Annotated in this window: 45 protein-coding genes (2 of these 45 cut by a window edge); 21 read left to right on the top strand and 24 right to left on the bottom strand. The window is 34.2% G+C overall.

Annotated features, from left to right (window positions below; translation table 11 throughout):
* Together KO527_RS22740 and KO527_RS22735 are read right to left on the bottom strand one after the other, a co-directional pair.
* Positions 1–887, bottom strand: partial view of an EamA family transporter gene (locus KO527_RS22740; protein ID WP_216042533.1) — the 5' portion only. It extends 13 nt beyond the left edge of the window; the window shows 887 of its 900 coding nt (coding positions 1–887); its start codon is at positions 885–887; its stop codon lies off the left edge, out of view.
* A 101-nt stretch (positions 888–988) separates the two neighbouring features.
* Positions 989–1,591 carry an AraC family transcriptional regulator gene (locus tag KO527_RS22735; protein ID WP_354668651.1) on the bottom strand — a complete coding sequence of 201 codons (603 nt, stop codon included), beginning with the start codon at positions 1,589–1,591 and terminating at the stop codon, positions 989–991.
* A gap of 485 nt (positions 1,592–2,076) precedes the next feature.
* On the opposite strand from KO527_RS22735, the gene KO527_RS26485 reads away from it, so the two are divergent.
* Positions 2,077–2,493: a DUF2938 family protein gene (locus KO527_RS26485; RefSeq protein ID WP_216042601.1), complete on the top strand. Its 417-nt coding sequence runs from the start codon at positions 2,077–2,079 to the stop codon at positions 2,491–2,493.
* 419 nt (positions 2,494–2,912) lie between these two features.
* Here the strand turns inward: KO527_RS26485 and KO527_RS22725 are convergent, their stop codons facing one another.
* Complete coding sequence (locus KO527_RS22725; RefSeq protein ID WP_216042531.1) at positions 2,913–4,196, bottom strand: DEAD/DEAH box helicase; 1,284 nt, start codon at positions 4,194–4,196, stop codon at positions 2,913–2,915.
* A 224-nt stretch (positions 4,197–4,420) separates the two neighbouring features.
* On the opposite strand from KO527_RS22725, the gene KO527_RS22720 reads away from it, so the two are divergent.
* The 3 genes from KO527_RS22720 to KO527_RS22710 all read left to right on the top strand — a co-directional run bounded on the left by KO527_RS22720 (position 4,421) and on the right by KO527_RS22710 (position 10,765).
* Positions 4,421–5,995 carry an MFS transporter gene (locus KO527_RS22720; protein ID WP_216042530.1) on the top strand — a complete coding sequence of 525 codons (1,575 nt, stop codon included), beginning with the start codon at positions 4,421–4,423 and terminating at the stop codon, positions 5,993–5,995.
* A gap of 111 nt (positions 5,996–6,106) precedes the next feature.
* Positions 6,107–7,891: a M1 family metallopeptidase gene (locus KO527_RS22715; protein WP_216042529.1), complete on the top strand. Its 1,785-nt coding sequence runs from the start codon at positions 6,107–6,109 to the stop codon at positions 7,889–7,891.
* A 300-nt stretch (positions 7,892–8,191) separates the two neighbouring features.
* A complete protein-coding gene (locus KO527_RS22710) occupies positions 8,192–10,765 on the top strand; it encodes a hypothetical protein (RefSeq protein ID WP_216042528.1) in 2,574 nt (857 codons plus the stop codon).
* Positions 10,766–10,924: 159 nt separating this feature from the next.
* Here KO527_RS22710 and KO527_RS22705 read toward each other — a convergent pair whose 3' ends face one another.
* Entirely contained in the window at positions 10,925–11,500 is a 576-nt protein-coding gene (locus tag KO527_RS22705; RefSeq protein WP_216042527.1) for a PepSY-associated TM helix domain-containing protein, read from the bottom strand.
* A complete protein-coding gene (locus KO527_RS22700) occupies positions 11,490–11,963 on the bottom strand; it encodes a DUF4920 domain-containing protein (protein ID WP_216042526.1) in 474 nt (157 codons plus the stop codon). The genes KO527_RS22705 and KO527_RS22700 overlap by 11 nt, the downstream gene beginning before the upstream one ends.
* Positions 11,964–12,129: 166 nt before the next feature.
* Between KO527_RS22700 and KO527_RS22695 the strand changes: the two genes are divergently transcribed.
* The 6 genes from KO527_RS22695 (at position 12,130) to KO527_RS22670 (ending at position 20,321) form a co-directional block, all read left to right on the top strand.
* Complete coding sequence (locus tag KO527_RS22695) at positions 12,130–14,376, top strand: TonB-dependent receptor (protein WP_252733991.1); 2,247 nt, start codon at positions 12,130–12,132, stop codon at positions 14,374–14,376.
* A 948-nt stretch (positions 14,377–15,324) separates the two neighbouring features.
* On the top strand, positions 15,325–15,732 hold the full coding sequence (locus KO527_RS22690; RefSeq protein WP_216042525.1) for an MbcA/ParS/Xre antitoxin family protein: 408 nt from the start codon (positions 15,325–15,327) through the stop codon (positions 15,730–15,732).
* 16 nt (positions 15,733–15,748) lie between these two features.
* Positions 15,749–16,405, top strand: a complete 657-nt coding sequence (locus KO527_RS22685; protein ID WP_354668650.1) for an RES family NAD+ phosphorylase — start codon at positions 15,749–15,751, stop codon at positions 16,403–16,405.
* A 713-nt stretch (positions 16,406–17,118) separates the two neighbouring features.
* The gene (locus KO527_RS22680) at positions 17,119–18,057 is read left to right on the top strand and encodes a hypothetical protein (protein ID WP_216042524.1); all 939 of its coding nucleotides are present in this window, start codon (positions 17,119–17,121) and stop codon (positions 18,055–18,057) included.
* A 184-nt stretch (positions 18,058–18,241) separates the two neighbouring features.
* The gene (locus tag KO527_RS22675; RefSeq protein WP_216042523.1) at positions 18,242–18,670 is read left to right on the top strand and encodes a hypothetical protein; all 429 of its coding nucleotides are present in this window, start codon (positions 18,242–18,244) and stop codon (positions 18,668–18,670) included.
* Positions 18,671–19,877: 1,207 nt separating this feature from the next.
* Positions 19,878–20,321, top strand: a complete 444-nt coding sequence (locus KO527_RS22670; protein WP_216042522.1) for a GNAT family N-acetyltransferase — start codon at positions 19,878–19,880, stop codon at positions 20,319–20,321.
* A 122-nt stretch (positions 20,322–20,443) separates the two neighbouring features.
* Here the strand turns inward: KO527_RS22670 and KO527_RS22665 are convergent, their stop codons facing one another.
* The 5 genes from KO527_RS22665 to KO527_RS22645 form a co-directional block, all read right to left on the bottom strand.
* The gene (locus KO527_RS22665; RefSeq protein WP_216042521.1) at positions 20,444–21,910 is read right to left on the bottom strand and encodes a serine hydrolase; all 1,467 of its coding nucleotides are present in this window, start codon (positions 21,908–21,910) and stop codon (positions 20,444–20,446) included.
* Positions 21,911–22,186: 276 nt separating this feature from the next.
* Positions 22,187–23,098, bottom strand: coding sequence for a GTP-binding protein (locus KO527_RS22660; RefSeq protein WP_216042520.1), 912 nt, complete (start codon positions 23,096–23,098; stop codon positions 22,187–22,189).
* A gap of 54 nt (positions 23,099–23,152) precedes the next feature.
* Positions 23,153–23,611: a DUF6702 family protein gene (locus tag KO527_RS22655; RefSeq protein ID WP_216042598.1), complete on the bottom strand. Its 459-nt coding sequence runs from the start codon at positions 23,609–23,611 to the stop codon at positions 23,153–23,155.
* A 38-nt stretch (positions 23,612–23,649) separates the two neighbouring features.
* Positions 23,650–26,121, bottom strand: a complete 2,472-nt coding sequence (locus tag KO527_RS22650) for a M1 family metallopeptidase (RefSeq protein ID WP_216042519.1) — start codon at positions 26,119–26,121, stop codon at positions 23,650–23,652.
* A gap of 114 nt (positions 26,122–26,235) precedes the next feature.
* Complete coding sequence (locus KO527_RS22645) at positions 26,236–26,910, bottom strand: DUF1826 domain-containing protein (RefSeq protein ID WP_216042518.1); 675 nt, start codon at positions 26,908–26,910, stop codon at positions 26,236–26,238.
* A 231-nt stretch (positions 26,911–27,141) separates the two neighbouring features.
* Between KO527_RS22645 and zigA the strand changes: the two genes are divergently transcribed.
* From zigA to KO527_RS22630, 3 genes are all read left to right on the top strand, one after another.
* Positions 27,142–28,344, top strand: coding sequence for a zinc metallochaperone GTPase ZigA (gene zigA, locus KO527_RS22640; protein WP_216042517.1), 1,203 nt, complete (start codon positions 27,142–27,144; stop codon positions 28,342–28,344).
* 186 nt (positions 28,345–28,530) lie between these two features.
* A complete protein-coding gene (locus KO527_RS22635) occupies positions 28,531–29,856 on the top strand; it encodes a dihydroorotase (RefSeq protein ID WP_216042516.1) in 1,326 nt (441 codons plus the stop codon).
* A 49-nt stretch (positions 29,857–29,905) separates the two neighbouring features.
* Positions 29,906–30,271 (top strand): SgcJ/EcaC family oxidoreductase, encoded by a 366-nt coding sequence (locus KO527_RS22630; RefSeq protein WP_216042515.1) that lies wholly within the window; start codon positions 29,906–29,908, stop codon positions 30,269–30,271.
* A gap of 119 nt (positions 30,272–30,390) precedes the next feature.
* On the opposite strand, the gene KO527_RS22625 is transcribed toward KO527_RS22630, so the two are convergent.
* The 4 genes from KO527_RS22625 to KO527_RS22610 form a co-directional block, all read right to left on the bottom strand.
* Positions 30,391–31,047 carry a class I SAM-dependent methyltransferase gene (locus KO527_RS22625; RefSeq protein WP_216042514.1) on the bottom strand — a complete coding sequence of 219 codons (657 nt, stop codon included), beginning with the start codon at positions 31,045–31,047 and terminating at the stop codon, positions 30,391–30,393.
* 300 nt (positions 31,048–31,347) lie between these two features.
* A complete protein-coding gene (locus tag KO527_RS22620; protein WP_216042513.1) occupies positions 31,348–32,799 on the bottom strand; it encodes a hypothetical protein in 1,452 nt (483 codons plus the stop codon).
* 23 nt (positions 32,800–32,822) lie between these two features.
* Positions 32,823–34,025 carry an alpha/beta hydrolase-fold protein gene (locus tag KO527_RS22615; RefSeq protein ID WP_216042512.1) on the bottom strand — a complete coding sequence of 401 codons (1,203 nt, stop codon included), beginning with the start codon at positions 34,023–34,025 and terminating at the stop codon, positions 32,823–32,825.
* 47 nt (positions 34,026–34,072) lie between these two features.
* Positions 34,073–34,990, bottom strand: a complete 918-nt coding sequence (locus tag KO527_RS22610; RefSeq protein ID WP_216042511.1) for an alpha/beta hydrolase — start codon at positions 34,988–34,990, stop codon at positions 34,073–34,075.
* 223 nt (positions 34,991–35,213) lie between these two features.
* On the opposite strand from KO527_RS22610, the gene KO527_RS22605 reads away from it, so the two are divergent.
* Complete coding sequence (locus KO527_RS22605) at positions 35,214–35,783, top strand: XRE family transcriptional regulator (protein WP_216042510.1); 570 nt, start codon at positions 35,214–35,216, stop codon at positions 35,781–35,783.
* Positions 35,780–36,322, top strand: a complete 543-nt coding sequence (locus tag KO527_RS22600; RefSeq protein WP_216042509.1) for a GNAT family N-acetyltransferase — start codon at positions 35,780–35,782, stop codon at positions 36,320–36,322. Before KO527_RS22605 ends, KO527_RS22600 begins: the two co-directional genes overlap by 4 nt.
* Before the next feature lie 11 nt (positions 36,323–36,333).
* On the opposite strand, the gene KO527_RS22595 is transcribed toward KO527_RS22600, so the two are convergent.
* Positions 36,334–37,074, bottom strand: coding sequence for a transporter substrate-binding domain-containing protein (locus KO527_RS22595; RefSeq protein ID WP_216042508.1), 741 nt, complete (start codon positions 37,072–37,074; stop codon positions 36,334–36,336).
* Between the two features lie 272 nt (positions 37,075–37,346).
* Between KO527_RS22595 and KO527_RS22590 the strand changes: the two genes are divergently transcribed.
* A complete protein-coding gene (locus KO527_RS22590; protein WP_216042507.1) occupies positions 37,347–39,728 on the top strand; it encodes a TonB-dependent receptor in 2,382 nt (793 codons plus the stop codon).
* 69 nt (positions 39,729–39,797) lie between these two features.
* Positions 39,798–41,363, top strand: a complete 1,566-nt coding sequence (locus KO527_RS22585; protein ID WP_216042506.1) for a tetratricopeptide repeat-containing sulfotransferase family protein — start codon at positions 39,798–39,800, stop codon at positions 41,361–41,363.
* 45 nt (positions 41,364–41,408) lie between these two features.
* On the opposite strand, the gene KO527_RS22580 is transcribed toward KO527_RS22585, so the two are convergent.
* The 8 genes from KO527_RS22580 to KO527_RS22550 form a co-directional block, all read right to left on the bottom strand.
* The gene (locus tag KO527_RS22580; protein ID WP_216042505.1) at positions 41,409–43,250 is read right to left on the bottom strand and encodes an EAL domain-containing protein; all 1,842 of its coding nucleotides are present in this window, start codon (positions 43,248–43,250) and stop codon (positions 41,409–41,411) included.
* A gap of 1 nt (position 43,251) precedes the next feature.
* Complete coding sequence (locus KO527_RS22575; protein ID WP_216042504.1) at positions 43,252–46,311, bottom strand: ligand-binding sensor domain-containing diguanylate cyclase; 3,060 nt, start codon at positions 46,309–46,311, stop codon at positions 43,252–43,254.
* A 213-nt stretch (positions 46,312–46,524) separates the two neighbouring features.
* Complete coding sequence (locus tag KO527_RS26345) at positions 46,525–46,647, bottom strand: hypothetical protein (protein WP_289847737.1); 123 nt, start codon at positions 46,645–46,647, stop codon at positions 46,525–46,527.
* Positions 46,648–46,954: 307 nt separating this feature from the next.
* Positions 46,955–47,506 (bottom strand): hypothetical protein, encoded by a 552-nt coding sequence (locus KO527_RS22570; RefSeq protein WP_216042503.1) that lies wholly within the window; start codon positions 47,504–47,506, stop codon positions 46,955–46,957.
* Positions 47,507–47,521: 15 nt separating this feature from the next.
* Positions 47,522–48,388 (bottom strand): PDZ domain-containing protein, encoded by an 867-nt coding sequence (locus KO527_RS22565; protein ID WP_216042502.1) that lies wholly within the window; start codon positions 48,386–48,388, stop codon positions 47,522–47,524.
* Positions 48,389–48,410: 22 nt separating this feature from the next.
* The gene (locus KO527_RS22560) at positions 48,411–48,986 is read right to left on the bottom strand and encodes a hypothetical protein (RefSeq protein ID WP_216042501.1); all 576 of its coding nucleotides are present in this window, start codon (positions 48,984–48,986) and stop codon (positions 48,411–48,413) included.
* On the bottom strand, positions 48,973–49,542 hold the full coding sequence (locus tag KO527_RS22555; protein WP_216042500.1) for an RNA polymerase sigma factor: 570 nt from the start codon (positions 49,540–49,542) through the stop codon (positions 48,973–48,975). Before KO527_RS22555 ends, KO527_RS22560 begins: the two co-directional genes overlap by 14 nt.
* A gap of 198 nt (positions 49,543–49,740) precedes the next feature.
* Entirely contained in the window at positions 49,741–50,508 is a 768-nt protein-coding gene (locus KO527_RS22550; protein WP_216042499.1) for a type 1 glutamine amidotransferase domain-containing protein, read from the bottom strand.
* 255 nt (positions 50,509–50,763) lie between these two features.
* Between KO527_RS22550 and KO527_RS22545 the strand changes: the two genes are divergently transcribed.
* Both KO527_RS22545 and KO527_RS22540 read left to right on the top strand, forming a co-directional pair.
* A complete protein-coding gene (locus KO527_RS22545) occupies positions 50,764–52,887 on the top strand; it encodes a winged helix-turn-helix domain-containing protein (protein WP_252733990.1) in 2,124 nt (707 codons plus the stop codon).
* A 12-nt stretch (positions 52,888–52,899) separates the two neighbouring features.
* Complete coding sequence (locus tag KO527_RS22540) at positions 52,900–53,352, top strand: GNAT family N-acetyltransferase (protein ID WP_216042498.1); 453 nt, start codon at positions 52,900–52,902, stop codon at positions 53,350–53,352.
* Between the two features lie 53 nt (positions 53,353–53,405).
* On the opposite strand, the gene KO527_RS22535 is transcribed toward KO527_RS22540, so the two are convergent.
* Positions 53,406–54,200, bottom strand: coding sequence for a hypothetical protein (locus tag KO527_RS22535; protein WP_216042497.1), 795 nt, complete (start codon positions 54,198–54,200; stop codon positions 53,406–53,408).
* Positions 54,201–54,913: 713 nt separating this feature from the next.
* Between KO527_RS22535 and KO527_RS22530 the strand changes: the two genes are divergently transcribed.
* Together KO527_RS22530 and KO527_RS22525 are read left to right on the top strand one after the other, a co-directional pair.
* Positions 54,914–57,115, top strand: a complete 2,202-nt coding sequence (locus tag KO527_RS22530; protein ID WP_216042496.1) for a TonB-dependent receptor — start codon at positions 54,914–54,916, stop codon at positions 57,113–57,115.
* Positions 57,116–57,190: 75 nt separating this feature from the next.
* Positions 57,191–57,671, top strand: partial view of a Fe2+-dependent dioxygenase gene (locus KO527_RS22525; protein ID WP_216042495.1) — the 5' portion only. The gene runs 191 nt beyond the window's last position; only the first 481 of its 672 coding nucleotides appear in the window; its start codon is at positions 57,191–57,193; its stop codon lies off the right edge, out of view.

The raw sequence follows: 57,671 nt of genomic DNA, 5'->3' as shown, positions 1-57,671 counted from the left end.
TTGATGCTTTGCATCAATAGACATAGAGAGATTAAAATTACACCTATCCAGCCAATGACTTTAAACTTCTCGCCAATAATGAAGACAGCTAATATTGTAGCAACTAATGGTTCTATTAGGGTAATTAGTGTTGCTTTACTTGCATCGATATAATTTAAACCAAAACCAAATAGTAGATATCCTAAAAACATTGGAATGATTGCCATATACAAAGAGACCAACGCATTAGTTGAGCTTGAAAATAAGTTATCACCCGTAAACCATAATGAAGGGAGCAACAATAGTGCAGCACAACCGAACAGCCCTGACATAGACGATTTTGAATGAACGCCACTTTCAATTAAACGCCTTGCTGCCCATGAATATCCAGCATAAGTTAACCCTGCAATACAACCCAAAAGAATACCTAAACTCTGTTGATTAATACGATAAGCAGTATTATTGCTCTGATCTTTGCCTAAAGTTAACAAAGCAATACCTATAGCCCCAACGACAAAGCTCAATATCCATTGCAGTGATATGCTTTTTTTACTAATTATACGTTCAAGAATTGCTGCAAAAAAAGGAGCTGTAGCTATAGAGATTACAGTACCAATGGCAATACCAGATAATTGCATTGATGTATAAAATGCTAATGGATAAATAGCGACACAAACCCCACCTAATATTAATACCTTAGGCTGTTCGAGCATGACCTTATAATCTAAAAGCAGTTTTTTACGAGCTGTTATTACAAGTAAGACTCCGCCTATTCCCATAGAAAATGCACCAATTGCAAAAGAACTTACATCAGATGAATAACTTGCCGCAGTGCCAGTTGTCCCCCACAAAAAACTAGCAATAATAATAGCAATAACACCCTTAAGATGTTCGTGATAGTTTTCCATAATGAATCCTGCAATTGATAACTTCAATACAGAAATAGTATGCTAATTATGAAAGTCATTTTTACCAATTAAGACGCTATTTTTAACAATTAAGACTATGTTTACTTTTTAAACTTGGTAGGTGATAGTCCAAAGTATTGTGAAAATTTTCGACTAAAGGCTGATGGTTCTTTATAACCTACTTTTTCACCAATAATTGGTAACGGGTAATCTGTATGTACGAGTAAAGCTTGGGCTTTTTCCATTCGAAGTTTTGTTACATACTTCATTACAGTTAAGCCTGTTTGTTGTTTAAATAGTTTCTTAAACTGTGTTTCACTCAAGAAAGCTGATTCTGCCAAACGTTTGATTTGGAGTCGTTCTGCAATATTTTTTTCTATATAGGATATTGCTGTACCAATACGATTATCTACTTTCGGCAGTAAAGGTTGCTCTTCAAGCAGTAAACTAAACATTTCAAACATCGCCAACTCTAATTGAGCATTAACTTTGTTTTCTAGTTGATTCTCGATAAAAGTTAAGTAACTTATAAGAGATGCGTTAATAGCAAAAACAATACAGTTTGAAGACGAAATGTTTAAGGGCAGTTTTTCTATATCCACGACTACAAACCTAGCTTCAGTATCAGCAGTAAACAAGTGCTCTTCGCTGGCTTTAACTACAACACATTCACTCGGTGCAACTTTGCCCTTAAAATTACCCACACATATATTTATAACACCACGTAAGGGTAAAACCAGTTGATTAAAGTGATGTGAATGACGAGTTGGCTTTCTACTATAAGAACGAATGGATAATAGATTTTTCATAATAATAGAGAATATGTGGCCTGACTTCATCCTGATTATACATATTAGATCAATGAATAATAAAGTGAAGTGTTAGTTTTTACTGTTACTTACTTTTACAGTATCTATGACAGTTTTGTTGTCTATCAAGGTTAAGTGAGAATAACTTTCTTGAATCCTAAAGTCAGCTAAGCTCGCTTTATCATTGTTTCGGTGAAAGGTATTAACAATTAGCTATTAACGTTTTAATATGTCACCTGTCATAACTGAAACTTAGAGATAAGCCTATTCCTTGTAGTTTATATTCATGCCATTTACAGTTATAAAAGGACTATAAAAAATGGAAGTTGAAATATTATTTAAAATAATATTTTTGGGGTTAGTTGCAACTATAGCGATAGATATTTGGACTACGTTTTCAAATAAAGTACTCAAATTCCCACTTACGAACTGGGCAATGGTTAGGTCATATTCCAAATGAGAAGCTAACACATAATGCGATAATTACTTCCCCTAAAATAAAATATGAAAACGCTTTAAGTTGGTTATTTCATTACCTTATTGGCATTTTATATGCCGGTTTTTATATTGCATTAATTACTATTTATCAAGCAAATGACCCCTCTGTGTTATCTGCTTGGCTTTTTGGCCTTGCAACAATTATATCGCCTTGGTTTATAATGCAACCAAGTTTAGGTATGGGAATATGTGCCTCTAAAGCAGAAAAACCAAATATAGTACGATTACAAAACTTTGTTATTCACTCGATTTTTGGTTTCGCTCTTTATTATTCTTGGCTTTTCTTGCTGCAAATATAGATATAATTAGAGGCATAACTAAATCTGTATAGCCTCTAACCTCAGTGAATAATTACTTTTCTAATGTAACAGTTATTAGTCCTGCCCCTATAAGTGTAGAGCCTGAAATTTTATTTAATATTTCAATAGTTTTAGGTAAGTTTATTAATTTTTTTACTTGCTCTGAAAGTACAAATTAGCTACTCAGCACAATAAAAACGAAGGAATAAATAACATTATTGTATTAATCCCCCCGTTTAATAAATATTTTTGCATTGCCCCAAATGAATATAAACAACGTTTTTATAAAGCGACTAAATAGTCTAAATTGGGGAACAGTTCATTCCCTAAAATAAACACGCCCAGTAAATAAAACTTACTGGGCGTTATAAAAAATACACTCTTAAGCGTTAATACTTCACTTAAGCTTTAAATTTCAATTAAAGGTTTTTTAACCAAATATCGGTTTGCTGCGACACACTCTTTTTACGGTGTTTTTTACCGCTACCTTCTGGTTTTGCCATAGGTTTACCAGCATCTAAGTACGCATCAGGAATAACTTCTGCTACTTCAAAACCTTCAACTTCTTCACGTTCAAGCCTGATTTTGTTTTTCTTTTCAATTATTTTAAAGTGATGGTAATCTTCATGGTCAATTAAAGATAGTGCTAAACCAACCTCTCCTGCTCGACCACTACGACCAATTCGGTGCATATAATCCGATGGACTTCTTGGTAAATCAAAGTTAATTACAACAGGTAGTTTTTCGATATCTAAACCACGTGCTGCAATATCAGTTGCGATTAAGACTTCAATTTCACCTGCTTTAAAGGCATCTAATACACGATTACGTGCGCCTTGGCCTTTATCACCATGAAATACTTCAGCAGTAATGCCACGTTTTGATAATTTATCAGCTAAGTGATTGCAGCTCTTTTTAGCATTTACAAAAATAAGTGCTTGGCGCCATTGATGCTGCTTTATCATTTGTGCCAATAACGCAGTTTTCTGTCCTTTATTAACAGTAAAAACGCGTTGTACTAAGGTACTTGTATCTGCACTTTGTACTTGAATTTCAACAGGGTCGTTAAGTAGTTCTTGCGTTAATGCTTGTACTTGCTCAGGAAATGTCGCTGAGAATAACAAAGTCTGTTTTTTCTGAGGCATTAAAGCTAACAGTTCAGCTAACTCTTCAGTGAAACCAAGACTTAGCATACGATCGGCTTCATCAAGTATTAAAGTCTCTACGCGGTCTAACTTAATTGCATTGCTTGAAATTAAATCAAGTAATCGACCTGGAGTTGCCACTAAAATATCAGTGCCACCACGCAGTGCAAGCATTTGAGTATTTATTGATACACCACCAAAAACAGCAACGGTTTTAACTGCACCATTTAAATGCGTCGCATAAGATTTTATGCTATCAGCAACTTGCTTAGCAAGTTCACGAGTTGGCACCAAAATCAAACCTGAAACAAAGTTACCTTTGTCGCTTGATTTCTTTTCTTGCTCAAAAATTTGCTGTAATAAAGGCAGTGCAAAAGTCGCTGTTTTACCAGAACCAGTATTGGCACCTGCAATTAAATCACGTCCAGCTAATACACTTGGGATCGCTTGTGCTTGAATGGGCGTTGGCTGTTGATATTCCATCTGCGTTAAACGTTCTAACAAAGGTGAAATTAGGCCTAACTCTGTAAAGTTTGCGGGCGTTGTAATGGTACTCATTAATATAAATGGCTCAAAGCTGAAATAACAATCTGCATTTTAGCGTACTTATGCCTGATTGAGTTAGTAAAATCGATAAAAGCCGACTTTAAAAACGAAACAAAGATACATTTAAAGAACAAATTATTCTATTTAACTAATAAATATCAATCTGAATAATTCCTCTTACAATAAATTCAAGGTATATTGTATGCAAAATAAAAATAATAAATAGGAGTTAGCAAATGAGTCAACCAAACAAATATGCAAACAATAACTTAAACGATGTAAAACAACTCGGATTATGGGCCTCAATAATGAGTTTAGGTTACATATTTTGGTTAGTTGGTGGTATGGAAATTATCGAACGAATAGCCTATTACGGCGTTAAAGCCAGTGCGAGTTTATATGCAACTGATGCTGTTTCTAAAGGTGGTTTAGGTCTGACCATGAGTGATTATGGCACCATAATGTTTATTTTTGCTTTAACTCAAACCTTCGTTCCCATTTTTTTAGGGGGTACTGCCGACAGATTAGGCTATAAAGAAACCATAGCCGCTGCCACTATCATAAAAATATGCGCCTATATCACAATGGCTAGCTTTCCAAGCTTTTTAGGCTTTACCATAGGTGCAATGTTACTCGCTTTAGGAACTGGCATATTTAAACCAGGTATCCAAGGTACTATGGTTAAATCGGTAAAACGCGAAACAAGCACTATGGCTTGGGGCATTTTTTATCAATTAGTCAATATTGGAGGCTGGTTAGGCCCTTTAATAGCAGTACAGTTACGTCAGCTTAGTTGGAATGCATTGTTTTATACCTGCGCAGTTATCATTTCATTAAACTTTATTTTGTTATTTTTATATAAAGAACCTGGAAAAGAAGAACGCGAAACAAGAAAAGAAAAAATAAAATCAGGTGAAATCACTCAAAAATCTCTATGGCGTGAATCTATCAATGAAGTAAAAAAACCTTTAGTTCTTGGTTATATGTTTGCCTTTTCAGGATTTTGGTTCATGTTTAACGCTATGTTTGATGTATTGCCGAAACATATTGATGATTGGGTTAATACCAGCACTATCGTAACTGATTTATTTGGCGCAAGTGGCACACAAAATCCATTAATGATTGGTTTGTTAGGATTAAATCATGCTGGCACTAAAGTAATGCCTGAATATCTGATGAGTATTAATTTTTTCATGATTGCAACAACCTGCTTTTTAGTTGCAGGACTTACAGCAAAATTCAGAATATTAAGCAGTATGTTAGTGGGTTGTATTTTATGTTGCTTGGCAATGGCTTTAGTGGGTTTTACGCCTATGGCATGGGCTATCGTGGTGGGTATCATTGTTTTTAGCTTAGGCGAGATGCTACTAAGCCCTAAAAAAGGTGAGTTTATGGGTAACATCGCTCCCTCAGATAAAAAAGCCATGTATCTCGGATTTGTAATGCTACCGCAAGGTATTGGCTGGACACTTGAAGGTAAACTAGGTCCTTGGTTATATGATGTATATGCATCAAAAGACTTATTAGCACGTGAATATTTAATAGATTTAGGCATGTTAAAGGAGCAGGTGGCCATCATAAAAAATGGTGAGGCATTTGATGTATTACTCTCTTATACCGGTAAGTCAGCACAAACGATGACAGATGCCTTATATCAAGCAAATAATATCGGCATGGCCTGGTATATCATTGCTACCGTGGGTGCAATTTCGGGCGTAGGTATCTTTTTATACGCTAAATGGGTTTATCGTTTACAAAAGCACATATCAGCCAGCGAACAATATAATTTAGAAAAAACTCAAACAGCATAAAAAATAAATAGCGTGATTTGATATCACGCTATTTACACTAAAAAAGAAAAACACACTCTTTAAACCCTGTTTATCTCAATTCAAATTTATTTATATCGGATTTTTAATACCATGAATGATTTAGATTTTACTCGTGACTACCACTCTTACGCAAATACAGAACACGTTAAAGTAATACATTTTGATTTAGACTTAGCAATCAACTTTAAACAAAAACAGCTTAATGGCTCAGTTACATTAACCTTAGAGCATCAAACATCAATCGCAGCTCAAACTTTAGTTTTAGATACAAGGGACTTAGCAATAGAGCGTATCGAAGGTAACAAATCACAAACGCTAAATTTCACAGTGTTTCAAAACGATGAAATTTTGGGTCAGCGTTTAGAAATTGAATTACCACAAAGTGATAACACAGTAACAATATTTTATAAAACGAGCCCAGAGGCAGAAGGCTTACAATGGTTAACAGCGGCACAAACCTCTGGGAAATCACTTCCCTACTTATTCAGCCAATCTCAGCCAATTAACGCGCGAAGTTGGATCCCATTGCAAGACACTCCAAAAGCGCGTGTTACTTTTAAAGCTAACATCACAGCACCAAAAGGTATGCGAGTTGTAATGAGTGCCGATAATGATGCTGATGCCGCATTAGATGGTGTATTTACTTTTGATATGCAAGAACCTATTCCAACACATTTAATGGCGATTGCATGTGGTGATCTTGCATTCAAATCGATAGGTAAACGCACTGGCGTTTATACCGAACCAGATATGCTAAACGCATGTATTAGTGAGTTTGAAGATACTGAAAAAATGGTAAAAATAGCAGAAAGCCTGCTAGGGCCATACCGTTGGGGCCGGTACGATATGATAGTACTGCCACCGAGTTTTCCATTTGGTGGTATGGAAAACCCGCGATTAGCATTTATGACACCCACCCTAATTGCTGGAGATAAAAGCTTAGTGTCTACCGTTGCCCATGAATTAGCTCACTCATGGACCGGAAACTTAGTCAGCAATGCAACATGGCGAGATTTATGGCTTAATGAGGGTTTCACTACTTATTTTACAAATCGTATAGTGGAAGCTGTTTACGGTAAAGAAATGGCTGAGCTTGAGGCTGTTTTAGAATACGGCCGCTTAATGGAAGAGTTTGAAACTATGCCGTTAGAAAAGCAAAATATAACAGCTAATGTGCAATTTGAAGATCCTAATAATGCATTTGATCGCTTTACTTATGATAAGTCATCTATGTTTGTGCATGATTTAGAGCACCGATTAGGCCGAGAAAATTTTGACAAATTTTTACTCACATATGTCAATCATTTTGCTTTCAAAGCAATCACAACAGAAAATTTTGTAGAATATGCCAAAACAACTTTATTAATTGACCACAGTGATAAGATTTCTGAGGCTGAATTACTTGAATGGATTTACGGTACAGGCATGCCAGACTGGTTTGTTGCACCAACCTCATCTAGCTTAGATAAAGTAAAATCGGCAACACAAGCGTGGCTCACAGGTACTAAAGCAGATCAATTAAACACTGCGAGTTGGAGTGTGCATCATTGGCAATATTTTTTAACCAGTTTACCACTCAGTCTATCTTTAAAGCAGCTTAAAGAGCTAGATTCCAATTTTAAATTTACTTCATCGAAAAATGCTGAAATCGCTTTTGCTTGGTTTACTGTCGCGATAAGAAATAAATATCAAGCTGCATTACCTGCTGTAGATAAATACCTGAACCGCATTGGTCGAGGTAAATTTGTTCGTCCTTTATATAAAAGTTTAAAATCTGCAGGCTATAACGATATCGCACAATCAATATATCAATCTGCACGCTCAGGTTACCACCCATCAATCGTTGGCGTATTAGATAGTATTGTTAATGATTAAATACAGTAACGTGCCTATACATTTGGCTCTTTATCGTCATTCCCGCAGTTTTTTGAGCGGGAATGACGATAAAATGCATAGGCATAAAAATGATGGTCCCAATAAAGTTACATTTACAGAGTCAGCGATTATAAAAATGATAGTATTTTGTCTAAATTTTCAAAATCCACTCTAAACAACACACAATTTAACTAAAGAAATGCATTTAACGAGAAATAAATGTATACAATATACCTATTTTTATATGAGAATATCCCCAAACAAACAATAAATTAACTTGTGCTTAGTAGGGATTATCCAATGAACAAAAAACTCAGTTTACTATTTACCGCCATGTTTCTTGGCGCATGTGCACAAGATCGTGCACCTTTAGTTGAAAAAACAAACCCAGTTGTTAGCAACCAAACTTTATCAGTTGTGCAAGCCATACCTAAACCATCCCAAATGGTTGCAGATGTGAGTACCAATGCACGTGTATCTACCATAAAACATATTGATGTGGCTTATGTTGGCAAACAGATACCATTTACTTTTAGTCATGGAAAGGTCGAAAACACGGTAGGTTTTGAATGGTATGTAAGTAAACACTTTGCTTTAAAAACTGATTATCCAGCAAAAAAAGCGAAGTTCTTTCTTGAGTTATTAGAGTTATCTTACCCTTATTATGTTGAGTTTTTTGGCATGGAGCCACCTAATATAGACCAACAACGGATTGCATCTACCTATGCAACCAGCAACGACAAATTACGTGATGCCATGTTTGATGATGGTTTCAATCGTGGTATACATCATACCGCAGGTGGCGAAGCCATGTATTATAACTGGGTTGGTTATAGCTTCCCAACTGAGCGTCCACAGCATCAAAGATATATTTCTATTCATGAAACAATGCATTCATACCAAATGGCTTTAGGTAACTACCCTTGGACACCCTCTTGGCATGGTGAAGGTTTAGGTGATTCAACTGCAAACCATGTTTTTGACAGTGAGAAAAAGCAATTAACTGTTTTTGGTCATGATGTGCCAATTTTCGATATGATGAGCTGGGGTTTAAGTACTTATCAAAAAGAAAAACCTAGCATAGTAGATATACATAACCGCCCTAAGTTTGACCGCGGTCTAAATGTATTATTTGTACAATTTATGTTTAACAATCCAGAGTACTCTCAATACTTAAAAATTTATCATCAAGAAGTCATGAGACAACAAACGGATAGCCGTTCAGAATCTCTTAAAATCTTACAGAGCATAGTGCCTGACTGGGAAAAACTTGAAACACAGTTTACAACTTGGGTTGCAAATATTGATGAAACGCATGAAGTTGCCAGCGGCGGTCAATGGGAAATGGATGGCAATATGTATTATAAAAGGAAGTCCAGTTATGACTACGCGCCACAGCGTTTAGGTTTTAATATGACACCTGCGCAAACACCTGTTTATAAGCCATTTAAAACAGACTTCCCAATGCCAGATAAGAGCGATCTTTTATTAGACATACAACGTGGCGTTGATGAACCCACTTTAGGTTACGAACTGCAATACCAAAAAGACACATTACAGCAAGGTATTATCGGTATGTCTTTTGGTACTCAACCAACCCCAGAAAACATCGAATCTAAAAAACATTATCGTAGCTGGAAAGACGGCAATACCGATTTAGATCAACAATTACGTATCGAAGTACAGGAAGCCAAAACTTTAATTATTGATGGTAGTAATTTTGGCGTTAGCGCAAAAGAAATCGCTTTACCTGCAAACATGATTAGCAGTTTGAAAAACCAAATTGAGCCTAAACTCGGTGTATCTGTTCAATTTAAGAAAACATCTCTTGTTGTTTCCTTAAAAACAGCTAACGCTGATACATTTGAAATTGTTGAGCCAATCACAGAACAACAACATAGTGATTTAATAAACCGCTCTTTTGGTTTGGTTTCAAATGATAATCAACATGGCATTACGCCGCATATGGATGATGGTCGTGATTTAAATCCAAATATGCCAAATTACAACCAAACCACAGCAGCTAATGCCTGGGGATTTAAAGGCGATAAATTAGCTAATCGTTTTGCACGCGCTAGCTTTAAAGCTGGTAAAAACACACCTAATTCGTGGCGTAAAGCTTTTGATATTTTAAACCAAGCAGCTTTAACTCCAACGACCGCTGATAAAAAAATAGCACAAGTAGAAGCATTATTAGGGCAACTAATGTTAGATGCCTCAAGTACCGATAAAATTAATTTAAATGAAGCGAAAGCTGAGCTTTCAGGCATTCAATTACAAGTTGATTGGTTAGGTTCAAGTGCAAGTGAATTAAAAGAATATGCTATTATCACCAATCATAGTAAGTCTCTGATCAAAGGTAATATTAGTTTTAACGTTAATAGCCAACAATCAAAATCAATACATATTGATGTAAAACCTGGCGAAAAGTTAAATGTACAGATCCCTTCTGATTTACTATCAAAAGGTAAAACTGTGACTGCAGATTTGGACTACAACTGGCAAGGCACGCAATTAACGCAACAAGTAAGCCAAAAAACCAAGCAATATCGTGGGTTTGAATTACCACAAATTAATGCAGAATTCGAAAATGATGCATTAGAAATAACCGCTTTATTAAATGGACCATTTGCAGGTGAAACCAACGGCATAATTACCTTTGATTTATACCATGGCCTTAAAAAGCAAACATTCCAACAAAAGGTAGATATCAAACCTTATGAAGAGCAAAAACTCACACATGACTTCAAAATATCTGAAAAAGACTTAGATCACGATGCCTGGTTTGAAGTAACTGTTGTTGCCGATTCAGACGGAGAGCCACTGACGTTACGTAAACGATTGCCTTATATTCCTAATAAGTTTAATCGTTAAATTAACAAGTTCAAAATAATAGCGTCAATCCTAAGTCTTATAAGCATTGACGCTAGTTCATAAAGCCCAATTTATTTAGAATAATAAACTTAATTAATGTGAAATTAATACTATAAATATTTACTTACTCTGCTTTACACACATAATCATTAAGCCAATTTAGGAGGCATAAAATATCACAAACCCTGCCGGAGTGGCTAAACCAATAAGTACAAGACAGCCCCTATGTTTAAAAGCACTATATTTACCTTTAACCATGAAAAGTGCTGAAATTGATAAAAAGATTAACATGAGCGCGTAAAAATCAGAAAAGTATACCCAAGCTTTTTTTGCTTCATTTAAATGTAAAAAATTTAAGCTTCTTAGTAGCACTCTAGGTTTTATTTGTTCAACAATAACCGTTTCTAGATTTTTATTGATTGTAATTGAGCCATTTTCATAAAATAACTTATATATATTAGAATCTTGCCAGAACCTAGCTTTGATACCTATTGAGATTTTTAGCTCATTTAAGAGCCAAGATTCAAATTTTTTAGATTCAATATCTTTACTAACGAGTGAAATATTATAGCTTTTTTGAGTGACTGAATAATTAGAATTCCAATCATTGATATGATTTAAGGCGATCCCAGAAATTGCAAAAACTAAAGTCATTCCAATACAAAAATAACCAATATCTCGATGTAACGCTCTATTTAACTTAAACCAATTAATACCAGTTTTTTTAATCAACAATCGTTACACCTATTGGAGAGAATCGATAAACTGTCATCGCTTGAGTTATTGTAGAAGGATCAAATTCAGTTTGGTTTTCTTTTGCTTTGTGGGCTAAATAATCACGAGTTTTCGCTAAATTTAATTTCATACTATTAAGTGTTCCGGTAGCAAAAGCTGTCTTTCCCATTGCACTCATAGGGAAAACCATTTTTCCATCAGGAACTTTTATAGTTAAAGTTTGATATTTTTTATCTGACGCGAGCTCCATCCAACATCCGCGTTTTTTGCAAACTTTAACTATTGAACCTGTTATCGTGGCCGCCTCATTTTTATATTTTTCTGGTGAGTTCAACATTTCTGAAATCTTTACTTTCTTTGACATATCAGCACCATCACCAAATATAGTTGATTTGGCAAAGCTATCGCAGCTAAAGATTAAAATTATCAGGAACATGATTTTTTTTGAAAATAACAAATTCAATTTATTTTTCCTCGTTTAAAATAATTAATTATCATTAATAACAATAAATTAAGATCTTAGATCAAAATGAAATAACTTATTGCAAAATTATTTTAGTTCATTTACTCTACCGCCGCAACACTAAAGTGATAATGATTATCATTTATATTAAGATAAGGTTAATCAAATGGAAATGAAACAATCCGCTCTTTTTATAGCTATGTTTTCGGCTATTTATGGCACCCCTCTTGCTGCTGAGGAGGAGGCTAAAACTGATAGGAAAGAATTGGAGAATATTGAAGTTTTTGGTCATAAGATTAGTTTATTAAATCAAGATGTCGCTTCTTCAATCTCTGTCATCAATGAAAAAGAAATCGCTCGAAAACAGCAATCCGAACTCATTAATATCTTAAAAGACTTGCCTGGTGTCGATATTAACGGAAGCGTAACCCCATTATCAGGGCAACCTGTGATAAGAGGATTGTACGGAGAAAGAATTCATATTTCGGTTGATAATGTAAAGCGAAAAACAGAGTCTGATGGTACAAGCAATATTGCCAGCATTAATAGTTTAGGTGTAGATCCTGCTCAGTTAAAACAAGTTCAAGTATTACGAGGTGCAGATTCACTTACTGTGGGCTCTGGTGCAATTGGTGGTAGCATTCGCTTAGTGACAAAAGATGCTAGTGATTACTTATTTGGTGAAAATGGTTTTGGCGCGCTTGCATCTAGTATGTATCAATCGGCATCTGACTCGACTAAGTTTTCAGGTTCACTATTTAGCTTAACAGATCAATTAGATACCGTATTTCATGCAAGCAAAATCACATTTTCAGATATTGATGTCGTTGCTAAAAATAAAAGTGACTTTGTAACACCAGACGATATAGAACCTGTTGCATTATTAGATAAAATTAAAAATAGCTCTGAGAGAATAAACTTAACATTTAAAAACACTTGGCATTTTTCACCTATGCATAGTTTGCAAAGTAAATTAGATTGGAGTGATACGAAATCTATTGACCAACCCTACGGACAACGCCAATCTCACGCAATTAATTACCCAACCTTAGCTGAAGATTATCAAAATGACTATATTGAAGCTATGACAAATTATACTTACCAACCAGATAGTCCTTTGATAGACCTTGATGTTCAACTTGTTTACTCAAAGAAAAACTATCAAGAAGAAACCAGAGGTTACATAGAGCGTCGTGGTAATCAAATCAGTTTTGACAAAATAAGTGAGGGTGCGACTAAAAGAACTGGAATAAGAATTGCAAATTTAACTGAACTTGAAAGCTTTATAAACCACCGTTTAGCCACTGAATTTAATTATGAAAGCGAAAGCTTTACACAGTCAGAGTATACCGATGACAATATCAACACCTATTATGGTGATAGTGATGCCAAAAGCTTATCTTTTTCAATAATTGATCAAGCTGAATTTTTTGATGGTCATTTATTATCTACTGCAGGAATTCGTTATGATACTTATAAGCGTAGTAGTAATAAGTTTGTAGATTATAGTAATAATGATGATGGTTCACTTTCTAAAGAACTCGGGTTAACAATTAAAACCACTGACTTTTTAAATGTTTATTTAAAATATGCTGAAGCATTTAGAGCACCTTCTGTACAAGAGCTTTATAAAAAAGATGAATGGCGTTGTCATATAGGCGGTAAAATTTGCTATTCAGAACCTCAGCCTAATTTAAAACCTGAGACATCTAAAAACTATGAAGTTGGATTTGGATTATCTTGGCAAGATACGCTCTTTTCAGATTACTTAAGCTTCAAAGCGATTTATTTCGACAATGAAATCGATAATTACATCAATAACGTACCTTTTATGTATTACATTAATGATGATGGCGATAAGATACAAGGTTCTCCAGGCCCTCTACCTGAAAATGGAATACCTGTAGCAACACATAGAGATTACAGTGCTAAAAATATCGGATTATTAATTAATAAAGGAATTGAATTAGAGCTTAATTACCAACTAGGTAAATTTGATGCTTATCTTGGATACTCATCAATGAATATGGATGTTAAAGGTATGCCTAACTTTTTCTTAGGTAGTATAGATTATCAAAAGCAGCCTTATGCTGATGCCCCTGCAGACAAATTATCAATCAACTTAAATTATCAGCTGTTTGAGAGTCTTAATATTGGTGGTCAGATATTAGCTTATGCAAAGCAAGATAGATTACCGGAACAATATTTAAATGCGGGCTATGGTACTGACTCTTACGAATTATTTAATTTAAATGTTAGTTATTCTCCAAATGGCAAGTTATCTGGTTTAGGTTTCGTTATTGGAATAGATAATATAACTAATGAAAGGTACCTTAGAGCACCAGCCAGTGAAGCCAATGATCCTGGTGAGTTAGGCCGTAACTATAAAGCAACTTTAAGCTATCAGTTTTAATATATGAATGATCAACCCACTTGTTAATCTATTTATTGTTTTATAAAAACAGATAATAAAATGGGTTTATTAATAATAAGCTAGCAAAATCAAATTATACTTAAAAGCAAATAACCGACTTAATGTCATGCATAATTAGCACTAAGTCTGTTATTTTATAAAATATTTAAGAATCATTGAGGTATCAATCAATGCACTGCTAATACATACCTATTTCACAAATAAATTAGCGCTACACATAGCGGGTTAACATTTGCATGAAATTTAAACACTTTTCAGTGTAAGATCTCTTAATATAAATTTAAAATAAGTTACTAAAATTAAATAGCTTAGAGAAACATAACATCAAATACAGAGGCCTAAAAAGTTTACTCCATGCTTTGTAATTTATATGCGACAGTTATATCGATATATATATATTCGTATGCAATTATTTTTATTTTTTATCAACAAGACAAAAGCTGCGCTACAAAATATCAAGCCGTGCGATGATTCTAATGTAATGAAGTTATTTATGGAAAAATTCAAAAGTTAACAATCAACGTTAACTTATTTACTGTTCAGTATTTATTTCCAATCATACTAAAAAAGTCACTAAGTATAATGACTGCAATAGGCTCAAAGTCACCATTCATGAATAAAAAAAGGTCTGCTTCTTTCAAAGGCGGTCATTAAGTGAAATTACCGCCTGGCCCACACTCCTTAAGTGATCAGGCTTCCACCTTAAAATCTATACGTTATTCATCAACAGTCTCGTATTTAGATCAAATTTCACTCTCTGCTTATAACCTTAGAAATAGTGATTGAAGTTCTGATGCTGCTTAATAATATATTTACAAAAATCATTTCAAAAAGTATCATTTTAGACTATTATTGATTTATAGTTCAATTATGGACTTTATTTAACTTGAACTTTAGGCTCAGTTTAAGTTGAAGAAGGCGGATAAAATGAAAACATCACAAAATAAAAATACTGAAAAGGCTGACATTAAAAAAGCAGCTACAGCGGGTTTGAAAGCTTCATTGAATATTTTAGATAAATGGGGGGCTAGTACTGACCAAGCGATTAATATTCTACAGCTAGGTAGGGCTACCTATTTCAATGTAAAAAAAGACCCTACTAGGGCAAACCTCAATAATGACCAAATAGAGCGTTTATCGTATCTATTAAATATGCATCAAGCGTTAAGGCTTGTGTTTGATAACCCTGAGAATGTTTATGGTTTTATGGGTTTTGAAAATAATAATGAATTTTTTAACGGTAAAAAACCGTTAGATGTAATTGCAACTGGTAGCTTTGGTTCTTTATATGAAACATTCAAGAGAATTGACGCTATGAGAGGTGCACAATGGTAGTGGAGTAATAACGATAGTGTTAATTGGTTATAGGTTAATAAACTCAAAGTATCCAACAATAGACATGTTTGATGATGTAGCAGATTCGGATGAATTTCAAGATCTGTTTTTACTACAGTCATTAACAAACCCAAGGTTGAAAGCTGAAATAGGGGATCTTGGGCTGGTTAATCAAAATGATATTCCATTTGGTATTACTGGATGTTCATACGCTACAGCTCCTTTTACTCATATCAATCCAGATGGCTCTAGGTTTTCTTATGGGGATGTTGGTGTACTATATGTTGCTGATAGCATGGAAACAGCATTGGCTGAAGTCACTCACCATCAACAAAACTATTTTAGTAAAGTTTCTGGGTTACATTATGATCGGATCGTCCTTAGAGGGCTTAAAGTTAAGTTTAATGAGGGAAAACTTCACGACTTAACGAATTTAAATATAACAGATCCCGTATATGATAAACAAAACTATACGGATGCTAGACAGTTAGGTAACAAACTCAGAAATGCAGGCATAGAAACCATCAAATACAACAGTGTTAGAAATGAAGGTGCGATTTGCTGGGCGATGCTTACACCAAAAAATGTACAAGAAATAATTCAAAGCACACACTTCGCACTTATTTGGAATGGTGAGCAGATCACAAGTGCTGAAAGTGTCTCATTAGTTTAAATCGAGATCCAACCTAAAGGACATTTACGACTGTCAGATTTGATTAACAAAATAAAACCTGATCGCCGTATATGTCGCAAGAGCACCCTTTAAAATAAACAACACTAATTTGTAATCCAAAAGACTTTTTTATAAATCAGATTTATCTTGATAGGGTTATAAAGTTACAACATCTATAGCAATTTAAAGCCTCTAGCTAATTTAGTAAAAATAGAACCACCAAATAAATGAAAATAATTATCATTTAAGTATTGACACAGCAATAGATCTAATTGATAATCATTCTCAACGAAACGCAGTACCTAACCTCAGACCACAAGGACGAAATATTGGCAGGAAGCCAGGCTTATTTTAGATAAAAAGAAAGAACCCTGTAAGACGTTAAACAGAACGTTAAACTGTAAGATCATTGATAGCTTAGTAACTATCGCCCCTTGATACTGGCTATCGATGATCAACCCAATTACTTGCTATTATTACTTGCTACATTGCTCATATCGGTGACGGTTGATATGAATTCTCAAAAAAGCCCTTTCGGGCTTTTTTTTTGCCTGAAATAAATATAAACCATTCATTGAAAAGTGCTAATAGTTCTTCAAAATCTTACAATTTATTACTTTCTTAGCAGTGTGAAATTATATACATTTAAACTATAACTGATGTATTAAAGCACGAAAGCGATATTTAACATTTTATTTTATAAGGGATTTAAAATGAAAATAAAATTTACAGCTATTTTGATTTGTTTGTTAATGAGTGTTTCCACTACTGCCCAAATAACCTCAAGATTAAATATTATGCTCGATACTTCCGGATCTATGTCTAGATACAATAGCGCAATTGCCCACAGTATATTAAGTATCAAAGAACATAGCGCTGCCCACCCTACTTTGACTGAAAACATCAACCTTTTCTCTTTTACTAATCAAACCGAGTTTATCTTAGAAGGTAATAGTGATGATGTGTTTTCGAGGATTAAATACGCTAATAGCAAGGGGGGTGTAGAAGATGGCTTAATTGCAATTAAACATATCGTTATGGATCCCTTCATCAAAGACTCTCACATTATCTTATTTACAGATGAGGGGCGTGATGTTGTAGAGAACATTGATTTAGATAATTTAATTACGCTTGCTAATGAAAAAAACATCACAATTCACACTGTTTTAAAAACATTTATTGAAACTCAAAACGATGATTATATAAAACTCGCTTTAGCAACTAACGGTAAAGTCTGGAGTATTAGAGATTTACTTAATAAGCAGAATAAATCTATTCGAAAGCAGGCGCTTCGAAAACCTAACTTAGCAGATAACGACCAAGACAATTTCTCTCTCTTTATTGCCAACGAATTATATAACACCTATGAAAGAAACCTTTACGCAAAAATGTTAATTACAGGTGAGTTAAGCCTAGGAAGTATAATTTCCATAGATGCTAATAATGTTATAGAAAAACAGGGCGTGGACCCAGTTGAATCATGGGAATGGGATTTTGATAACGATGGTTCTATTGATGATTATGGCCCTTTGATCACCTTTAATATTCGAGAGCAAGACAAAAACATAAAACTGATAACATTATGGCTATCTAGCAAAATAAATGGTCAAATTATTAGAGAGAAACAAGAGGTTTCCTTCCTAATACAATAATACGTGACCTAGCAATATAGACAATAATTAGGATAAATGTCTGTGTTATTTACTTTATATATATCATTGACTAATGTTTACTATTGTAAATGAAACCATAATTTACTTAACCTTAATAACGATAATTCAGGGAATGATTTCACTTATTTAGTGTATATACATAAAGTTCAGGGAGTTAGATTAGATGTTATTATATGAAGTTAAAAACATAATAAAAATTTACTATGAAAAAGAAAATGAACTCCTTATCCATGAATGGTTAGAATATAATCCAGAAGATCATGATGATATTATTCTTACAATTCTTCAAAAAATATATGATATATTTTTAATTTACCCTGTTGAAAAAGTAATTGTGAAAGCTGATATGACTATTGGAGTGTTTTCTCCTAGCATTCAAGAATATATCAAGGATGTGCAGTTTCCTCGGCTCATTGCAGATACGAACCTTCGATTTGTCGCAACTATAAAATCAAAAGATCATATGAAAGCGATAGGTGCATTATTGTGGCAAGATCAATTTAATGATCAGGGCGAAGTTATTTTACATGATGTGGGTAGTGAAGAAGAGGCTCGTAATTGGTTGAGCACTATTTCTAAAAAATTAACATGATGAAATTACTACCTAGTTATATTAATTAAGCAGCAACATATAAATGCAAATAATTATCATTTATATATTGACTTAAAATAAATTCTAATTGATAATCATTCTCAACGAAACACAGTACCTAACCTCAGACCCAAGGACGACATATTGGCAGGAAGCCAAGCTTATTTTAGATAAAAAAGAACCCTGTAAGACGTTAAACAGAACGTAAAACAGTAAGATCATTGATAGCTTAGTAACTATCGCCCCTTGATACTAAGCTGTCGATGATCAACCCTTATTACTTGCTACATTGCTCATATCGGTGACGGTTGATATGAATTTTCAAAAAAGCCCTTTCGGGCTTTTTTTATGTCTAAAATAAATACAAAAAACATCTAAAGTTTAATAATCACTAACGTGACAGAATTGTAGTGGTACAGTAATTCTGGCCACCTAGTTAGAAGATATATCATTCATCTCAGTATTTTTTGTAGGTTGGCCTTTAAGCTGACTAAGTTAATAACTGTACTACAACAAAGAAAAACTATGGAATTTTTTTCTGTGTTAACCCTTGAAAGGCTAAAGCCTCTCCTACGAGTTCAATGCTACATTTGAGTTTTATATTCGGTTGTATAGGTTGCCCTTTAGGCTGACTAAGTTGAAAACTGTGCTACAAAAAAATAAAAATGATGAAATTTTGTTTCTGAGCTAACCCTTGAAAGGCTTTAGCCTCTCCTATGAGTTCAATGCTACATTTGAGTTTTATATTCGGTTTTGTAGGTTGGCCTTTAGGCTGACTAAGTTGATAACTGTGCTACAAAAAAATAAAAATTATGGAATTTTGTTTCTGTGTTAATCCTTGAAAGGCTAAAGCCTCCCTTCCGAGTTCAATGCTACATTTGAGTTTTATATTCGATTTTGTAGGTTGGCCTTTAGGCTGACTAAGTTGATAACTGTGCTACAAAAAAATAAAAATTATGGAATTTTGTTTTTGTGTTAACCCTTGAAAGGCTAAAGCCTCTCCTACGAGTACAATGCTACATTTGAGTTTTATATTCGGTTTTGTAGGTTGGCCTTTAGGCTGACTAAGTTGATAATTGTGCTGATGACTGTGTCATATTTAGAAAAGCTATCGATAACTGGTCTAGCAAACTTATAAAGGCTGGTTGTATCAGCATCACTGAAAATAGCCGATACTCATAATCAAACCCAATAATGGATCTGGATTATGACTTCAATTAAACATGCAACCATCAATGAGCTTGATGCTATTACCCAATTATTTGAGCAATATCGACTTTTCTACAAAAAACAGGCGGATTTACAAAAGGCGACTGCTTTTATCAAAGCACGGTTAGATAATAAAGATTCGGTCATTTTATTCGCTGAAATAAATAAAAAAGCTGTTGGGTTTGTACAACTGTACCCTGCATTTTCATCCACTGCGATGCAAAAAATGTGGATTTTAAATGACTTGTTTGTATCACCTGATTTTCGTCAATTAAAAGTGGGGAAATCACTCATGAATGCGGCAACAGCATATGCTATCAATACTCATGCCCATTCATTAAAACTGTGTACAGCAGTTGATAATCATCAAGCCCAAGCACTTTATAAGCAATTGGGTTATGACAAAATTACAACCTTTGAGCATTACACTTTAATGCTTTAAAGACATTAAAAATAGTAAATAGAAACTTTTGAAGTTCATCACATATAAGTGGTGAATATCACCAATAATACATATCGGTGATATATGCCTCGCTATAAATGAGTGTTTTTTAATTTACAATATTATTTATAGGCTTGGTTAATTGCCTTTATTTGCTTATTGGCCCAACGATTACTTGGGTCTAGATCAAGTACTTTTTCATAATTAACCAATGCATTTTTGTATTGTTTCATCGCAAAATAGGTTTCACCTAGGCTGTCAAATGTATTTGTAACATCAGGATTTAAAATTGTATTTAAGGTAAATACAGCTAATGCTCCTTCATAATTTTTTTGGTTTATGAGCTCGTATCCCCAGTGATTTATTTCACCTACATTAAAAAAAACGCCAAACTGTGCTTCTATCTTAGATGTTATTTGCACTATATTTTCAAAAGCGTTATTAGCCGCTTCCGCTTTAAGTACTTCAAAAGGTACTTGCCAGCCATTTTCTTTTTTCATGTCAGGAATATAGATACTTGCTATCTCATCAACAAATTGTATCGGCAATGCCCCTAATAAATTAGTCAGTATAATAATAGATAAATCATCATCAGGATAAACCATAAGTGTATTAGCGTTTGCTCCACTGGCACTGACACCTCTATGTGCTTTTCTATTTTCCACTTGCCAACCAATAGCGTAACCATTTTCAAATGAACTGAAACCCGCAGTACGACCGTTATTCAATACAATTGGATCCCATAAATCATTTAAACTGGATTCATTTAATATCGCACCACTTTGTAATGCTATCGTATATTTAGCAAGTTCATTAGCATTGGCACTCATACCTGCGGCAGCTCTCATTAATGGTGCAAATTCAGCAAACTCATTACGTAATTTCCCATTTTGTCTAAATCTATATTGGTTTGCTTGATTAGTTATGACATCTTCTAAATACGCAAAGCCAGCTTGCTTAGTTAATGGCATACCAATTTTTACAAGTTGATACTCAATAATGAAATCGGTAAAGCTTTGATTTGCTAGTTTATTAATCAGCTTGCCTAAAATAACATAACCGGTTTGATTATATTGAAACTGAGAATTGGATCTAAATTTAAATGGTTTAGTTTGTACTTTTTGCCAAGCAGCATCAGGATCATTACTAGCAATTAAATCAACATGTCTGCCACTTAAAATATTTGGCAAACCAGATGTATGGGCAAATAACTGTTTAATTTTAATATGATGCCATGATGAAGGTAATTCAGGTAAATGCTTTCCAATTTCATCTTCTAGCGTCAATTTATTTAGTTCTACAAGTTGCATAACAGCAACCCCTACAAATAACTTTGTCATTGAATTAATTGGGAATAGTGTTTCTTCTGTTACTTTAACTGAATGCTGTATATTCGATTGACCATAGGCTTGAGACTTAATTATTTTCCCATTTTTCACTATCGCTAATTGAAGCCCGGGAATACTTCGTTCAATCATTATTTTTTTGATTAAATCATCAGTTTCATCAGCGTAACCAGCTGTTGCCATGAGGTTATTTGTAAACATAAAGATGATTGCACTAAATATTTTTAATTTTCTAAATTTCATTATCTCTCTCTTGATTATTGCGCCTGATAAATACCAAAATCAGAAACTAACTTTAATTCATTGTTTTTATTTAATAAAGTTAAAAATAAAATCATATTTACAAATCAATTAAATTAACCCATCTAAATACAAGAAAAAGGAAAAACTTGAGAATATAAAAAATGGAGAGGGTTTAAATTAATATACTATATCTGGTCTTTATTCAAGACCAGCGAAAATAGAGCTTTTGAGCAGGTATCGAGATGAACACTTAATGAGTAATACCTGCTTTTTAAATTAGCGCTTACTTGATTGTTTAAGAGCTTGATTTATCACACGCTCTAAGAGTGCTTTATCACTTCCAGGTCCTATAGTTAATAACTTAGCACCCGTTGTAGGTTCACCTTTATAGGGTCTAACATAAACTTCACCATCAGGACAACGTTCAAAATACGTATAGTGAGGCTCGTTGGCTATTTTAGTACAACCTTTAATACGTAAAATAGAACTAGGTAAAGCTTCACATATATCTTTGACACATATGTAATCAGGCAATGGCGGTAAGTCAGTCGAACTCGATGCCCAATGTGCTTTATGATGCTCTAATTTATCAGCTTGATTATGAGATGGACTCGCTTCTGGTAGCATCTCAATATTTAACATGTCTGATGTTAAAATCGTTGCGTTAGGATTAAGTGTTTTTAGATGCTGCTTTACATCTGTAATGCGTTGTTCAGCAACTTTATCTTCATGAGTAAGCACAATAATCGATGATACTTGGATTTGATTAGCTTCAAGTTCATTATGCTCGCCGCGTTGCTGCCAATTTTTAACATCAACAACAGATAGCTGAATTGGCGATAAAAAACGCTGGTTGATACCCACACCTAAAAAGCCCATTAATGAACAAGCATCAGTAGTACCATTGGCTTCTATAAACGTTATACCATTATCACGTGTTTGAATGCGATTAACTGACTCTCGTAATTCAGTGATCCCACTGCAACAAATACAACTCCCATTGAGGGCTTTTAAAAAATTAGGGTTTATTTTATGACTTAATTGAGCGGCATCAAGACTGGCACTTTCATAATCATTTAAAATTACAAATGGGCTCCAATCACGCTCAAATGCACTTTCGACTAGCTTTTTAAGTAAGGTCGTTTTACCTGCACCTAAAAAGCCCACTATCACTACGATAGCTTCCATTTAGTTTCTCCATGATAAAAGTACTGCTCTTGATGAGCAGCACCCGATTGAAAACTAAAATTTAGCTGTAAGCCAATCTTTATTTTCAGAAAAATACAAAGTACGTATATTGCCTTTGCCTTCTATATTGACCATATTAATTTGAGTTGGCCAAAGAGAGCGTAAAGTACCATTAAATAACTTGATACCTTTAATGTTGTCAGGCAGAGCTGTTTCTTGATACACCCAAAAAAACTTGCCTTCAACTTCAAAACCAATATCACTTAAAGGTAATGCATTGTTAGCTAAATCACGTGCTAAAAATTGCTTAGCAACATAATTAGCAAACGATTTTTGCGTATCTTTTGAATTTAAAATATCCGCATCTTTATTAAATAAATGCTGAACTGCATGTTCAGTATCATGTAAATAAAAGCGATGCATCACTTCAAGCTTATGAGACTTTTTATTAAATAAAACAGTTGTTTCAGCTGCTTTTTGCTGATGTGCGAACGCTAGGTTCGCAATCAGCATAAGAACAACAGCTATTATAGAAGTAAGCTGTTTCAATTTTAGTTACCTTTATCTTGTTTTTCTTTATCGTCTTCGTCTTTTTTAAGTTCTGTTTTGATATCTTGCATGATATCGCGATGAACTTTACCAGAACGTTTTTTAGCTTTATAAGCTTCTACACGAGAAGGAATAATACGACGTGGGTAATGGTTATTTTCTACATCTACATCAGCTGTTTCCCAACCTGGATCAACAGTGACATCTACAAGGGTTTTGCTTTTATCTGTTACTATCAGCTTACGCACATGTTTAGGTGTACGACGCCAGATCTCTGCAGGTATATACTGAGATTCTTTAGTCCCATCAGCATAACTAAGCTCAAGTATAATAGGCATCACTAGACCACCTAGGTTTGAAAACTCAAGTACGTAATAGTTGTTATCTTCAGCAACTGCACGCTCAAGTGTTTTACGCTCCCAAGGTTTAAGATCTTTTAAGAATTTCTGATACTTATTACGCTCTTTATTTGTAACTGTAAATCTATCGTTAGTATCATAAAAGTCTGTAATATCAGGATTTTGATCTATCCATAATTTTTTGCCTTCAGCTTTATTACGCTCAACAAATAACGACGATGGTTTGTCATTTTCAATATCACGTAGACGTGCAAAATCGATGTCTGGATTATGCGTATCTAAACGTAATTTATATACTTTATCGATTGAGATATCTACATGATCTGTTGAGTAGAACCAACCACGCCAGAACCAATCTAAATCAACACCTGATGCTTCTTCCATAGTACGGAAAAAATCTGATGGTGTTGGGCGTTTAAATTTCCAACGCTCTGAATATTCTTGAAATGCGAAATCAAACAGCTCACGACCTAAAATTACTTCACGTAAAATATTTAGGGCAGCAGCAGGTTTAGTATACGCATTAGGACCTAAGCGTAATACACTATCTGATTGAGTCATAATTGGCACTTGCTGCTCAGACTTCATGTAACCTACGATATCACGAGGCTCTACACCCCAAGGAATAGTTGGATCCCATTCACGACCGGCAACACCATCTAAGAAGCTATTTAAACCTTCGTCCATCCAGGTCCATTGGCGCTCATCTGAATTTACAATCATTGGAAAGTAAATATGACCAATTTCATGAATAATTACACCAATTAAGAAACGCTTTTCAGCTTGAGAATAAGTACGCGTGCCATCATCTTGCAGCTCAGTACGCGGGCCATTAAAGGTGATCATTGGATATTCCATGCCGCCTACAGGACCGTTAACTGATTGTGCAGTTGGATAAGGGTAATCAAATGAAAAACGTGAATATACTTCCATTGTATGGATCACAGATTCTGTTGAATATTTTTTCCATAAATCACCACCTTCTTTAGGGTAAAATGACATAGCCATAACATGTGGCATATCGTCACCACCTTGCTTATAACCTTTTGCATCCCACATAAATTTACGCGAAGAACCCCATGCAAAATCACGCACATTTTCAGCTTTAAACTTCCAAGTTTTACGCTTAGTTGTACCTGCTTTTTCGTTTTCTAATGCTTCTTCTTCAGTAATAACAAACACTGGACGTTTTGCAGTTTTTGCTTTCTCTAAACGTTTACGCTGTGTTGAAGTTAATACAGACTTAGGATTTGTCAGCACACCAGTCGCACTTACGATGTGATCAGCAGGTACGTCAATTTCAACTTCGTAGTCGCCAAATTCTAACGTAAACTCACCACGGCCTAAGAATTCTTTATTCGTCCAAGCTTCATAATCGGTGTAAGCATGTAATCTAGGGAACCACTGTGCCAGTAAGAAAATATCGTTACCGCCTTCACGTGGATCTTTTGGAAAGTGCTCATAACCAGAACGTGCAGAAACAGCATCTTCTTCAACAATATTAAAAGCAAAATCGATATTAAATTTTACTTTTTTACCTGATTTTAAAGGTTGTGGTAAATCAATACGCATTTGCGTACCAACGACTGTAAAGTCTAGGTTTTTACCGCGGCTATCAGTTATTTCGCTAATCTCATAACCTAATTCGTTATCAGCCATAAATTGCTGACGACGTAGTTCACCTAAACTCAATTTAGCTGGTGTTTCTTTATCGCCCGCTTTAGTCATAGGACCACGGCGACCGATACCTGCAAAGTTATTGGCACGATTTGCAATAGAGTCTTCTTTAAAGATATTTTGATCAAGCTGCACCCAAAGGTACTTTAATTTATAAGGAGAGTTATTTTGGTAGGTCACTTTTTGGCTAGCTGAAAGACGACGCTTTTCTTCATCAAGAGAGACTTTAATTTTGTAATCAACTTTTTGTTGCCAATAACGTTCTCCGGGCTCACCTGCCGCGTTTCTGTATGCATTAGGTGTGGGTAAAACTTCTTCTAGTTGACGGAATTTATCTTCAAAATCACCTTTAGTTTGCTTAATAGCAGAAGCATGTGCCCCTGAAATTAAAACAAAAGGCAGTAATATCGCTAAGCTAAGCGATTTTCTTATCTTCATAGTACTGATTCTTATAGTTAATTATGGAGTGGATTTAGCAGGTTTTAACCTGCTCTTTTTTGCACAGATAATGACAATTGAATAATTCATATCAAAAGTCTGCTTAAAAGGTTTTTAATCGATAAAATCAAGTGTTATCACTAATCTTTTTTCGTTCTCAGTTTGTTGAGGCGATCTATGAACAAGGCCTGACATTTCATTATTTTGCCAATTACTGCCTTTTAGTAGTGCTACATCACCAGTTCGCATTGTTTGTATATGCAGTACATCAGTATAAATACCTGACATATCATCACTGACATTGAAGCTTGCTTTACCAAGTTTAGAATAAACAACATCTTGATGAGCAATCCATTGTGTTGCAGGGCCAGAAAATGTTGAAACTAAACGACAAGGGATTTTATCAACATGAAATTTTGGGCACATGGCTTGATCTAAAATACTTAAACGAATGCCTGCACGTTTTAATTCGAATAAAGTACAGAACATATCAACCAACTTTTGTATGTGCTGATTTAAATGTTCTGTATTACTTAGACCTTCATGCTTACTAACCAATTGCGTTATCACATCATTTGGTCCTGCTGCAATTTCTAGATTTAATTTACCTTCATCGAAAATTAACTGTTTCGCTTCATCTTGTGTTTGTACAGATAATCCATTTTGCCAAATAGCGATATTTACGTCATCTTGATAAATTTCAGACAGGATATTAGGTGTATCAGAGGTAGCTGAGCGACGTATAAGTTGCGCGCTCTCTTCTGGTTTCTGCATAACTAATGCGCTCATATAAAATACCTTAAATGATTTTAGTGACGGTTACACTATGCATTGTAATGTTATACTATAACAACAATCAAGTATAAACAGTAAATCTATTACCTGTCATTTCGTTAATATTATTCTCGAGAACAGTAAATACATGTTCATTTATTTCAGGATTAAATACGTAGCAATTACTTTATTATACTTTTGTTATAATATAACATATCACAAAAATGCAGAAAGTAAGGCAATTTAATGAACCAAACTACACGATTACCCGTCACCGTGTTATCAGGCTTTTTAGGCGCTGGTAAAACCACCGTCCTCAGTCATATTCTCAATAACCGACAAGGTAAAAAAGTCGCTGTTATTGTAAATGACATGAGCGAAATCAACATAGATGCGAGCCAAGTTAAAAATGATGTTTCATTTAATCGCAGTGAAGAAAAGTTAGTAGAAATGAGCAATGGCTGTATTTGCTGCACATTGCGTGAAGATTTACTCATTGAGGTAAATGACCTCGCTAAAAATGGCCAGTTTGACTATTTAATGATTGAATCAACAGGTATTTCTGAGCCCCTTCCCGTCGCTGAAACATTTACGTTTGCTGATGAAGATGGTGTATCTCTTGGTGATGTTGCCAAGCTTGATACTATGGTAACTGTTGTTGATGCCATTAATTTTCTAAAAGATTATGAAGAAGCTAAAAGTTTAGAAGAAGCCGGTGAATCCTTAGGCGAAGAAGACGAACGCAGTGTCGCTGATTTATTAATCGATCAAGTAGAATTTGCCGATGTCATTTTGATCAGCAAAACAGACTTAGTTGCTGACAGCCATATTGAAAAACTCATCGCGATTTTAAGAACACTGAATACTGAAGCGCGTATCCTGCCTATCTCCCATGGCAATGTTCCCGTCGATGATATTTTAGGGACTAACTTATTCGACTTTGAGCGCGCACAGCAAGCACCTGGCTGGTTAAAAGAAATGCGCTCAGAACATGTGCCAGAAACTGAGGAATATGGCATTTCCAGCTTTAGCTACCTAGCGCGACGTCCTTTCAATCCTCAAAAATTTTATGATGTTGTACATAACACCCGCTCGTTTGGCAAATTATTACGTTCAAAAGGCTACTTTTGGTTAGCAACTCGTCCAGAATTCGCAGGTCAATGGTCACAAGCAGGCGGCATGGCACGTTATGGCTTTTCAGGCATGTTTTGGAAAGCAGTGCCAAAAGAGAGTTGGCCAACTGAGCCTGAATATTTAGAGTCAATTGAATCTCAATGGGTTGAACCGTTTGGTGATATGCGACAAGAATTAGTTTTCATCGGCCAAAATCTGGATCAAAAAGCGTTTTCGCAAGCACTAGATGACTGTTTATTAACTGAAGAAGAAGTCTTACGTGGTCGCCATTATTGGGAAACACTCGCAGATCCGTTCCCTGCTTGGCAAGAGTAGTATTACAACAAATAAATACGCGTTATTTACCAATTAATTCATGCTCACAGCAAAGCTATAAAATGATTAACGGACATTTTATAGCTTCCACTCTGGGTGTATCAATACCATTTTAAGTGATGTATGCAGCCATTTCAGTTAAGTCAAAAGGACAGATTTAGTTTAATAAAATAAGCAGGAGTAATAATGCTAATTAAGAACGCCCATGTAGTTAACGAAGGTAAAACACTTATCGTAGATGTTCAATTAAAAGGAGACCGCATACATAAAGTAGCCTCTAACATTTCACCCAATAATAACGAGCCTTGTATCGATGCTCAAGGCAAGTATTTATTGCCAGGAATGATAGACGATCAAGTACATTTTCGTGAACCAGGTTTAACACATAAAGGCACAATAGCCAGTGAGTCTAAAGCAGCTGTTGCAGGTGGTATAACAAGCTTTATGGAAATGCCTAATGTCACTCCCGCAACCACCAGCATTGAAGCGTTAGAAGCAAAGTTTGATATCGCCGCAAATAACAGCTTAGGTAATTACTCATTTTATCTTGGTGCTACCGAAGATAACCTTGCTCAAATTCAGCGCTTAGACCCCACTAAACATTGTGGAGTGAAAGTATTTATGGGTGCATCTACAGGTGATTTACTCGTAGAAAATGAAACCGCACTAGAAAATATTTTTAAAGAGTCACCTACTTTAATTGTCACCCATTGTGAAAGCGGTCCTGTGATTGCAAAAAATCAAGCGCGTATTGATTTACACAATCGCGACATCGTAATGCAAGATCACCCTATTATTCGTGATGATGAGGCCTGTTATGCATCATCATCTTATGCTGTTAACCTAGCAAAACGTTGCGGCAGTCAATTACACGTACTGCATATCACAACTGCAAAAGAGCTTGAATTATTCACACCTGGCGCAATCAATGGCAAAGCCATTACAGCAGAAGCATGTGTCCATCATTTATGGTTTTCTGACAAAGATTACAGCCGTTTAGGTAACCAAATAAAATGTAATCCTGCCATAAAAAAAGAAAGCGACCGCCAAGCATTGTTAGCAGCATTAAACGATGGTCGTATAGATATTATTGCAACCGATCATGCCCCTCATACTTGGACTGAAAAACAGGTCGCTTACTCACAAGCCCCAGCAGGTTTACCTTTAGTACAACATGCTTTATTAAGTTTATTAGATCAGGTTAAACGCGAAGTAATGAGTTTAGAGCAAGTTGTAGAAAAAACAGCACATAACCCAGCAATACGATATGCAATAAAAGACAGAGGCTATATTCGTGAAGGGTATTATGCCGATTTAGTATTAGTTGATTTTGAACAACCAACTTCGGTATCACTAGACTCGCTGCTCTATCATTGTAAATGGTCACCTTTTTTGAATCATCAGTTTAGTGCGAGCATTGCAGGCACTTGGGTAAATGGTCAGCACGTTTTTGATGGTAAAAATGTTTTAAGATCCCCTCAAGCAGCAAAAAGATTAATATTTGAAAAATAGTAACCCGGTCAACATAAAAATCGACAATACCTGTTATTAAGGAGATAACTTGAACCAACAAGAAGTCCTAACACTCTTTAAGCGATGGAATTTAGCCTTGCAAAGTGGCAATGCCAAAACTGTTAGTAAACTCTATGCAAATAATGCCATTTTTTTACCGACATTGAGTAACAAAGTGCGATGTAACCGAAGCGAATATGAAGCTTATTTCATGGATTTTTTAACTCGATCTCCTCAAGCAGCGCTAGCAGAAAGTAATATAAGAATATTTTCTGATACCGTAATTCATTCAGGTATCTATGATTTTACTTTTAAAGATAGTAGCCAAGTCAAAGCCAGATTCACATTTGTGTACTATAAACAAAATACTGATTGGTTAATAGTTGAACATCACTCTTCTTTCATGCCAGAATGATTTTTAATACTGAAATAAATAAAGTGCTCATAAGAGCACTTTAAACATCTGGTTCCCATACTAAACATGGGGAAAACGAGCTCTAATTTAAAATTACAAAACACCTAAAATAGTATTTATCACGCCTGAGGTTTTATATATTTAAATACAAAGCGGTCAGTTTTTCCTCTTACACTTGGATCAAAAACGACTTTGCTATAATCATCAGTGGAATTCTTCAAAAATCTCGCCTCAGCTTCAAGTATAAAGCCAGCTTGAGCCAATTCATCTCTTACTATTTGGTGATGAATACGATGTAGTTTTGGGTTATGCTCAACCTTTCCAGCTTCCATATCTATGATCCCTAAGGTACCGCCAGGTTTTAATGCTGTTTTGATTTGAGATAGTACTTTTTTGCGCTTCTGAGTATCAAAATTTGAATACATATCATGGTAATTCAGCACAATAGTGACAGCATCTATCTGCTCTTTTAAATCAAAATCACCAAACTCTTTTATATAATGATTTACGTTTTCTAATCTATCTTCTTGCGTTCTTCGCTCAAACTCTTTGGCAAAACGCCCGTCAAAGACATCTAAAATAAAACGGTTATTTTGAGCATAAACAATACCTTGTTTTCCCACCCTATTTGATAATAATTCAGTATAATATCCCCCACTGGATAATACCTCTAAAACTGACATACCTGATTGAATGTCAAAAAAATCCATCACTTTTTCTGGTTTTCGCCCTGCATCACGAGCTTTATCTTTTTCACTTCTTTCAATGTTTTGCATCGATAATGAAAAATCATTGTTATTTGATGTTTGAGTGTTTCCACAGGCACTGATCAGACTTACCAGTGACAGGGCTATCAAGCGTTTTTAATGTTAGCTACATTTATTAAGCGATTATTTTTTATTGGCATCATTATTTTTCACTGTTAGGTTTTGTGAGTAACAGTTAAATTAGAAAGTTTTCGAAGAATAAAAATTTCAAAAAACAGTACCCCATAATGTAACAAAGCATGTCAGTTTAAAATTCAATTACTGACGTATATTTTTTAGCTTAGTTTTAATGGGGTTATGTAATCAAACTCACAAAATGGCATCGTAGGTTTTATTCATCACTGCAACAGAAATATTATTATTAAGATGATTGCCTACAATGCGATTAAACTTCAATTTTTTATTACGCACAAATTCAATGAAAGTTCTCGTATAACTCGGTATTACCTTGGCTATGGTATTATCAAAAGGAATGTGTAAAAAGTGCGATTGAAAAATGAGTTCGCTGTCTTTGAAATAAACAAAACTTTGCTTTTTCGAATGTAAATTGTCTAACACATAAAAGTGAGCACTATCAATGACTTGCTCATTTTCAATAGTACGAAATTTGAATTTACTTATGTCTTTACCAAATATTGGAAAAGCCTTAATTGCTTCGATGCTATATTTATCAGCAAGTATTTCAACCCCCAGCTTAGCAAACACATTCAAACCAGAAATTTCACGTCCGTGAGGATGGGTGACATAAACAGATGTAATTCTCTTATTTGGAAATTGATTATTGATAAGTTTAATGGTTTTCTGAGCTAACTCAGAATAGCCACTTGCCCCAAATACGGTAATTTCACTTCCATTAACTTTGAATAAGCTATTTCGCCAAGCTGATGAATCAGTAACTAGATACAGATTTTTTGCAATTTTTTGTGATGTTAAAATACCATCACCTCTCACAACTTCTGAGTCAAACCCCTTTGGTACATCAAGTTTATTTGGTTCTACTTGATCAATAACTTCAAATTGATCATTATAAATAACGTAACTTGGCTCTATTGCACCATCAACATGTTGAGATACTATTCGGGCATAAGTTAGACCTCTTGTCGTTTGATAATCCTCATAAACAAAACGAGTACGCTTAAACTTGTCATTAAGCGAAACTAGTTGTAAAGACATGTTACTAAATTCATAAATGGCTATATTACCATCAGCGGTTTTATGTATTAGAGTGGTTGTTGTCGATTTTTTATTTTTCTCAAAGCGAATATTCTTTTCAATATCACTTTCCTCAAACAAAGGACGAACAGCAAGAAAGGAGATATTCCTTAAGATATAACCCATACGATAAAATTGGCCTTTACCTTGATTAATCACCTGTTTTCCCAAGTAATTACCATTCAATTCATAAGCCATACTATGTGTATCATTTTCAAAATGCGCCCTATCTAATAACATACCACCTAATGTGTAATATATGTCATTATCAAAAAAGTGCTCTTTTACCATGTCTATCTCAACCGTTCTTTGTGCCATGCTCCTATTAGGGGTTTGATGATCCCAATAATCATGGGATCTATATTGTTTATTTAAATAATGATGACTCAGTGAAAACGCGGTAATAGACGATGTATTTTGATAATGCGTTTTAAGCTGAATAACAAACGCTTGTACATCTGCAGCCGACACTTTTGGTATCAAAAAAGTAAATAAAATGATGCAAGCAAATACAACAACTCGTGAATAATTTATTAAATGTACGGTCATAAATAGCTCTTTATTTTTTAAGGTTAATTTAATATCTGAACGTTTTTATTTGCGGCATCTAATCGCGATTTAAAAAGCCTGTTGCGCCATGCAGGGCTATGTTTTTCACCAACCTTTACAGCTTTTGTATGTGCCTCAATCGATTTAGTATATTGCTTCATTACACTATAAGTTTGCCCTAAACCACTGAACGACCTAGCTGATTTCGGAAAATCTCGAATAAGTGTTGAGTATAATTTCAGTGCATCTTGTGTTTTACCTTCATTTAAAAGCATACTGGCTAAATTAAGTAAGGTATTTTCTGGTATGTTTTTATCCGTACCATATATCTTTGCGCGTTTGTTATAATGCGCTTTCATTCCCTGCATACCGCCAAAATCAGTATATTGTTCATATTTTGAAAAGTGAGGTGCTTGGTAATTCTTAAATACATAAGTCATTCCAGGGAAAAAAGTTGGAAAATATATACTGCCGTGAGTTTGATTATTAAAAAATTCATAATGCCAATTAAGATTTTTAGGAGTCTGTTTAGTTAATAATTTAACAAAATTATTGACTGCATCTGTTACTGATTTTCTTCTCGCTTCATCTTCACTGGCCAAGGTAAAGTAAAACGATTTTTCCTCAATATTTTTTGTATCTAGATTAGTCAGTATATTTTTATATATATCGATTTCTTCATTTTGTATAACTGGGCTCGCAGCAATGTAATTTGTAAATAGTTCAGGCTGAGTTGCCAATAAATGAGTAGAGAAATAACCTGCAAGCGAATGACCAAATAGCGTATTTAATCCAGTTGTGCGATAGTTTTTATTAACATAAGACATGACCTCATTTTTAATATATCGCGTAAACTTTACCTTCTCATAACCGAGATCACGTTGCCTAGTACTATTATCACTTCCCCAAATATCAGAGTTGGTGATAGCGACAATAATTAACTCAGGTACTCTTTGCTGATTTTGTAAGATCTGAGTTGCTACAATTGCATGATTAAAATGACGCTCACCATCTAATAAATAAACAACGGGGTAAGATTTATTTGATGAGTCATAACTTTCAGGCAGATTAATCAAAAAATTTCTATTTTCTCCTAGTACTTTTGAATCCATAGAAATCCGGCTCGCTTCGCCAATTGTTCTTAATTCTTTTACAATATTTCCTGCTGTGACAGGAAAACTAAAACACGCAACTACTAATAAAAAAGGGCTCAGAATTTTCAGCATTTCACTTTCCATTTTATTAAAAATTATACTTAGTCGGATTGAAAAAATTAGTAAGCCTTAACAACTAAAATATCGGAGCATTCTTTTTGAATACGGGTATCTTTATTTGAGTACATTGATGCTAACTCTGGGTTTAGTCTCTTAATAAACGCATCAACATTACTGGTATAGCAAGCATGTTTCCCTAGCTCTGAGTTTATTTCCCCATGAGATAAGTTTATTGAGATCAGCTCTGCATACGTGCCAAGACTTTTGGTTTTTTTAAGATATTTTTTAGCTTCAATACAAGCTGTTTTACTTAGTGTTGAGCATATTGCTAAAAACGGTGGTGTTTTATCTGTAAGTACATAGAAAGGAGATGCATCTTGCCAATAGTCAGGGTCTGTACCAAACCTCTGGGTGTAAAATTCAGATAAGTTTGGTGTTGTTAATCTTCCCACAATATTATATGCCGAAGAATCCATTGAAACAGTCCCTAACACAGGTTTCGTTTCACTGCCTGTAAACCTTTTAAAATTAGATGAAACGAGAGATACTGAATGTGCGCCAGAAGAATGCCCCATTAATATAAACTTTTCTGCAGAGCCGCCCCATTCACTCGCTTTTTTTTGAGAAAAGCCTAAAGCAGCGCCAACATCTTCAGCTTGAATAACCGGCCCAACTTTAGGCAGTGCGCGAAAATTAGTAGAAATCAAAACAAATCCTTGTGTAACCCAGTGTGAGATCTTGTTTTCAACTTCAGCTTTATCAGCCTTATCTCCCCAATTTCGCCACGCACCACCGTGAACCATAAATATAACAGGGGCATTTTTTACGTTAGCAGGGACATAAACATCTAACGTCTGATCTTTATCTTTACCATAGGAAATATCAGATAATACTTTTATGTTTGAAGGTAATGCATAGCCATTTGATACGTTCAATATTAATATCAAAATAGTCAATAATTTTATGTAGTTGAACATTTTAATTTTCCAAATATGTAAACAATATAAGTCTTGTATGTATCGTTCCAAAATAGCTATTTAATTCAAATGATAAAAGGCATGATATGTAAAAAGTCGGGGAAATAGTTTTACAAAAGTTTACATTGGGTTTGACCAAATTAGGCTATTCGATAATCCCTTCCTCTTGCTAACATTCTCAAAATAGACAATAATTCCCAAATATGAGAATTTAAGGTGATTTATGAAAATAGAACGAACAGAAGATCACGTATTAGCGGTGAGATTAAAAAACATACGAATTGAACAAGGTTTATCTTTAGATGATTTAGCAAAAAAATCAGGCGTTAGTCGTGCAAGCTTATCAAGAATTGAAAAAGGCGATGTCAGCCCTACAGCGCAAGTATTAGGTAAGCTTTGTAGTGCATTTGAAATCACTCTGTCTCGTTTAATGTTAATGATTGAATCTCATTCTAATAGTGTCATTAAACATGATAAACAAATGGTATGGCAAGACCCTGAAACTGGTTTTATTCGTCGCTCATTATCACCACCAAGCAAACAATTTTCAGCTGAAGTTTTAGAGTGTGAATTGCCTACTCATTGCCATATTCAATATGATGCATCACCTACTCCCAATTTAGAACATCACTTGGTATTACAACAAGGATGTTTAGAAGTTACGATTGAGGGAGAGATCCATAATCTAAATCCAGGTGATTGCCTGCGATATAGATTAAATGGCAGCAGCGCGTTTAAAGTCATTGGCCCTGTTTGCGTTAAATATTACCTTACAATAGTGTGTCCAGTATGACTCATAAAACAGTAAAAATAATATTATTAAACCAATATAACTTTGAATACTATTTAAATGAATTATCCGATACACTTTATGAATGTGTACATGATGGAGCCAGTATTAGCTTTGTCTTGCCATTTACAAAAACAGACAGCAAAACTTATTGGTTAAATAAAGTATTACCTAATTTAATTGTACGAAATACAATCGTTTTTATTGCTCTCATTGATAATAAATTAGCGGGTACAGTTCAATTAGAGTGTGATACGCCACCGAACCAGCCTTACAGAGCCGAAGTATCAAAATTATTGGTAACCCCAAACTTTCAGCGCAAAGGTATTGCTAAAAAACTGATGTTACACCTAGAAGAGCATGCGATTAAAATTGATAAGTTTTTACTCACCTTAGATACACGAACAAGTGATAAAGCTGAACCCTTATATACAGCTTTAGGCTATCAAACCGCAGGCGTCATTCCGAACTTTGCTAAAGATCCAAGAGAACATAGGTTTGATGCAACAACAATCATGTATAAAAAATTAAAAGAGTTTTAGGCTTGTCATTATCAGTAGTATTGTGGATTTTTAGCAATAAAATCATTGATTGCTTTTACAAACATGCCTTGTTCAGTTGCTTGGTTGATTTTAGTTATTTTTGATTCTGTAATTTGAAGAGCACTTTGTTTACTAAAGCCGAAGTTTAAGCTGCGATTTACTTTTTGAGTAAAAGTGGTTAGTTTTACTTTATCTGTGATATTTAATTCTTTAACTGAACTATTAAAAATTTCTGTAGCAGTGATCACCACATCAACTCTGCTTTTAACCAATAGTTGTAAACCTATTTTAATATCTTTAACCTCCACTTTTTTAATATTTTTGTCTGTGTCAAAACGTTTAAAATATAGCGTATCTTTTGTTACCCCAACATTTAGCCCTTTAAAATCATCATACCTTTTAATATCTGAAGATTGGGTGCGGATCACAAAGATATATTCAGAGTCTTTTTTATAAGGGACTAATAAAGCGATTTTTCTGCGATTTTCGTTATCGACCAAGCCCGCTAATACATCAACTTTACCGAGCTCTAATAGCTTTAGGCATCGAGCAAAATTAGGACCTCTTACAAATTTAATTTTATATTCAAGCAATTTTGCTAGGGTTTTTAATGCCGAAATACTTTCACCATATGGTTTTCTTGCTACAAACTGTAATGGAGGATAATGGTCAATACAGGCTGTCATTATTTTTGCTTGTACAGGAGAACAAGCAATCAAAATAAACACAAATAAAATTAATTTAAAAGGCATTTAGCATCTCAAATAAACCATAAATTGAATTGTTAATTATTGTTCATAGATATGTTTTGAGCAATAAATCACAGTTTTTTAACTTTTTACTATAAATTAATTTTGGAAATATATTCTGATAAAAGTCAGTATAAACAACAATACTATTGCATATTATGCACTAAAGGGTGAATACTCATTCACAATCGTTTTTCCTCAATTGTTTTAGAGTTTTTTTAATGTTTATTTAATGTAATAAATATAAAGAGACAGTAAATAAAAAGGGGAATTTAATGTTTAAACTAAGTGTGATCTCTCTGGCTATTGCCAGTTCAATTGCCATACCAATTACAACTCAAGCAGCAGAAGTTGGTGCTGAAAAATCAATTGAAGTAATTCAAATTTCAGCAACCAGACGTAAAGGTACGGTCCAAGAAGCACCACTGAATATTACCGCTTTAGACGGTGATGTAATGAAAGATCAAAATATCAGCGAACTTGCCGATGTTGCGCGTTGGGTACCAGGTTTAACTGTCACAGATCAAGGCGGTCGTTCCGGTTCACCCATCATCGTACGTGGTTTAAATACCAATTCATCAGGTCCTGGTTCTGACGGCGGCACAGTTGCAACTTACATCAATGAAATTCCAGTATCCATTGATATGCGTTTAACCGATGTAGAACGTGTTGAAGTATTAATTGGCCCACAAGGCACACTTTACGGAGCGGGTACTTTAGGTGGCGCAATTCGCTATATGCTAAAAGCGCCGCAACTAGATATCACCACAGGCGAAGTATACGGAGATATTTTTTCAATCAATGAGAGTGATAGCACAGGTGGCGAAGCAGGCTTTATTTTTAACCTGCCACTGATTGAAGATCAATTGGCTGTGCGTGCCAGTTTAAATGTTTATGACGATCCTGGTTTTATTGATTATAACTATGTTGTAAAAGAAGGTGGTGTATCACTACCAGATCCTGATTGGACAAATAACACAGCAGTTAACGACAATTTAAAAAAAGTTAAAGATGCGAATGGCGAACAAACAACAACGGCACGTATATCTGTGCGTTGGCAACCAACCGATTGGCTTGATACGACAATAAATTACTTTCATCAAAAACAAGATACTGAAGGTCGCTCAATTGTTCACAATAATGCATTAAACCCAAGTAATGGTTTAAATCAAGTGCTGGGGGAATACGAGTCTGCATATCGTTATGAAGAACCTAGAGAAAAAGAAGATTCATTACTAAGCCTAGAAATAAAAGCAGATCTTGGCTTTGCAGAGTTAGTATCTGCAACAGGTTTATCGACATTTGAAGCTGATGGACAGCGGGACCAAACAGATTTACTTATTCGACTCGATTATGGTTATGAAGAGTTTCCATCATTTTCGGCATTTACACGAGAGCTCAGCGATGATAACTCTCTCACTCAAGAAATTCGTCTAGTTTCTCAAAATGAATCAGCACTAAGTTGGATTGTTGGCGGCTATTATAATAAAAATGAAACGGATGGTTCTAGTAAAGAATTCACACCACATTACGATGAATTTTTAGGAGGCTCTCGCCCTGATGATTTAGAGTATTACTCTGTTGATCGCAGTGAAACAACAGAGAAAGCCATTTTTGGTGAGCTTGGTTATGCAGTAAACGAAAAGCTTAATATTACCTTAGGCGCACGCTTTTATGATTATAAAGTCTGGGCTGAGTCTGCTGTCGATTTTCCATTAGCAAATACGATTTTTAGCGGTACAGCACCTGATGCCATTAATTTAGAATTTAAAGAAAATAAAGCCTCAGATGACGGCAGTTTATTCAAATTTAATGCGAACTATCAATTTACGAACGATGTTATGGCATATGCAACTGTCAGTGAGGGCTTTAGAATTGGCGGTTCCAATGGTTTAGCTCCCTGTCCAGATCCATTACCTGAAGGCACTCAAAAAGGCTGTGGCAAACCGGATGAAATGCTCTATACCCCTGATATTACAACAAACTATGAACTAGGCTTTAAAAGTACTTGGTTTAAAAATAAACTACATTTTAATGCTGCTTTATTTAATGTAGATTGGGAAGATGCGCAAATAGCTGGCGCGACTGAAGTGGGTCAATTACCATATACTTCAAATGCGGGTAGTGCCAATGCAAAAGGAGTCGAAATTTCATCTCGTGCAATCGTAAATGATAATATAACCGCCTATGCAACTTATGCTTATACGCAAGCTGAGCTTACCAGTGATGCGCCATATTTATTTAATAAAGATGGCTCTGATGGTGCAGTAGAGGGCGATAGATTGCCTGGCTCTGCAGAAAATCAATTCTCATTAGGTTTAAATTATCAAACCGAAGTGATGAATGACAAAATGCTAGATGTTAATTACGGTATTACAGCACAAAGCGATGTGATCTCAAAAGTAGGCTTACATGATAATGCTGAAACCTTGCCTGGTTTTGCTTTAAGTAACTTATCTGCAAAAGTATCAGCAGATGCATGGGCTGTTACTTTTTATGTGAGCAACTTATTCGATAAATATACCTACACATCGGTAAGACGTGATCGGGCAGATATTACATCAGCAAATGGTGCCAATATTCAAAGAAATTATGGACATTTTGTAAATCGTCCTCGCACCCTGGGATTAAAATTTAACTATCAGTTTGAATTATAACTGTAGCTAAATATTATTCTAAACATCAAGCCTGAAGCTACTTCAGGCTTTTTATATAAGATTATTGTTATGACTCAAGATATTTTAGCACTTCATCGCACAGCGCAAATTGCACTTAATAAGTCTGATATAAAAGCGGCACATAGCGCTTTAGTAGCTTTATTAAGGTTAAATCCAAATCATGCCGATGCCTATTTTTTATTAGCTATGGTTAATCTTAAAATTGGTCAGTTAAAAAAAGCAATCGCACTAATTACTAAAGCGCTGTCATTTGATAAACAAGATGAATACTTGGCGCAACTTGCTAAATGTTACGCAATATCAGGGGATTTAAAAAATGCACTTAAATGTACATTAAGTGTAGATATACAAAATATAAAATCAGCTCTAATCGCTGATACTTTTGCAGTTGCTTTAAGCCATACAGAGCATCATCAACAAGCCATTTTATTTTTTAAACACGCCTTAAATCTCGATAATACTAAAGCACAATTTCATTACAATTATGGTGTATCTTGTAAATTCATTGGTGATTTTAAAACTGCAGAACTCGCTTTTGAAAATGCCATAACAATCAATCCTGCGCATTATCAAGCACACTTTGCTTTAAGTGATATCGGCAATATCAGTAAAGATAAAAACCATATATATCGTTTAAAAATAGCATTTGATAAACAAACTCACCCCGATGGGTTATTACATTTGGGCCATGCCTTAGCTAAAGAATTTGAATGTTTAGGTGATTATGAAAAAGCTTTTTATTATTTAGAAAAAAGTAAAAACAACAAATTAAAGCACAGCAATTATGACTTTTTAGAATATCAAAAATTATTTCACCATATAAAATCTATTAGTAACCAACCTATTACAAATAAAGGCTGTGATACCAAAGAACCTATTTTTATTTTAGGCATGCCACGCTCAGGTACAACGCTAGTAGAGCGTATTATTTCAAGTCATGATTTAGTGACCTCAGCGGGAGAACTTCAAGATTTTGGTATGAGTATAAAAGAACTCACACAAACCAAATCAAATAAAGTGCTAGATGTAGAAACCATGACAGCAGCTTATGATTTAGACTTTGAGAAACTAGGCAATACCTATTTAAATAGAACACGCACTGTAACAGGTGAAACAGCACATTTTATTGATAAACTACCATTTAACTTTTTTTATGTCGACCTAATCAAACGTGCTTTGCCAAATGCCAAAATCATATGTTTATTGCGTAACCCTATGGATACCTGCATCGGTAATTTCAGGCAGCTATTTACTATCAATAATCCCTATTACGGATACTCATTAGACCTTAATACTACTGCACGATTTTATAGTGAATTTCATAAATTAGTGCATCACTGGCAATCAGAACTAAACCCAAATTTCATGCTGTTAAGCTATGAAGATTTAGTTGCTAAGCCAACCGATAAGATAAAAGAAATCATAAAATTTTGTGACTTACCTTGGCAACAAAGCTGCTTGGAATTTCATACCAATAGGGCACCTGTTTCTACTGCAAGTAAAGTGCAAGTACGCGAACCAATTAACAACAAAGCGTTAGGCCGTTGGAAAAAATATCAAAATAATACACTTGAAGCCCAATCTATTTTAAAGCAACAAGGTATTGAGTTTTAAATAAGCTTAAAGAGCAGTGAATCAACCTGCTCTAAAAGATTATATTTAAGCTCTTTGACTTAACTGATTATAAAATACTTCTTCAGCGATTGGTTTTGCCAATAAAAAACCTTGGATCAAATCACACTTTTTATCTATTAACCAATCCAATTGACATTGTGTTTCTACACCTTCTGCAACCACTTTTAATCCTAAATTATGTGCAAGCTGAATGGTAAATGACACCATATGATCGTTCACTCCTATAAAGTTTATGAGTGATCTATCAATTTTTAAAATATTTGCAGGAAATTGGCTTAACATGCCTAAGTTAGAATAACCGGTACCAAAGTCATCTATAGCAATATTTACACCCATTTGTTTTAAGTTTCTGGCTTGCTCACTTAGTAGCTCATAATCCGTTACCGCTGATTCGGTGATCTCAATTTCTAAAGAACCATGAACATAATTAATCTCTTTTAATAACTTAGCTACAAGTTTATCTAAAGCGTTTATTTTTAAGCTTTTGGCTGAGTAATTAACCGCAATAGGAATAATAATGCCTAATTTTTGCTTACAGCGCTCAATAAATTCAATTGCTTTTTCTAGCATCAATTCATCTAAATGCGCTATTAAACCTAAGCTTTCAGCCATAGGTATAAATTCATTAGGGCTCACCCAGTTTCCATTGTATTGCCATCTCGCTAATGCTTCAGCGCCATAAACTATATGTGTATTATTTGAATCGAATTTAGCTTGAAAATAAATATCTATTTCTCTATTTTCGATGGCTTTCTTAAGTGCTTTTTCTAGAGAAAACTTATCTTCAATTAGGCTTAAACAATCAGAAGTAACATGTGAGTGAATATTACAATTTTGCAGTTGTATCAATTTACTCGCTTTATAAACATCTTGATAATTTGAACCAAAATCAGGCACCTTCGCTGTTGTTATTTTATATGAAATATCGATATCAGAGCCAAGTTGCTTTTTTGCGTATTTTAGACTGTTTGTTATTATCTGATTATATTCAGTTTCAGACTGAATATTATTAGACAAAAACACAAATTCATCATCACAATGTCGCCCAAAATATACATCCTTTACTAATTGTTTTCTTGTTTCTGTGACAAATGAAATTAAAAAATTATCTTTGGCTTCAATACCTAAAATTTGAGTCATTCCTGACAAACCATGAATTTTAAATAACGAAAAACTGAGTGTTTTGTATGTTAGTAGACGATGGGAAAATATATTACTAAGCTGTTCTGTATTAGCTATTTTTGTTAATGGGTCTAGCTGTAATGATTGCTTAAATTGTGATTGATGATCTTCAAAAGCTAAAATCAATAAGCCAACCATTAAAGTCATAATGTAAACGTTAGCAAATAAAATAAAATGAATTCTTTCAAATACAACTAACGGGAAATACGCTAAACATATAAAATAGCTGATCAAAAATATCGCATAAATACTATAATTTGCTATTAATAAATAATCCCCGCTATTTTGCTTATTTTTTGAAGTTAAATGGCTATGTATATAGAAAAGATGGAATATGATAGCAAAATAAACTGCAGTTGATTTAAAATCTTCAGCAACGCTTAAAATCACTATCAAAGATAGAAACATAATAAAAATAACAAACCAAGGAATATAATTTAAATTTCTTGTATATGTCGCAGCTAAAAAAACTAGCGCGCTTAATAAATAACAACTGTTAGTTAATACTATACTCAAATCAGATATTTCAATAAATACAACTTGTAATTGATACAATAAATTTAAAAACATTGAAATACTAAAAAGAAGCAAGTGTGGTTGTTTTTTTGTATGTAGATACATTAATGTACATGCAGTAATAAAAACACAAATCATCAACATAATATCATTCATTATTTCTTCCATATTATATCCCCTCAATTACTTTATGATTGTGTTTTTGTGTAAATCTCATTGTAAAAAATGTGTTTTCTTCTGTGGTGGGTTGATTGTTTATCAGTGATAAATACTTTTCTTTTATATCTGTCTCATTTTCAGTTTTTATTTCACAACTGTGATTTCGTCCATGCTTTTTTACTTGATACAAAGCGAGATCGGCTAAGTTTAGTGTTTCTTGCCAAGAAATCGCATCAGGTTCAGTTAAGCTAAATGGATAAGAAACAACACCAATTGAACATGTGCAGTGCACTATATGTTGCTTTGAAATCCTAAATTGATGTTCAGCTATTTTATCATTCATCATTTGTGCTTTTTGCAGCGCGTCTTCTCTAGGGGTATCATTTAAAACAACAACAAACTCCTCTCCTCCCCATCTGACAATCCAATCATTTTCATCACATAACTGTTTCACTAAAAGAATTAATTCTTTGAGTACTTTGTCTCCGCCATCATGGCCATATTGATCATTTATTCTTTTGAAAAAATCGACATCTAACATTAAGAATGAACAGTTTTTTGAAGGGTTAAAGTCGCTGCTTGAATCAGTAAAAACTTGATTCATAAAATGACGATTATAGGCACCTGTAAGGGCATCTGTATTACTGAGCCTTTCTAAATCTGCAAGTGCATTTTTAAGGGCTGTATTGTTTTCTTTTAGTTCTTTAGTGGCGATATTAACTTCACGTTTTAACTTAGTAGCACCAATTTTAAGTGTGTAAATACGTAAATAAATCATTATGAGTATCAAGCCAATTACACATAATTTAAACCACATTTGTTGATACCATGAGGGTATTTGGTTAATCGATAATGATGCCTGATACTTACTCCAAGTTCCTTTGCGGTTAGTTGCTTTAATTAATAATTTATATTTACCAGGATCTAGGTTAGTATAGGTTGCATAACGATCTTCACTTGTTATGTGAGTCCACTTTTCATCATAACCCTCTAATTTATAAGCGTATAATATATTATCTGGTTCAGAATAATCAAAAGCACTAAATTCGACAGAAAAACGAGAGGTATGTGCAGCTAAATGTAATTCATTTTCGTTATTCAAATATCCAACATTACCATCAACTTTTAAGTTTGTTATCGCAACTTTTGGATTATATGACCAAGGTTTAAAATCTTCAGGTGAAATGATCAGCAAACCATCGGATCCACCTATTAAAATAGTACCATCATATAATTTAGTATATGAACCAAGCCAAGCCGAACCAATATCAATACCGTCGGCACGATCGATTAAATCGACCTGATTTGTCATTGTATTTATGATACTTACATCATTCCATATCCGACCTTGCGCATCTTCAATTAAATTCCCTTGTGGTACACCTGTATGCATAAGAGCACTGAATTTTGGCTCTGAATTCCAATCAGTCAACTCATCTAAACCTGTAAAGTTTCCGATCAAAACCTTGCCATTAGCAGTTTGTGCTAAACCTAAAATGTCTGCACTTGTTAAACCATCCAGAACATTGTATTTAGATACTTTTTTCTCCTTTTCTTTTAATATATAGAGATGATTGTAACTCCCCATAATGATAACGTTGTCATTAGTTTCAATTAAAGCATAAACCAATTGTTTTAAATGTTTATTGTTTTCATCTAGGTAAATAAAGTCATCAAATTGATTGGTTTTCAGGTTTAGTTTTCTGACACCTCCGCGCTCTACAATGAGTAAATCTCCTGAATGTAATGCCAGCATTTTATATACTAAACCATTAATATTTTTTCCATTTAGATCTGCGTATTGCTTGAATGTGCTGCTTTTAGCATCAAACTTAAATAAACCATTTTTTTGAGAACCAGCCCAAATATCACCATTTTTAGTTTGCACCAATGACATTATCGTGCCGTCAAACAAACCGTGCACCTGATGATTTTTTAGCTGATATTTTGTCACTTTTTGTGATTTTTTTGATATAACTCGGATCCCATCACCAAAAGTTCCTAGCCAAATATCACCATTTTGAGTTTGTAAAATAGATATAATACCAACAGAATTTATATCTAAGTAGGTATCATTTATTTTGCTCAGTGATTTAAATGCATTGTTTTTTGGGTTATATAAATCGAGCCCTTTACCCCAACTTCCAATCCACACTACTCCTGAGCTATCAATTAGCATAGAGCTTAGTTGATTATGTGATATGGAGCTGTTCTTTTTAGGGTCATGATAGAGTTTTGTTTTTAAAATTCCAGAAACTTGATCAACAACCCAAAGACCATCACCTTTAGTTGATAGCCAAATTTCATCTTCTATTGGCTCATAAATAATGTCTACTACAGTTGATTTACGTTCATTAACGTCACTTACATCGGCTTCAAATAATTCATAACTATCATTGACTTTATGAAGTATAAAATACCCATGAAGCTGTGTGCCTACCCATACTTTATCCTTTATAAATAAAATTTTTATAACTGCGATATCGGATATGTCAGTCTTATTTTTAAGCACACCTTTGATAGTGTTAAATTGATTATTGTTATCTCGATACCTTAACCCCTTTCCTGTACCAACCCATAATTGGCCAAGGGGAGATAACGCCACATTATGAATTCTCATATCTGATAAAGCGGTATTAGATTTTTCTTTAATTTCAATAGTTTTACTATGAACATTTATTTCATGTAAACCATTAGCACTTGCTAACCAGATTTGTCCTTTATTATTTCCGTTTATATCATCAATACGATGCCCGCTGATGTGTTTCTCAAAACCTGCGGTTTTACCGATACGAGTGAATTTGTTAGAAATGGCTTCATAAGTACATAAATTACCATTTATCGTGCCTAACCAAATCTTATCTTTATTATCTATCCATATTGCACTGATAAAATTACCGCATAAACTATTTTCATTTTTTAAATCATTTCTATACGTTTTAAATGAATAACCGTCATACCTTACTAGGCCATTTTGTGTTGCGATCCAAATGAACCCTTTAGAATCTTGTGACATTTTTACAATTATGCCATCTGGAATTTTATGATCATCTGCAATATGTTTAAACATAGGATCGCCAAAGTCACTGATATAACTGTGAGATAAAAACGGCAAAAATATGAAAAATAAAATAAATAACAGGGGCACTCTCAACCTTCAACTTTAATTTAAAATGGGCACACATATTCTAAATTAAAGTTGGAGGTTAAATTAAAACTATTTTGTAGTGATTTGTTATTAGAATTGTAATTATAAGATCGAGTTTAATTATATAATCTAAAATTACTGTTTTAGTTTTAGCATCGTAATCAAACTTTTTGCCATAGGTATAGCTGATGCTGGATTTTGACCTGTGATCAAGCGTCCATCTATAACAACATGAGGCTGACTTATTTTTGGCTGCACTATAAATACCGCCGAGCTTTTTAATTATATCTTCTAGTCATAGTAATAATAAGCGCCCCACAAAAACCACACGAATATTAAAGTATGAAAAGCTGAGATTGATAGTGAATTATGATTAATGTAGAGTCGATAGTATCTTAAATCTACACTATTCATTTAACATAAGCATGCGAACAACTAGCATACTCATGTTAAATAGTAGTAAAAAGAATAACTGTGATTGCATGAAAAATATTAAAACGAAGGATTAATCACGTTTATTGTATCTAAAAAGTAATGCGAACCAGAACCTTTAGCTCAGTAGACATTAAACAGGATCGATACCACATGCATTTTCTGCAAACTGACCTAAAGATAAAGTAATTTCAGGAATGTGTAAGCCGTTAAGTACCGTGGATAATGTTTTATATACACCCTTTGATTCAAGGGCTAAAGTCAGCGTTTGATCTATTCTTAAATCACTAAATAAATTTAATACTTCTCTTTTATTAAGCTCAGCAAGCTTGATATCATTTACTGCAAGTAATGTATCTTTAACTTTAATGCCTAAGTTATCGGCTATACTTCCGGAATCAACTTGTATGACATCATATCCAATTCCATTAGTATTATTTAATTCAAATAATAAGCCTAAATTTATATAATCTTTTTTTTCTAATAATAATAAACAATTAAAACCATCAATTTTGTTGTCTTTAGATTGCTCATTTCTAGCAATAGTTAATAGTGTCGCGGCTATTTCATGTTCTAATTCTTTGAGTAATATTTTAGATTTTTCGGTATAACTGTCAGGTTGAGCGGCTGATATAAATGCCACTAAGGTAAAGACAAACAAACAAATTAATTTAATATATTTCATTGTAAAACCCTTTTATTATTTTTGAATACATTGTTCTGCGTCAATACGCCAATTTACGATTTTTGGTACGCCATTTATTACTCTGGTCGCAATGAAATAACGTTTATTAGGTTTTATTTCGATTTCTATGGGAGCCATTTTTCCATACGTTGGTCCCCCATAAAAATTAGTTCGAGTAAAATGAAATTGATGATGTCCTGGGCGCAATTGAATTGTATTCAAGTCATCTGAGACCCCATTATTGTCAACCTTGTCAAAGACCACAGCACCAAAACGCCCCATTGATGAGGGAGGTTTAATATGTACACTTACTTTTGCGCATGAGTTTTCTGGATAATTTTGTTTAGCTGTAGATTTACTTTCCACTCCTTCCCCGACTTTAAAGTAAAGGTTTGGTATTTCAACCGCCGATAATTTGGGGGATATTATTTTAAGTTCTTTGTTGGATTTAACTCCTAAAGTGAGATTTTGATCTACTTTTAATTTATATAAAACATTTAGGATTTCACTAGATTTTATTTTTTCAACTGGAACGTGATTTATTTCAGTAATATAGTCGTGTACTTTTATTCCTTGTTTTTCAGCTTCACTGCTAGGTGTAACTGAAATTACCTCGTAGCCTAGTTTTGGCTTATACGCACCAATTACCAAACCTAAATTTATATGCTGATTAACAGGTAACGAAAACTGATAGTTAAAATTACGCATATCTTTACCCGCTTTCATTTCATTTTCAGATACATAAAGTAATGTATGTATAATTTTTCGCTGCAAGTTTTTTAATAACAATTTTGAATCTTGGCTGTGATTGTTAGCTGATGCACTATTAAATAGAAACATTGATAAACACATTAAAAATATGGTGCGCTTCATGACTTTCATTTTAATTCCCTCTATCTTGAGTTTACGCTTTATCTAATTGTTGTTTTTCTACTATTTTATTTTTTATTACTTTTAATCTTTGTGACCATAACTTTGAAACTTCTGCAGCGGGCAGCTGATCCATATAAGCTTGCTGAATAGATAAGTCCAAAATACTCAGCTGAGAACTTACTAAACTTAAGTCAACTTGTGTTGATTCAAGCGCTAAATTCGATTTGAACAATTCTTGCTGTAACCAATTATTTTGCTCTATCAGTTCTGCTAGTTGTATATTTGACTGAACCTCTTGTGTGGCTGATTGATCTATTTTCGGTACCAATAAAACACATAAAATAGAGGCTGCTAATGCTAAACTACTCAACTTCCATCTGCGTATCCGTTTTTTATTACGCGCTAACAAAATATTATTATGGGCGACCTGTTGCTTAAGCTGTAAATTTGGCCAACTTTTATTTGGCATGCTCAATACAGGTAAGCTCTGTAACTGTGACTGTACTGCTTTCAAGTTTTCTAGCCTAACAGAACATAATTCGCAGCTTTTTAAGTGACGACTTTGTTCTGGATCAGGAGCGAATAGTTGTTCATCATTTAAATGCATTATATTTTTCCTGCTCTAATACGATTAGCTTTAAGCTTTTGTAAGCGCGACTTAAAGTTACTTTTGAATAACTTTCAGACTTACCATACAAATCAGCAATTTCTTTATGGGTATAGCCTTCAACTTGATGTAATAGCAAAACAGCACGGCTTTGTGTTGGTAAATTTTTTAAAATTTCATCTAAATCATGACAAGTAATGAGCCAATTAAAATCAAATAAGTCATTTGATGCAGACTCTTCAACCTCAGTATCAGCTACAAGCTTTAAAATGCTATTTGATTTAACCCGGTTAATTGTTTCATTTACTAAAATGCGTCTTATCCAACCAGCGAATGAACCATCATTATTGAAGTTACAAATTTTATTCATTATTTTTATAAAAGCTTCATGGACTATATCTTGTGCTAACGTTTGATCTTGGCTAATTCGATAAGCTAGGCTAAAACACGCATCGGCATATGTAAGATACACAACCTCTAATGCAGACATATCTCCTTCGATTGCTTGATCAATTACTACTTGGGATAGCTGCTTTTGAAATCCTATTTTCAACATTTATGCTTCTTTTTTTGTTCCATTACTAATAAAGACATTTGAAAATTAAAAAGGGTTACAAAATTATTTTTATAATTTTTCTTTTTAAGAAAAGAGGTTATAACATAGATGAGTCGTTACTGATGTTTTATAGCGTGATTATATTTTTCCTAAGTGAAGTGTATATAGATAAAATACACTCCACTTTATAATGTCAATTTAACCTTTATTTTGGCCGCCTAACATTACAATCAAACTTTTTGCCATAGGTATAGCTGATGCTGGATTTTGACCTGTGATCAAACGTCCATCTATAACAACATGCGGCTTGCTTTTTTTGCCTGCACTATAAATACCACCAAGCTGTTTAATTTTATCCTCAAGGAGAAATGGGTAGTTACTACGCGCCCAGAAGCCTTCTTCAACATTTGCTTTTGCGGTTATGTTTTTACCTTCAATTAAGCGTTGACCATTAGTGAGTTTTACATTTATCAATGCCGCTGGACCGTGGCAATCTGCCGATATAATCCCCCCGCGTTCATAGATTTCACGGGTTATTTTTTGTGCCTGTTTATTATCAAGTAAGTCAAACATTGGCCCTGAGCCGCCAGCAAAATAGACTGCATGATAATTGTTAGACATCACTTCATTTAAAGGTATTGAACCATCAAGTTGATTTTGTAATTTAGAACTCAAAAACCATGTTTCTTGCTCATGAGATAAACGTGAAGCCCCACTTGCTTTACCTTTGCCACCTAATGGGCTAGCAATATCCATTTTAAACCCAGCTTGCTCTAGTAAAAAATACGGTTCCACCACTTCTGGTAGCCAAAATCCAGATTTATCGCTTGAAACTATAAAGAGCACCTTTTTATTTTGGTTGAGCACTGCTGCATTTGCTGAACCGGCTATGAGTAAAGTTAACAATAGCATTAAAACGAAAGCTTTATAGTGATGGGTTAAACTTGTTAACATACTGATATTCATATATCTCTCCAATGATTTTATTTAATTTTCAATAATTACAATATAAAAAAATAAATTAAAAATAATGAAGTATTCATGACTTTTAAGGAATGAATGAGGAAAAAGTTATGACTAAAGTATGAATTTTAGTTATTCGGTAATAAATTAATACAAAAAAAGGCTATTATTTCTTATAACTTAGCTTAATACGTAGGCAAATCTACAGTATGATATAAGCGACAACAAAAAATAACAAAGATAAAAACAAGACAGGGAATGAGCTTGCGCTATTTACACTTTAACGATATTTCTATCGATACTCATAATCAATTACTCACTCGCAATAATGAAACGATAAACCTTGCCCCTAAGGTATATGATTTATTAATTTATTTTTGCAACAATCATCATCGCGTGATCAGTAAAGATGAGCTAATGGCGCAAGTTTGGACAGGCACACTCGTAACAGAAAACGCCATAAGCCGTACCTTAGTTAAAGTGCGTAAAGCCCTTGATGATGATCCTAAAAATCCAATTTTTATCATTACAGTACCAAAAAAAGGCTATAGAATGGTAGCCCAGTTCACTGCGAGTGAACAAACTTTAGAAAATGATGTATCGACTTTAATAAATCAACACGCATTATCAAATCAGCCAGATAATCCAATAGAAGCACAACCAAGCGCTACAGACAATTCTAGAGATGATAAAAAAGCATATATAAAAGTAGTAGCTGTATTTGTACTTATTACAATCACACTGATAGTGATTTTTTCTTTTAAAAGTTCAAACCAAATACAAACAAAACAAATAAAACCTTTTACCCGGGATGTAGGTAATGAGCTAAACCCAAGTGTTTCACCTGATTTAACTTTACTTGCCTATACCAAAGAAGTGTCAGAGGAAAATAGCTATATTCAAATCGAAAATTTAGCAACACATAACAAACGAAATATCATCCATCCAAGAGCAAAGCTTTCTAAACCGATATGGTCACCCAACAACAATAAACTCGCTTTTTTATATCAACACAATAATGTGTGCATAATTTATTGGGCTAGCATTGATTTTATTGAAGATAAAGAAACCTGGGAGTCAATAACTGAATGTAATGCCAATAGTAGCCCAAACTTTGTTTTTACACCTGATGGATCACATTTATACTTTAATAATAAAACAACGCACACCAGCGGTTACCAAATATTTAGAGTCGATATCTCATCTAAGCAAAAAGATATAGTTAATCAACCCATTACTAATGGATTAGGAAATTATGCATTTGATATATCAAACGATGGTAAAAAATTAATCATGTTAAACAGTGAGTTTTCTCCTAATACTCGTGTTTACACTTTAGATATCGCCAGTTCAAAGTTATCACAAACTATCCAACTGCCCTATTTAATGCGTTCTATTCGCTGGCATCACGACAATAAGAGCATTATTCATCCTTCACCTCACCCAGCATACGAATTATGGCAAAGTAATTTACATGGTGAAAAACTAGCTGTACTTGCTAGTAATACATCTCGCGTGAAACACATTTCACGGATCAATAATGATGAAGACTTTACATTTGTATCTTATTTACTTAATCGTGATATTGTATTTAAATCAAACGATAAAGAAATTTCACTTAATAACTCATCAGTGATGGATTACCTACCAACGTTGGCAAATACCTCTGATCAATATGCATTTGTATCAAAACGCTCAACGCATGCAGAAGTTTATTTGGCAAATATTGCTGAAAATGATGATTCCCAAAAAACTGTACAGCAAATTACCTTTTTTAATAACCCGGTAAAGTTATACCGATTGGCGTTTTCACCCAATGATAAACAATTACTCATTTTAGCGGATAATCAAGTTTTTATTACGGATATACAAAACCTTGAAACCAGAAAGTTACCTCTAAATAACATGGCTATTAGTGGAATGAGTTGGCAAGATGAAAATACTTTACTGTTTTCTACTATAAAGAATAATGCTTGGTACGCGATGCGTTATGACATAGAAAAACAAGAAATTTCTAGTTTGCCATTAGGCTATCAAGGTGGTGTATATTCTCCTACTGATGACGCTTATTATTTTATAGCCGATAATAGCTCTCAAGTAATGCGATTCAAAAACTTTAATGGGCCACCGACTTCAATTGGTTTAAATTGTATGCCTAGCTTTATTAATAGAAAACTCAACCTTCAAGTCACAGCTACAGGCCTTATTTGTCAATCATCAACAATTGAAAATACGTTAGTTCATTACTCTTTTAAAGAAAAAACGAGTAAGATTTGGCAAGAATCGCCAAACAAAGTCGATTTTGATGTCAATAATAACGGTATTATTTATACAAAAATGACGGGCTCCGTTGCTGACATAATGCGAACAATTAGTTTATAAAAAGGAGTCCTTATGGTCACCATAAGAGAAGCAACAGTAGCCGATATTGATACCTTATACAGTTTGATTACCGCTATTGCAGAGCATCATAAACAAGCCCAGTATGTGCTAACAAGTAAAACTGAATTAGAACAAGCTGGGTTCAGTGAACCCCCCTCATTTGGCGCACTATTGGCAGAAGTTAATGGTGAAATAGCAGGATATTGTTCTTATACATGGAATTATTCAATTTGGTTAGGTGCTACCAATATGAATATAGACGATGTTTTTGTTTGGGATAAATTTCGCGGCCAAAAAGTAGGTGAAGCCTTAATGTTTAAAGCTAAAGAGGTTTGCATAAAAAATGGCGCATCTCGCATTCGTTGGGAAGTTGAGCAAGATAATCACAGAGCGATTAAATTCTACCAAAATTTAGGTGCTCAACTAGATATCAAAGGACTATTTCGCTGGAATTTAAATGAATAAAATCTAGTTTACTGTAAGACACAAATCGGGGTTTTCATCCCGATAAATCAATTTTATAAAATTGCTTTTTTAAAGTTATACACCTTCAGCTTTCGAGCAGAATCCCCCACAATTTTACACTGATAGCTTAATAATAGCTTCTGAGCTTGGCGTCTTTCACCTTGCTCAATTAGTTTAGTATAAGTTTTTTGGCATTGATTAAAGTCTGCTTTTAGCTTATTTACATTTGAGAGGTAGTCTTCTTTTAGTTGCTTTATTTGATTTTTAGCTGCGACCATAGCCAAACCACAATAAACTTGGTCAAAATTTTTGCCCGTACACGCTTTATCTCTAAATACTTCCAGTTCTGGGCCTTTATATTTTTTTTGTAACGCCACTATTTCACTTGCCTGTTTTGCTTCAAAAGAATCATTATATGCTTTACATCTTGCTCTTATATTTATAAAAGCAACAGGCACATTTTTACATTGTTTTTTAATCGTCAAATAATTTAAATATGGTAAGTCTTTCAATAAAAGTAACTGTGCGGCATATTCATCATCAAACTTTTTTTGATTAATTTGTTCTAACCTTCTAGCTGCTAATTTTTCTTTTATCTTATGGTCTTGTTCAATGCGCTGCTTATATGCCTTATATGCTTTAATTGCGGCAATACATTCATAATTTTCAGAAATCTCATCAGCTTTCGCATGATCTTTTATTGATTGGGCATTATTTAGGGAAAGGTTACAACTGTGAGACTTAAGTTCAGCCTCATTAATATGTGCTTTATAATAATCATCATGACTTTCTAAGCAGCCATTTAAAAACACACACGAAAAAATAACAAAAATCCATTTTGTACTCATATATTAATCCTTTAATTTTTTGAGTATATACTTCAATGTATATAGACTGACTATACTTAACTTTCAAATAAGGTACAATATCTATAACTATCTTATCTATAACAATTATTTATACACTACCTATTTAATGAATGATTTTTATATATGAAAAATATCATTGTTCCGCTCAACAACTCACAGACTGACCAACTATTACTTTTTTCTATTTATACTTTCCCTTCCTAAAAAATTCATCAGGAGCACTCGCTAGTTACATTAACAACACAAATAGCATAGCTTCAAGTATCATTAAAACTTTTATATAAAAGAAATTAATAAAATATTTTCATTTTAAGTAATATAAAGTTGTTAATTCTATTTACATCTTAGATTGAATTTAAGGGGATAGTAATTCAATCCCATTTTTAAAATTTCATTATCTTATCTTTTGTATTTCTTCTCTCATTATCTAACAAAACTCTGACTTAGGTTTACTTCACTTTAGCCAAATACCAAATAACCATTATAAAAATCAACTATGCATTTAACTTCAACTTGAACTGAACCTTTTTAAAACCTACATTTCCCTTACAAATTAGATACCTAAGTTACCAGAAACACAATTAATTAACACTAATTCATTACAACAAAAAGCTTGAAAGTGAAAATCATTCGCATTAAGATCCGCCGAACTTTTTAGTATTGTAACAATTTCCAAATAAATGGATTGTAAAATGAACAAAAAAAATAAAGCGCTAAACTTTAAAAACGTGTCTTTAGGTACTGTACTTATCTCATCGCTTGTAAATCAAGTTTCAGCTCAACAAGCTGATACCGGAGATAAATATAACAAAATTGAACGTATTTCAGTAAATGGAAAACGTATCAATGATTTAGATAAACCCGACACAGTTGCAACAAAGATGAATGTGTCAATTAAAGATACAGGCCGTTCTATGATGCAACTTGATGAAGACGCATTAAAAATGCGCGCTTTGCAAGATGTACGAGAAGCCTTTAATTATGTTGCGGGTTTCAGAGCTAATGGTCCTGCAGATCGTACTTATATCGCTCGCGGATTTAGAACAAGTATTGATAATGTAATGGTTGATGGATTACGTTCATTACAAGGTGGTGAAGGCGGAACAGGCTCTAAGCTTCCGAGTACTTTTAATGCCCAAAGTACAACGTTCCTTCGTGGGCCTGAAGCATTACTTTACGGAGCGGGAGTTGCCGGTGGTTTAGTGAATATTACCAGTAAAAAACCTCAAGCCACTGCAAAAACCTCAATAGGGATCAGTAACCGTAGCTACGTATCGAGTGATACTGGTAACTTTAAACAAAATAATACCAGTTTCAACTTAGACAGCACAGGCCCAGTTTCTGGCGAAAATGTTTTATACCGCGTCTTGGCGCAATACACTCCATCAGGTGATCACTTTCAAAAGCGACGTGAAATAGAAGAAAAACTACTAGATGCAGCATTAAGTATCGATATCGGTGAAAACACAACGATCATGCCGCGTTTTGAAAAAGCAGATCGTAAACGAACTGGCGGTAGCGGCTACGCAGATGGCGTATTTGAATCAAATTTTGCTTCTGGTGATATTAAAACCTATGGAAAACCTATTAACCGAGGTGAATATTACGGTAGCCCGATTGATAAAGGTGAAAATGAATCAACAAGTTCAAGCCTACTTATAAAACATCAATTAACTGATGATTGGAAACTTGCAGCAAATGTTCGCCACAATAAAACATCTTCTAATGCGTTAGATCTATACATATCTGACTCATCAGCATTAGAAAATGAAGTAGGTAAAGATTTAGTCAATCGTAAATGGGTCTATTCAGCCGGAGATGATAGCTACAATTTATTTGATATTACTTTTGAAGGGAAAGCTTCAACTGGTGATATTGAACATCACTTATTAGCCGGTTTCAATTACCGTGATATGGATATTAATTTTGCACGTAACTTTCAAAGCAGTGAGGATGCCGTAGGTAAAAATACCATTTCAGCTTCAAACCCAGAACAACAAATTACAGGCCCAGTACCACAGGGACTTGTTGATAAAGAAGGTAAACCACGTACTCAAACAGATACAAATATATATTTAAAAGACCGAATTAGCTTAGGCGATTCAACTTTAGTTGCAGGCCTTGCATATATTAAGCAAGACCAAGAAGAGTTAAGTAAAGGTGAAGCAACAAGCAGTAGCTTTAGTGATACGATTTGGGATTTAGGTTTTGTTCAAAAAATTAATGACGACATTAACTTATTTGCCACTTATAGCCGAGCTTATGAGCCAGTTAAAGGCCGTTGGATTGCAGAGTATGGCAACGGTAAAACAGACTATAAACCTGTTGAAGGCAATAATTACGAAATTGGTGTTAAAGGTGATTTCTTTAATAATGACTTAACCGCTGCTATTACCTTATTCACTTTAGATCGCACAAACAGCACAAAATGGAATAGAGGTGAAAATGGTTGGGAATTACAACAACTTTCAGGTAAAAGTTTTGAATCAAAAGGCCTTGAAATTGATGCATCAGCTTATTTAACTGAAAGCTTCAATACCAGTTTAAGTTATGCTTATACCCGTGCTCATGACACGATCGGTGATGATAAAGACATTCAAGCTAATAATACACCTAAACATGCATTATCAATTTGGAATAATTATCAGCTTGATAAATCAGTTAGTTTTGCATTAGGCCTAAGATATGAATCTGATAGAAATGACGGCAACTATGAAATGACAAGTTATGTTGAAGCCGACTTAGGAGCTTATTACAAAACAGCAGGCTGGGATGCTGCGTTAGTTGTAAATAACTTATTTGATAAAAACCGCGTAGAAGCAGGCGCAAACTGGGTTACTGTACAACCTAATACCCCTCGCGCTGTTAACTTAACTTTTAATTATCATTTTTAATCAGAGCTCTGGTTAGTAACATAGGTAAACCTACTTCCTTATAAGTTAAACTTATAAGGAAGTATTATAATAAATATGATCAAACAATTATCCCAAGTATTATCATCACAGCAAGTTACGGCCATAATTCAACTTATTGAACATGGTAATTTTGAAAATGGAAAAGATACAGCTGGATGGCATGCCAAAGAAGTTAAAAATAACCTGCAATGGCAAGGTGATTTAAGCTTAACAGAAGAACTAGAGCAATGCTTATTAAGTTCACTGACTCAGCATCCCGACTTTTCCGGTGCTGCTTATGCTAAAGCGATGATGCCATTTATTATCAGCGAATCAACTTTAGGTGGAGGTTACGGCGATCACATAGATGATGCTTTAATGGTAAATAACGCAGTATTACGTACAGATCTGTCATGCACTATTTTTTTGAGCCCGCCAGAAGAATATCAAGGCGGGGAACTCGTGATGAACTTCTCTGGAGTAGAGATGGCATTTAAGTTAAATGCAGGTGATGCCATCATTTACCCAAGTACAACGCTTCATCGTGTTAACCCAG

Origin of the sequence: Pseudoalteromonas sp. C2R02 (assembly GCF_018860845.1) — a bacterium.
Taxonomy (GTDB): Bacteria; Pseudomonadota; Gammaproteobacteria; order Enterobacterales; family Alteromonadaceae; genus Pseudoalteromonas.
This window is presented reverse-complemented; position numbering and strand designations above follow the sequence as displayed.

Bases quoted from the DNA above. Each gene is read 5' to 3' on its own strand.
- KO527_RS22725 (WP_216042531.1), bottom strand. From the start codon at position 4,196: ATGAGTACCATTACAACGCCCGCAAACTTTACAGAGTTAGGCCTAATT.
- KO527_RS22720 (WP_216042530.1), top strand. From the start codon at position 4,421: ATGAGTCAACCAAACAAATATGCAAACAATAACTTAAACGATGTAAAA.
- KO527_RS22715 (WP_216042529.1), top strand. From the start codon at position 6,107: ATGAATGATTTAGATTTTACTCGTGACTACCACTCTTACGCAAATACA.
- KO527_RS22710 (WP_216042528.1), top strand. From the start codon at position 8,192: ATGAACAAAAAACTCAGTTTACTATTTACCGCCATGTTTCTTGGCGCA.
- KO527_RS22695 (WP_252733991.1), top strand. From the start codon at position 12,130: ATGGAAATGAAACAATCCGCTCTTTTTATAGCTATGTTTTCGGCTATT.
- KO527_RS22690 (WP_216042525.1), top strand. From the start codon at position 15,325: ATGAAAACATCACAAAATAAAAATACTGAAAAGGCTGACATTAAAAAA.
- KO527_RS22680 (WP_216042524.1), top strand. From the start codon at position 17,119: ATGAAAATAAAATTTACAGCTATTTTGATTTGTTTGTTAATGAGTGTT.
- KO527_RS22675 (WP_216042523.1), top strand. From the start codon at position 18,242: ATGTTATTATATGAAGTTAAAAACATAATAAAAATTTACTATGAAAAA.
- KO527_RS22670 (WP_216042522.1), top strand. From the start codon at position 19,878: ATGACTTCAATTAAACATGCAACCATCAATGAGCTTGATGCTATTACC.
- KO527_RS22665 (WP_216042521.1), bottom strand. From the start codon at position 21,910: ATGAAATTTAGAAAATTAAAAATATTTAGTGCAATCATCTTTATGTTT.
- KO527_RS22660 (WP_216042520.1), bottom strand. From the start codon at position 23,098: ATGGAAGCTATCGTAGTGATAGTGGGCTTTTTAGGTGCAGGTAAAACG.
- KO527_RS22655 (WP_216042598.1), bottom strand. From the start codon at position 23,611: ATGCTGATTGCGAACCTAGCGTTCGCACATCAGCAAAAAGCAGCTGAA.
- KO527_RS22650 (WP_216042519.1), bottom strand. From the start codon at position 26,121: ATGAAGATAAGAAAATCGCTTAGCTTAGCGATATTACTGCCTTTTGTT.
- KO527_RS22645 (WP_216042518.1), bottom strand. From the start codon at position 26,910: ATGAGCGCATTAGTTATGCAGAAACCAGAAGAGAGCGCGCAACTTATA.
- zigA (WP_216042517.1), top strand. From the start codon at position 27,142: ATGAACCAAACTACACGATTACCCGTCACCGTGTTATCAGGCTTTTTA.
- KO527_RS22635 (WP_216042516.1), top strand. From the start codon at position 28,531: ATGCTAATTAAGAACGCCCATGTAGTTAACGAAGGTAAAACACTTATC.
- KO527_RS22625 (WP_216042514.1), bottom strand. From the start codon at position 31,047: ATGCAAAACATTGAAAGAAGTGAAAAAGATAAAGCTCGTGATGCAGGG.
- KO527_RS22620 (WP_216042513.1), bottom strand. From the start codon at position 32,799: ATGACCGTACATTTAATAAATTATTCACGAGTTGTTGTATTTGCTTGC.
- KO527_RS22615 (WP_216042512.1), bottom strand. From the start codon at position 34,025: ATGCTGAAAATTCTGAGCCCTTTTTTATTAGTAGTTGCGTGTTTTAGT.
- KO527_RS22610 (WP_216042511.1), bottom strand. From the start codon at position 34,990: ATGTTCAACTACATAAAATTATTGACTATTTTGATATTAATATTGAAC.
- KO527_RS22605 (WP_216042510.1), top strand. From the start codon at position 35,214: ATGAAAATAGAACGAACAGAAGATCACGTATTAGCGGTGAGATTAAAA.
- KO527_RS22600 (WP_216042509.1), top strand. From the start codon at position 35,780: ATGACTCATAAAACAGTAAAAATAATATTATTAAACCAATATAACTTT.
- KO527_RS22595 (WP_216042508.1), bottom strand. From the start codon at position 37,074: ATGCCTTTTAAATTAATTTTATTTGTGTTTATTTTGATTGCTTGTTCT.
- KO527_RS22590 (WP_216042507.1), top strand. From the start codon at position 37,347: ATGTTTAAACTAAGTGTGATCTCTCTGGCTATTGCCAGTTCAATTGCC.
- KO527_RS22585 (WP_216042506.1), top strand. From the start codon at position 39,798: ATGACTCAAGATATTTTAGCACTTCATCGCACAGCGCAAATTGCACTT.
- KO527_RS22580 (WP_216042505.1), bottom strand. From the start codon at position 43,250: ATGGAAGAAATAATGAATGATATTATGTTGATGATTTGTGTTTTTATT.
- KO527_RS22575 (WP_216042504.1), bottom strand. From the start codon at position 46,311: ATGTTTAAACATATTGCAGATGATCATAAAATTCCAGATGGCATAATT.
- KO527_RS22570 (WP_216042503.1), bottom strand. From the start codon at position 47,506: ATGAAATATATTAAATTAATTTGTTTGTTTGTCTTTACCTTAGTGGCA.
- KO527_RS22565 (WP_216042502.1), bottom strand. From the start codon at position 48,388: ATGAAAGTCATGAAGCGCACCATATTTTTAATGTGTTTATCAATGTTT.
- KO527_RS22560 (WP_216042501.1), bottom strand. From the start codon at position 48,986: ATGCATTTAAATGATGAACAACTATTCGCTCCTGATCCAGAACAAAGT.
- KO527_RS22555 (WP_216042500.1), bottom strand. From the start codon at position 49,542: ATGTTGAAAATAGGATTTCAAAAGCAGCTATCCCAAGTAGTAATTGAT.
- KO527_RS22550 (WP_216042499.1), bottom strand. From the start codon at position 50,508: ATGAATATCAGTATGTTAACAAGTTTAACCCATCACTATAAAGCTTTC.
- KO527_RS22545 (WP_252733990.1), top strand. From the start codon at position 50,764: ATGAGCTTGCGCTATTTACACTTTAACGATATTTCTATCGATACTCAT.
- KO527_RS22540 (WP_216042498.1), top strand. From the start codon at position 52,900: ATGGTCACCATAAGAGAAGCAACAGTAGCCGATATTGATACCTTATAC.
- KO527_RS22535 (WP_216042497.1), bottom strand. From the start codon at position 54,200: ATGAGTACAAAATGGATTTTTGTTATTTTTTCGTGTGTGTTTTTAAAT.
- KO527_RS22530 (WP_216042496.1), top strand. From the start codon at position 54,914: ATGAACAAAAAAAATAAAGCGCTAAACTTTAAAAACGTGTCTTTAGGT.